The 57,671-nt window shown below is 30.1% G+C and carries 55 protein-coding genes, 1 pseudogene, 1 riboswitch and 1 other annotated feature (1 of these 58 running past the window's edge); of the genes and pseudogenes, 6 read left to right on the forward strand and 50 right to left on the reverse strand.

The genetic code is table 11. The features are described 5' to 3' along the window. Positions 1-93: 93 nt before the first annotated feature. The 7 genes from EDD60_RS11280 to EDD60_RS11310 form a co-directional block, all read right to left on the reverse strand. Positions 94-1,380, reverse strand: a complete 1,287-nt coding sequence (locus EDD60_RS11280) for an ABC transporter substrate-binding protein (protein ID WP_066444438.1) — start codon at positions 1,378-1,380, stop codon at positions 94-96. Continuing rightward, complete coding sequence (locus tag EDD60_RS11285) at positions 1,373-2,047, reverse strand: response regulator transcription factor (RefSeq protein WP_066444434.1); 675 nt, start codon at positions 2,045-2,047, stop codon at positions 1,373-1,375. Before EDD60_RS11285 ends, EDD60_RS11280 begins: the two co-directional genes overlap by 8 nt. Next, positions 2,040-3,350 (reverse strand): sensor histidine kinase, encoded by a 1,311-nt coding sequence (locus EDD60_RS11290; RefSeq protein WP_066444430.1) that lies wholly within the window; start codon positions 3,348-3,350, stop codon positions 2,040-2,042. The genes EDD60_RS11285 and EDD60_RS11290 overlap by 8 nt, the downstream gene beginning before the upstream one ends. Further along, on the reverse strand, positions 3,350-4,303 hold the full coding sequence (locus EDD60_RS11295; protein WP_066444429.1) for a sugar ABC transporter substrate-binding protein: 954 nt from the start codon (positions 4,301-4,303) through the stop codon (positions 3,350-3,352). Before EDD60_RS11295 ends, EDD60_RS11290 begins: the two co-directional genes overlap by 1 nt. Before the next feature lie 91 nt (positions 4,304-4,394). After that, positions 4,395-6,707, reverse strand: a complete 2,313-nt coding sequence (locus tag EDD60_RS11300; protein WP_066444428.1) for an HAD-IC family P-type ATPase — start codon at positions 6,705-6,707, stop codon at positions 4,395-4,397. 149 nt (positions 6,708-6,856) lie between these two features. Next, positions 6,857-9,265 carry a DUF1963 domain-containing protein gene (locus EDD60_RS11305; RefSeq protein WP_132226419.1) on the reverse strand — a complete coding sequence of 803 codons (2,409 nt, stop codon included), beginning with the start codon at positions 9,263-9,265 and terminating at the stop codon, positions 6,857-6,859. Positions 9,266-9,527: 262 nt separating this feature from the next. Further along, positions 9,528-10,898 (reverse strand): PTS sugar transporter subunit IIC, encoded by a 1,371-nt coding sequence (locus tag EDD60_RS11310; protein WP_066444409.1) that lies wholly within the window; start codon positions 10,896-10,898, stop codon positions 9,528-9,530. A gap of 270 nt (positions 10,899-11,168) precedes the next feature. Here EDD60_RS11310 and EDD60_RS11315 point away from each other — a divergent pair, with 270 nt between their 5' ends. From EDD60_RS11315 to EDD60_RS11325, 3 genes are all read left to right on the forward strand, one after another. Further along, a complete protein-coding gene (locus EDD60_RS11315; RefSeq protein WP_066444397.1) occupies positions 11,169-11,888 on the forward strand; it encodes a 6-phosphogluconolactonase in 720 nt (239 codons plus the stop codon). 118 nt (positions 11,889-12,006) lie between these two features. Next, a complete protein-coding gene (locus tag EDD60_RS11320) occupies positions 12,007-12,570 on the forward strand; it encodes an RDD family protein (protein ID WP_066444392.1) in 564 nt (187 codons plus the stop codon). Positions 12,571-12,633: 63 nt separating this feature from the next. Next, entirely contained in the window at positions 12,634-13,434 is an 801-nt protein-coding gene (locus tag EDD60_RS11325) for a MurR/RpiR family transcriptional regulator (RefSeq protein WP_066444387.1), read from the forward strand. Positions 13,435-13,459: 25 nt separating this feature from the next. Here EDD60_RS11325 and ilvB read toward each other — a convergent pair whose 3' ends face one another. The 40 genes and pseudogenes from ilvB to EDD60_RS11520 all read right to left on the reverse strand — a co-directional run bounded on the left by ilvB (position 13,460) and on the right by EDD60_RS11520 (position 52,270). Beyond that, positions 13,460-15,136 (reverse strand): biosynthetic-type acetolactate synthase large subunit, encoded by a 1,677-nt coding sequence (gene ilvB / locus EDD60_RS11330; RefSeq protein WP_066444386.1) that lies wholly within the window; start codon positions 15,134-15,136, stop codon positions 13,460-13,462. 18 nt (positions 15,137-15,154) lie between these two features. Further along, on the reverse strand, positions 15,155-16,819 hold the full coding sequence (gene ilvD / locus EDD60_RS11335) for a dihydroxy-acid dehydratase (protein ID WP_066444384.1): 1,665 nt from the start codon (positions 16,817-16,819) through the stop codon (positions 15,155-15,157). 14 nt (positions 16,820-16,833) lie between these two features. Next, the gene (gene leuB, locus EDD60_RS11340; RefSeq protein WP_066444382.1) at positions 16,834-17,916 is read right to left on the reverse strand and encodes a 3-isopropylmalate dehydrogenase; all 1,083 of its coding nucleotides are present in this window, start codon (positions 17,914-17,916) and stop codon (positions 16,834-16,836) included. 3 nt (positions 17,917-17,919) lie between these two features. Further along, positions 17,920-18,414 carry a 3-isopropylmalate dehydratase small subunit gene (gene leuD, locus EDD60_RS11345; protein ID WP_066444374.1) on the reverse strand — a complete coding sequence of 165 codons (495 nt, stop codon included), beginning with the start codon at positions 18,412-18,414 and terminating at the stop codon, positions 17,920-17,922. 1 nt (position 18,415) lies between these two features. After that, positions 18,416-19,687, reverse strand: a complete 1,272-nt coding sequence (gene leuC, locus EDD60_RS11350; RefSeq protein WP_066444371.1) for a 3-isopropylmalate dehydratase large subunit — start codon at positions 19,685-19,687, stop codon at positions 18,416-18,418. 83 nt (positions 19,688-19,770) lie between these two features. Further along, on the reverse strand, positions 19,771-20,787 hold the full coding sequence (ilvC, locus tag EDD60_RS11355) for a ketol-acid reductoisomerase (protein WP_066444368.1): 1,017 nt from the start codon (positions 20,785-20,787) through the stop codon (positions 19,771-19,773). Positions 20,788-20,803: 16 nt separating this feature from the next. Beyond that, entirely contained in the window at positions 20,804-21,313 is a 510-nt protein-coding gene (ilvN, locus tag EDD60_RS11360) for an acetolactate synthase small subunit (RefSeq protein ID WP_066444365.1), read from the reverse strand. Positions 21,314-21,316: 3 nt separating this feature from the next. Next, entirely contained in the window at positions 21,317-23,002 is a 1,686-nt protein-coding gene (gene leuA / locus EDD60_RS11365) for a 2-isopropylmalate synthase (protein WP_066444362.1), read from the reverse strand. Between the two features lie 60 nt (positions 23,003-23,062). Next, positions 23,063-23,319 (reverse strand) — a binding site (T-box leader). Between the two features lie 116 nt (positions 23,320-23,435). Beyond that, positions 23,436-24,242, reverse strand: coding sequence for a hypothetical protein (locus EDD60_RS11370; RefSeq protein WP_066444352.1), 807 nt, complete (start codon positions 24,240-24,242; stop codon positions 23,436-23,438). 84 nt (positions 24,243-24,326) lie between these two features. Continuing rightward, positions 24,327-24,542 carry a hypothetical protein gene (locus EDD60_RS11375; protein WP_066444349.1) on the reverse strand — a complete coding sequence of 72 codons (216 nt, stop codon included), beginning with the start codon at positions 24,540-24,542 and terminating at the stop codon, positions 24,327-24,329. Between the two features lie 86 nt (positions 24,543-24,628). After that, positions 24,629-26,443 (reverse strand): ABC transporter ATP-binding protein, encoded by a 1,815-nt coding sequence (locus EDD60_RS11380; RefSeq protein WP_066444347.1) that lies wholly within the window; start codon positions 26,441-26,443, stop codon positions 24,629-24,631. Continuing rightward, positions 26,440-28,482: an ATP-binding cassette domain-containing protein gene (locus tag EDD60_RS11385; protein ID WP_066444344.1), complete on the reverse strand. Its 2,043-nt coding sequence runs from the start codon at positions 28,480-28,482 to the stop codon at positions 26,440-26,442. Before EDD60_RS11385 ends, EDD60_RS11380 begins: the two co-directional genes overlap by 4 nt. A gap of 363 nt (positions 28,483-28,845) precedes the next feature. Continuing rightward, positions 28,846-30,054, reverse strand: a complete 1,209-nt coding sequence (locus tag EDD60_RS11390; RefSeq protein ID WP_066444342.1) for a sensor histidine kinase — start codon at positions 30,052-30,054, stop codon at positions 28,846-28,848. Further along, positions 30,042-30,728, reverse strand: a complete 687-nt coding sequence (locus tag EDD60_RS11395) for a LytR/AlgR family response regulator transcription factor (protein WP_066444340.1) — start codon at positions 30,726-30,728, stop codon at positions 30,042-30,044. The genes EDD60_RS11390 and EDD60_RS11395 overlap by 13 nt, the downstream gene beginning before the upstream one ends. Positions 30,729-30,800: 72 nt before the next feature. After that, the gene (locus EDD60_RS16805) at positions 30,801-31,838 is read right to left on the reverse strand and encodes a D-alanine--D-alanine ligase family protein (RefSeq protein WP_066444442.1); all 1,038 of its coding nucleotides are present in this window, start codon (positions 31,836-31,838) and stop codon (positions 30,801-30,803) included. 27 nt (positions 31,839-31,865) lie between these two features. Beyond that, positions 31,866-33,188, reverse strand: a pseudogene (locus EDD60_RS16810) (UDP-N-acetylmuramoyl-tripeptide--D-alanyl-D-alanine ligase); the annotation flags it as partial. 89 nt (positions 33,189-33,277) lie between these two features. After that, the gene (locus EDD60_RS11405) at positions 33,278-34,531 is read right to left on the reverse strand and encodes a DUF5050 domain-containing protein (protein ID WP_066444337.1); all 1,254 of its coding nucleotides are present in this window, start codon (positions 34,529-34,531) and stop codon (positions 33,278-33,280) included. Between the two features lie 27 nt (positions 34,532-34,558). Further along, complete coding sequence (locus tag EDD60_RS11410) at positions 34,559-34,837, reverse strand: hypothetical protein (RefSeq protein WP_066444335.1); 279 nt, start codon at positions 34,835-34,837, stop codon at positions 34,559-34,561. A 46-nt stretch (positions 34,838-34,883) separates the two neighbouring features. Next, positions 34,884-35,120, reverse strand: coding sequence for a helix-turn-helix domain-containing protein (locus EDD60_RS11415; RefSeq protein ID WP_066444333.1), 237 nt, complete (start codon positions 35,118-35,120; stop codon positions 34,884-34,886). Between the two features lies 1 nt (position 35,121). Further along, entirely contained in the window at positions 35,122-36,069 is a 948-nt protein-coding gene (whiA, locus tag EDD60_RS11420) for a DNA-binding protein WhiA (RefSeq protein WP_066444331.1), read from the reverse strand. A 12-nt stretch (positions 36,070-36,081) separates the two neighbouring features. Further along, complete coding sequence (gene rapZ, locus EDD60_RS11425) at positions 36,082-36,930, reverse strand: RNase adapter RapZ (RefSeq protein ID WP_066444329.1); 849 nt, start codon at positions 36,928-36,930, stop codon at positions 36,082-36,084. Between the two features lie 129 nt (positions 36,931-37,059). Beyond that, positions 37,060-37,962 carry a thioredoxin-disulfide reductase gene (gene trxB, locus EDD60_RS11430; protein ID WP_066444327.1) on the reverse strand — a complete coding sequence of 301 codons (903 nt, stop codon included), beginning with the start codon at positions 37,960-37,962 and terminating at the stop codon, positions 37,060-37,062. A gap of 1 nt (position 37,963) precedes the next feature. Further along, positions 37,964-38,611, reverse strand: coding sequence for a pyrophosphatase PpaX (ppaX, locus tag EDD60_RS11435; RefSeq protein ID WP_066444321.1), 648 nt, complete (start codon positions 38,609-38,611; stop codon positions 37,964-37,966). A gap of 79 nt (positions 38,612-38,690) precedes the next feature. Beyond that, entirely contained in the window at positions 38,691-39,749 is a 1,059-nt protein-coding gene (gene hisC, locus EDD60_RS11440; RefSeq protein WP_066444317.1) for a histidinol-phosphate transaminase, read from the reverse strand. Beyond that, the gene (locus EDD60_RS11445) at positions 39,733-40,536 is read right to left on the reverse strand and encodes a Cof-type HAD-IIB family hydrolase (protein ID WP_066444314.1); all 804 of its coding nucleotides are present in this window, start codon (positions 40,534-40,536) and stop codon (positions 39,733-39,735) included. The genes hisC and EDD60_RS11445 overlap by 17 nt, the downstream gene beginning before the upstream one ends. A gap of 74 nt (positions 40,537-40,610) precedes the next feature. Then, entirely contained in the window at positions 40,611-41,417 is an 807-nt protein-coding gene (locus tag EDD60_RS11450) for a zinc ribbon domain-containing protein (RefSeq protein ID WP_132226420.1), read from the reverse strand. A gap of 3 nt (positions 41,418-41,420) precedes the next feature. Then, a complete protein-coding gene (locus EDD60_RS11455; RefSeq protein ID WP_066444307.1) occupies positions 41,421-41,927 on the reverse strand; it encodes a thioredoxin family protein in 507 nt (168 codons plus the stop codon). Between the two features lie 70 nt (positions 41,928-41,997). After that, positions 41,998-43,416, reverse strand: a complete 1,419-nt coding sequence (locus EDD60_RS11460; RefSeq protein ID WP_132226421.1) for a glycoside hydrolase family 1 protein — start codon at positions 43,414-43,416, stop codon at positions 41,998-42,000. A 130-nt stretch (positions 43,417-43,546) separates the two neighbouring features. Next, positions 43,547-44,371: a MurR/RpiR family transcriptional regulator gene (locus EDD60_RS11465; RefSeq protein ID WP_066444305.1), complete on the reverse strand. Its 825-nt coding sequence runs from the start codon at positions 44,369-44,371 to the stop codon at positions 43,547-43,549. A gap of 72 nt (positions 44,372-44,443) precedes the next feature. After that, a complete protein-coding gene (gpmI, locus tag EDD60_RS11470; protein WP_066444303.1) occupies positions 44,444-45,961 on the reverse strand; it encodes a 2,3-bisphosphoglycerate-independent phosphoglycerate mutase in 1,518 nt (505 codons plus the stop codon). Between the two features lie 159 nt (positions 45,962-46,120). Further along, positions 46,121-46,306, reverse strand: a complete 186-nt coding sequence (locus tag EDD60_RS11475) for a hypothetical protein (protein ID WP_066444301.1) — start codon at positions 46,304-46,306, stop codon at positions 46,121-46,123. Between the two features lie 29 nt (positions 46,307-46,335). Continuing rightward, entirely contained in the window at positions 46,336-46,737 is a 402-nt protein-coding gene (locus EDD60_RS11480; RefSeq protein WP_066444300.1) for a hypothetical protein, read from the reverse strand. 121 nt (positions 46,738-46,858) lie between these two features. After that, positions 46,859-47,416, reverse strand: coding sequence for a CDP-alcohol phosphatidyltransferase family protein (locus tag EDD60_RS11485; RefSeq protein ID WP_066444298.1), 558 nt, complete (start codon positions 47,414-47,416; stop codon positions 46,859-46,861). A 68-nt stretch (positions 47,417-47,484) separates the two neighbouring features. Continuing rightward, positions 47,485-47,988: an AAA family ATPase gene (locus EDD60_RS11490; protein WP_066444297.1), complete on the reverse strand. Its 504-nt coding sequence runs from the start codon at positions 47,986-47,988 to the stop codon at positions 47,485-47,487. A 50-nt stretch (positions 47,989-48,038) separates the two neighbouring features. Then, a complete protein-coding gene (gene ftsX / locus EDD60_RS11495; protein WP_066444296.1) occupies positions 48,039-48,944 on the reverse strand; it encodes a permease-like cell division protein FtsX in 906 nt (301 codons plus the stop codon). After that, entirely contained in the window at positions 48,931-49,623 is a 693-nt protein-coding gene (gene ftsE / locus EDD60_RS11500; protein WP_066444293.1) for a cell division ATP-binding protein FtsE, read from the reverse strand. The genes ftsX and ftsE overlap by 14 nt, the downstream gene beginning before the upstream one ends. A 127-nt stretch (positions 49,624-49,750) precedes the next feature. Further along, positions 49,751-50,302: a DUF5714 domain-containing protein gene (locus EDD60_RS11505; RefSeq protein ID WP_066444292.1), complete on the reverse strand. Its 552-nt coding sequence runs from the start codon at positions 50,300-50,302 to the stop codon at positions 49,751-49,753. A gap of 73 nt (positions 50,303-50,375) precedes the next feature. Further along, positions 50,376-51,548, reverse strand: coding sequence for a phosphoribosylaminoimidazolecarboxamide formyltransferase (locus EDD60_RS11510; RefSeq protein WP_082787328.1), 1,173 nt, complete (start codon positions 51,546-51,548; stop codon positions 50,376-50,378). Positions 51,549-51,593: 45 nt separating this feature from the next. Further along, positions 51,594-51,671: riboswitch (ZMP/ZTP riboswitch) on the reverse strand. 57 nt (positions 51,672-51,728) lie between these two features. Then, a complete protein-coding gene (locus EDD60_RS11515; protein WP_066444441.1) occupies positions 51,729-51,995 on the reverse strand; it encodes a DUF1294 domain-containing protein in 267 nt (88 codons plus the stop codon). Between the two features lie 5 nt (positions 51,996-52,000). Further along, entirely contained in the window at positions 52,001-52,270 is a 270-nt protein-coding gene (locus EDD60_RS11520) for a DUF1905 domain-containing protein (RefSeq protein ID WP_066444289.1), read from the reverse strand. A gap of 156 nt (positions 52,271-52,426) precedes the next feature. Between EDD60_RS11520 and EDD60_RS11525 the strand changes: the two genes are divergently transcribed. Together EDD60_RS11525 and asnB are read left to right on the forward strand one after the other, a co-directional pair. Beyond that, complete coding sequence (locus EDD60_RS11525) at positions 52,427-52,588, forward strand: hypothetical protein (RefSeq protein WP_229105374.1); 162 nt, start codon at positions 52,427-52,429, stop codon at positions 52,586-52,588. Positions 52,589-52,672: 84 nt separating this feature from the next. Continuing rightward, positions 52,673-54,505, forward strand: coding sequence for an asparagine synthase (glutamine-hydrolyzing) (gene asnB, locus EDD60_RS11530; RefSeq protein WP_066444282.1), 1,833 nt, complete (start codon positions 52,673-52,675; stop codon positions 54,503-54,505). Here the strand turns inward: asnB and EDD60_RS11535 are convergent. Continuing rightward, positions 54,502-55,371 carry a diacylglycerol/lipid kinase family protein gene (locus EDD60_RS11535; RefSeq protein ID WP_066444275.1) on the reverse strand — a complete coding sequence of 290 codons (870 nt, stop codon included), beginning with the start codon at positions 55,369-55,371 and terminating at the stop codon, positions 54,502-54,504. The two genes, asnB and EDD60_RS11535, sit on opposite strands and share 4 nt — an antisense overlap. A gap of 29 nt (positions 55,372-55,400) precedes the next feature. Further along, positions 55,401-56,336, reverse strand: coding sequence for a TRM11 family SAM-dependent methyltransferase (locus EDD60_RS11540; RefSeq protein ID WP_066444274.1), 936 nt, complete (start codon positions 56,334-56,336; stop codon positions 55,401-55,403). Positions 56,337-56,441: 105 nt separating this feature from the next. On the opposite strand from EDD60_RS11540, the gene EDD60_RS11545 reads away from it, so the two are divergent. Then, positions 56,442-57,638 (forward strand): O-antigen ligase family protein, encoded by a 1,197-nt coding sequence (locus EDD60_RS11545; protein WP_066444273.1) that lies wholly within the window; start codon positions 56,442-56,444, stop codon positions 57,636-57,638. A 9-nt stretch (positions 57,639-57,647) separates the two neighbouring features. Here EDD60_RS11545 and EDD60_RS11550 read toward each other — a convergent pair whose 3' ends face one another. Next, on the reverse strand, positions 57,648-57,671 hold the 3' portion of the coding sequence (locus tag EDD60_RS11550; RefSeq protein WP_066444272.1) for a Cof-type HAD-IIB family hydrolase. Its footprint extends 819 nt past the window's final position; the window shows 24 of its 843 coding nt (coding positions 820-843); its start codon lies off the right edge, out of view; it ends in the stop codon at positions 57,648-57,650.

Here is a 57,671-nt window from a genome sequence, read left to right on the forward strand (position 1 = left end):
ATAAAAAATAACTTAATGTGTTTTTTAGTTATCAAAGAAAAAAAGGACTGAGCGTCCTAAATGGTTCAAAAACCACTTAGTCGTTACAGCCCCTTAATCCTTAAGATATTGATTCATTTGTTTTTGTAAATCAATTAATGATGTATCTATATCAGCATTATTATCAATAATTTGTTGAATATGCGTTGTTAATAAATTAAGGGCAGATTCATATTTTTTAAATTGATTATGATTCATAGCATTTTCCATAACATCTTTAAGTAAACTCAAATTAACCTGACTATCACCAGCTTCTTCTTTTAAAATATCTAATGTATGCTTAGATTCACTGACTGTCTTTAATGATGAGATACCTTGTGAGTATTCTATTAATTCAGTTTGAGTTTGCTGATCATAAGTTAATGTCTTTAAAAATTCCCAGGCAAGTTGTTCATGTTGACTTCTTGAAGATAACCCCATTAATAATGTCGAGATTTGACTATGTCCTTGTTGATTGGATAGAGAAGGCATTTTGACACAATCCCATTCAAATTGAGAATATTTTTTGACTCTCCAAGGATATGGTTTATAGGTTCTATATTGTGATAGAGGCATTGGTGAAAAGGCAACTTGTCCTTTATCAAATTGTTCAGCACTAACACGATAACCTTGATTTAAAGCTGTCAACTTTTGTAAAAAGACTAATGAATCTTTAACTGATTGTTGATTGAGATAACACATTGTTCCATCTTCATTAAATAATTGTCCCCCATGACCATAGATAGAATCTAACCAATCATAATTATAATAACCGTATTGATCTATAATTCCATCATGATTACTATCTTTTGTCACTTTTTGACATATTCTATAAAAATCATCTAAACTCCAATCATTATCTGGAATAGAGATTCCTTCTTTTTTTAATAATGTTTTATTAACAAACATCAAAGTTGGATTACTTTCATAAGGCAAGGCATATTGTTTTTTTTGAAAAATGCCAGCTTGTAAAACACTTTGATAATAAAGTGATGTATCAAACTGATGATCTTGTTTCATAAATCCATGTAAATCTTTTAATGCTCCTAATGAACTTAACGTATTAAAATCTTCACTTAAAATCATGAATACATCTGGTTCTTCTCCCTTTAATATTTGTTGCGAAAGCCAAGCAGAATAATCTTCTTTTAAGATACCACTTTGATATTCAATTTCAACATTCTTATGTTTTTTTTCAAATCTTTCAATTGCATGATCAATAACATAATAACTATCACCACTTGGCACATCCCAATTACTTCCTGCAAATATCCCCAGTTTAATAACAACCTTATGAGGCCAACAGATAAGTAAGAAAATCAAACCTATACATAATAATACAATGATGGCTTTTTTATTCATAATCAAAATCCTTTGTTGTTTGTCCTGTTTGTACTGCCCATATAGCTAATTGTGTACGATCTCTTAAATTTAATTTTGAAAGAATAGAACTTAGATAATTTCTTACAGTTCCTTCTGATAAAAACAATTTTTGTGCAATTTCTTTATTAGAAAGACCAAAACCAACTTGTTGAATGACCTTCCATTCTGGTTTACTTATCTCTTTAATTCCACTATCTTCAACACGAATAGAATAATTGTTTTGTGACATTTTAGAAAACATACTAAATACTTTTGTGGCAATATCAGGATTAATCATTCCTCCACCATGATAAACAGTTAAAATGGATTGATACAATTCATCCATACTTACCCCTTTTAATAAATATCCACTTGCTCCAAATTTTAATGCACTAAACACAAAATCATCATCATCAAAAGTTGTTAAAATAATAATCTTTGTTTGTGGATATTGTTCTTTAACTGCTTTTGTACACATAACGCCATCCATATGTGGCATACGAATATCCATAAGAATAATATCTACTGGATTTCTTTTTAAAATATCTAAAACCTCAAACCCATCACTTGCAACACTAACAACTTGTATATCTTCATGTGTTCCTAAGACAATCTTCAATGACTCTCTAATGAGCTCTTGATCATCAGCAATCACAACTTTAATCATAATTTTCTCCCCTTTGCATTGGTATTTTAATAATTGTTAAAAAACCATTATGTCCATCATATAACACTTCACCATTAATAACTGCAACCCTTTCTTGCATCTGTTTTAAACCAAAACCATAATGAATATCCTCACAACCACTACCATTATCTTGAATCTTTAAATATAAATGATAATCTTCCTGATAAATAATAATTTCTATATGAGTTGCACCCCCATGACGAAGTGAATTTGTAATACTTTCTTGAATAACCCGAAACAATATATCTTCTTTTGTATTTTCAAAATCTACTTTTTCTAATCGATAATCTAATACAATATCCAAATCACTGACACTCATAAATTCTTCAATCATTGATTCAATTGCCCCTTTAAAGCCATGAGCTTCTAATGCGCCTGGACGTAACTTATTTAAAGAATTACGAACATCCCCAATCCCTTGTCGCACAACTTTAGAGACAACTTGTAATTGTTGCTTAGTTGCTTGAGGATTTATATCTATCATTGCAATACAAGCATCCACACCAGCTGCAATCCCAGTCAAAGCATGACCCAAAGTATCATGAATTTCTCTTGCTAATCGTTTTCTCTCGTTATTTTCACCAATTTTTTCTGTCACCGCTGCATAATTTTGTAATTCTTTATTCACCTGATGAATCATATCTAATTCTTTTGAAATATTCTCATTTTCTTGAATCTGATCAGCTATATAAAGAATCATATAAACAATAAATAATAAGATATTTAATGTTTCTAATACATTCTTTGCAATCATCAGCATTCCTCTTATATTCGCATTAAAAATCTGAAAGTATGCTTGTGGATTTGTGAGTGGAATAACTGTTGAAAAAACATCATAATTAGAAATCAAATAAACAAGAATAACGGCACCTAATATCCATTTTGTTGTTTTATCATCTTTTAAATGATATATACTATTACAAAACACTAATAAAATAATACCATTATATCCCATATACAATAAATAAATAATACCAAAACAAATCAACAATTCAACGAAACTCAAAATCATATTCATCTTATGTTGAATAATATCATGTTCTTGACGATAATACATAATTGATAAAAGAATAATAAATAATAAAATACTTCCAAAGAATACAACAAGTGGATGATGAGGAATATGATTGATTTTATCTAAAAAATCTCTTGTCATCTGATAATCAATAACATATTTTGTTGCAAGTAAAAAAACACTGCCATAAAAAACAATGATAATAAAATTCAAAAGAATCATAAAAACTCTTAAAGATGACAAAGATTGCCAATAACTCCGATTCATTATTGCCACCCCGTTTCATCAAAATCATCAATATTCTTTTTGGTTATTAAAGTCACAGGAACAATAATATTAGAATCAACTGTTTTATGAGCCAATAAATCATACATCTTTAAAGCTGCAGTATAACCAAAAGATATTGGAGATTGTGCAACTGTTCCAGCAACCATTGGTGTTTGACGAATCAATGATTTAACATCTGGAGTTCCATCAACACCATATACTTTAACATTTTTCATCCCATTATTTTCTAAAGCTGCTAAAGCACCTAGAGCACTCGGATCATTAAGTGCCATAACAACATCAATATCGCGATGTTTTTTTATTATTTTTTGCATTAATGGCATAGCAAGTTCTAATTGCCCCTCACATTCTCCTTCGTCAACAATTTGATATTGAGGATGAGATTGGATTGTATCTAAGAAACCATCAATTCGGTCTTTAGCTGATTTTGCACTACTATGTTTTAATAAAACAATTTTAGCTGATGACATTGTATTCATCATATCATTGGCACATTGAACACCAGCATTATAGTTATCTGAAACAATTGTACAGTTGACCAGTTCTTTATTTTTAATAGGTGCATCAACAACAATAATTGGTATATGTGCTTTTTTAGCTGCTAATAAAGCTGGTTGTATTTGTTTATAATCTATTGGGTTAACGAATATTCCATCAACATTTTGATTGATAAAGAAATGAATCTGTTCATTTTGTTTTATCACATCTAAAGCTGGATCCAAGGTAATAAGTCGATCCCCGTTTTGATCAATCACTTTTTCTAATTCATTATTAATAATTTCATAAAAAGGATTATTCATTGTCATATAAGTGACACCAAAAACCTTATGATGAGATGAAGGACGACTATAGCTTGTATAAATCAAACCTACAATCATCATTGCAATTGTCACTATAATCCCAAAAAGAGCCTTCTGATTTTGTTTATGCATATCTATCACCTACACTCTTTTTTATTTTAACATGATTTCTATCATAAATAAAAGTGACAAAAGTCATATAAAAAGAATGAGCTGTTTTGTCTCATTCTCGATCTAAATAAATATTCACAAAATGTGAGATGATTGCTGCTAAAATCATACCAATGACAATTATAATCAATATATATTGGAATAATTGCATTGTAAGTGGAGCAAGCTGTAACCAATCCCAGAAGATATATGTGGCCATACAAAAGCCAATAATATCTATAATCAATACAAATGTACGATACCAATTAATTGGACTATAAATACGATAAATCATATGAATAGAAATTAATGAAGTTGAAAAATAAAGAATTGTAAAGACTTCATGTAATTCTAAAGATAATATAGGGGCAAGAAGTTTTAATGCAATGACACTTAAAACAATAACCAAAGCATTAGGTAATGAATAACGCATCGCATGTCTACCAATCGATTCTTTTTGTTTATCGATATTCTTTTCAAATAAAATCATAAAAGAAGGAAAACCTTCAATAAAATTATCTAATAAAGTCATTTGAAAAGGAATAAAAGGATAAGGCATATTTAATAATACAGTTGAAATAGCAATCAATATTGTATAGATTGTCTTAAGATAATACATAGATGCTGAACGTGTCACATTATTAATATCTAAACGTCCTTCTTTGACAACATCTACCATTGTTGATAGTTCACCATTAATCACAACAAACTGAGAGATTTGTTTAGCAGCATCTGAGCCAGATCCCATCGCGATTGAAACATCGGCATCTTTTAAAGCTAAAACATCATTAACTCCATCACCTGTCATTGCGACTTTTTGTTTATGTTTTTGTAAAGTTAAAATCATTTGATGTTTTTGTTTTGGGGTAGCCCGACCAATCACATTGTAATTCATGATTGCATTTTCTAATTCTTCATCGGTTGTCAAAGTAGATGCATCAATATAGTGATGAGCATCTTTGACTCCCGCTTGTTTCGCTAATGAACTTACAGTTATTGGATTATCCCCAGAAATCACTTTAATATCTACATCATTTTCTTGAAAGAAAGCCAGTGTTTCTTTCGCATCATCTCTTAGAGGATCTAAAATAATAATTAAAGCTAGTGGTGTTGCTTCATGAAGATGTTCTTGAAAAGTTTGAAAATCAGCATGATGAGCAACCATTAAAACACGAGCTCCACTATTTTGAGCTTCTTGAATATATTGTAGTAATTGATATTGAGGTACAATAAACTCTGGTGCTCCTACAATAATCGTTCCAATACCTTCTAGTTCCTGTGCACTCCATTTTCTAGCTGAAGAAAATGGGACACGATTTTTCACTTCATAACATATCTCATCTTGAAAGTATTGCTTTAATGTTTGATAAGTTGCATTATTATCAACACTTTGTCCAACAAATGAACTCATGACTTTTTGCATATCAAGTGATAAAGGATTGGCTAAATCAACAACCTCTTGAACCTTCATTTTCCCTTTTGTTAAAGTTCCTGTCTTATCAAGACATAAAACATCAACACGGGATAAAGTTTCAATACTAAACATTTCTTGAACAAGCACTTTTCTTTTTCCTAGACGCACAACACTGGCAGCTAAAGAAACACTTGTCAATAATACTAATCCTTTAGGTAACATTCCAAGTAAGGCTGTTGAAGTATTGACAATTGCTGTCGCAAGTGATTCTTCTCTCACCCCTAAAGCTTGATACAACATCAAAACACTCAATGGAACAACTAAATAACTGGTAAATTTTGTTACTTTATTAAAAACATTAACCAACTCAGATGTCACTGGTTTTCTTTGTCTTGCCTCATTAGCAAGATGAGTCGCATAATTATCTATTCCTACATGTTCAACTCTTGCATAACATGCACCAGAAACAATAAAACTTCCTGACAATAAATGGTCACCTATATTTTTCAATACAGGGTCAGCTTCTCCTGTAAGTAAAGATTCATCAACTTCAACAGCTGTATCTAACACAATAGAATCAGAAGAAACTTGATTTCCAGTTTCAAAATAAACCACATCATTTAAGACAATTTCTTCATTATCAATCTCTTGTATTGTGTCATCACGTAATACTTTTGTTTTAGGTGAAATAATTAAATTTAACTTAGCAACCATATTACGAGAACGTATCTCTTGATAAATTCTAATAACTGTATTGGCACTTACAATCACAACAAAGAATAAACTTGACCATGCTTGAACAAATACCAATGCACATGCTATAACAAAGTTATAAGCATTAAACAAATTAAAAACATGTTCAAATATAATTTGTTTATTTGTCTTAACTAATGGTTTTGGAGATATATTCATATGCCCTAAATCAATTTGATCTAAGACCTCTTGATTTGTTAATCCCTTTATTTTTTGCATATTCACACCCACTTTATTTATCATATTTTTCCATATATCATGATATTTTAATCAGAATTTTATCATATCTTAACACCATTATATGGATATCATATGAATATATGGTAAAGAATTTCTTAAGAATATCTAAAGAAGATCAAAATCAAATCTTAATAACAATCCCAAGTATATATAACCTGATCAAATCTTTTATTTTTCAAATCATCCTTATCAATAAGAAAATGACATGTTCCATAATCTCCCCACATCATATGTGTTTCATCACTCAATAATTGAAGCAAAATAAGCATTGACTCACTTCCTCTAGAATCCTCTTGAGCAAAAGATCCCTGTCCTAACATTTGATTATTTTCATTAAATTCAACGTACTCATAAAGAGCATCCATAAATCCATCATTATTTTCAAAATCCTTTGGTAATAAATCATCACACAATTTCTTTAAACGATCGATAAATTGAAAATCACTTACTGATAGTCCTTCAACTTGTTGAATAGATAAATTCAAACGATATTCTCCATGCAGTGGTGATTCTTCATTAATATATTCAACATCTTGACGAAGTGGTGCTATATAATCAACTTTTTCGTGATAAACAACACGATATTTAGGATTATCTACATTAAAATCAAAGTCACATCCATAAACATCATCACATTTGATAAAGAATTGCAACATTCCATGATCTGGTAAATCCCCAACTGTTTTTCCTTTAAGTTCATCAAAATTAATTTGTGCCAACAATATTAACGGTTCATTTCCATCACAAGGAATATTTTCACCCTCTAATAAATAAGGTAATCCACCTAATTTACTACAATAACGATTAACTGGTAAATCACTATATTCCAAAACAATCACATCTTCTTTAAATTCTTTTAATCTATCAATAATAGGTTGCATATCATATTCTTCAACAATTTCATATTCTTCATTTTGTTTCACTATTTTTACTTCTTTTCTATGTTGAATATAACGTATAAAAATGTAAATTGATTTAGCCAGTTCAATGCTCACAATTAAAAATATCAACATACATAAAGATTTTTGCCATCCTTTTATTAAACTTCTTATAAAAGAATACAATATAAATAACAAAAATGCTCTTTTTTCATAATTATGAACATTATGTTCTTGTTGTAGAATTGCTTTTAATTTTTTTAAATACATTGGAAAAACAAACAATTCTCCAACAAAGATAATACCAAAAGCTATCCATATTGTTTGAATAGATTCTTCCATTATTCCACTTACCCATATTTGAATTGGTTTCACAAATAACCAAACTAAAAAAATAATCCAAATACAAATCAAATGATAAAGTGTTCTCGTACTCCTATAAGTAAATTCATTGTAATAAGTTTGAATTTGCTCAGATGAACACCAACGCACAGGTTTAAAATAATTAACTGGAAAAAATGCCGACCATAGACCATATAGTATCATTCCAATTCCAACAATTATACTCATCACAATATTAAATAACCAACTATTTTTCTCTTTAACTTCATCATCATTTTCTTTGGCATCTGCTTTTTTCTTACGGACAAAACGATGCTTTTCTATTAATTGATAACTTTCATCAATTTCCCAGTCTTTATTTTTTAAGACTTCTACCTGAAAAGGAACATCTTCATAAGCTAAACGCATTAAAAGTTTATTCATAAATTGAAGATCATAATACATCTTCTCATCAAATGTATAAAATGGCTGATGTTTTATAATAGCACGCATACAATCATCACGATCAAATCCAAATTCCACTAAAATATTTAAAGCTTTATCAATTCTTCCATCATTTATGATATATACACGCGCTTTTTGTGAAAGATCAACTTCACCTAAACGACCATCATGATATAAATTCTGATAATCAATCATATCGATATCCATTTTCTTCATCAATCGACTTGCTAGTAAAGTTCTAGCTGCCTGATAAGCAAAAAACGAAACAATAATAGTGATTAAGGCAATCTTTACTAAATCCTCAAAAACTGATCCTCTTAAAAATAATATAAATAAAAAAGCTATAACAAGTAAAAGTATAGTTACCCATTGTACATATCTTAACGTCTTTTTTTGATAAACTTCTTTTTCACTATTTATTCTTTTTTGTACCATAAAATATGCAACGATAAAAACAATAATTGCATAAAAACATAAATAGAAACTAATAATGGAAATCGGAAAAGTAAAAGAAGCTGCAGTGACTAAAGCACTATACATGATCATGATAAAACCAGGTATTATTGATAAAAAAGCCACGGGTAAATAGTGAATCCTTTCATGAACTGAATGATGTTTTGTAGAAATATAATGCCCATACAATACATATAAACATCCTATTCCTCCTATGATACAAAAAACCGACAATCCTAAAAAAGCAAAATAAGTATCATATATATAAATATATGGCAAAATAGAAGGCAAGGTTGTTATGGCATAAAATAAACCTACTACACCAAAAAATACTGATAAAAACAAACTTACCTGATATGCATTTGTATCATCAAAAGTATCAAGCATATCCTGAATAAATCTTTCCCTATTATCTTTCATATCATTTCCCCAAACTTTCTTTATTCTTTTATTTCATTATACAGTTTTGATTATTTTTCTTCAATCAAGTTTTAAAAAACAAAATATCTACCTTTTTTGTTAAACATTTTTGACCTAATATGAAGAAATACTAACTTTTTATTTACTTTCTTATATTTCAATGAAATAAATAAACCTCAAATGCCAAAGACATTTGAGGTAAAACAAAATTGAATGATAGAAATGAAGTTATGGTGTGTAAGTTTATCTTCTTTTTTATAGATTAAATGTTTTGAACTCCATTTTCTTCATCTAATTTTTGTTTTTCCATAAGTTTAAAGAATGGATAATAAAGACACATATCTAATATAATTAATCCAATAACAAGTATTCCTGCTTTGATATCCATACATCCTAAAGCTGCACCTAATGGAGCGGGTGTTGTCCATGGTGTTTCTATAACACCTTTTCCAACAATATGGAATGCCATACATGCATAAGCAATAATAGAATTCACGACTGGTACAAATATAAATGGAATCATCATTAATGGATTTAAAACCATTGGTAAACCAAAGATAATTGGTTCATTGATATTAAAGATAGCTGGTCCAATTGATAATTTACCAAGTGTTTTTAACTCTACAGATTTAGAGCGCAACAATAAGATACATAAACCTAAAGTGGCTCCTCCTCCACCAAGAGTAATGACATAAGACCAAAATGGTTGTGTAAAGAAATGAACAACTGGATCACCTGCAGAAAATGCTGTAATATTAGCAACTAAGTACATTTGCATAAATGGCAAACGGATAGGTTGTGTAATACTTGCACCATGTAATCCAAAGAACCAAAATGTTTGTGCAATAATTGTAATTAAACAAATTCCAAGTAATGAATCTAATCCTGAAATAGCTGGTGCAAGTAATGTCATAATCATACTTGGCAACAATTCACCACTTATATTTTGAACAAATAGTGAAAGTGCATAGAAAACAACCACACATACAAACAATGGAATAATCGCATCAAATGATGAAGCAATTGCTGGTGGTACCCCTTCAGGCATTTTAAAGCGAATATTTTTCTTCAACATAAAATGCATAATTTCAACGCATCCAATGGAAACAATAATAGCTGTGAAAATCCCTTTGGCATCCAAGAATGTCGTTGGGATATAGTTCCCTGCCTTTGTTAGAAGATCTGTCATATTTGCCCCTTCACTCATTAAGCTAGCTGGCACAGCAGACACAACTGGTGATGAAACAATTAAAAATACTGCGGTTGAGACAATTGCTACATTTAATGTTGGCATCTCATATTTCTTAGCCAAATGATAAGCAATCGCAAAAGCCACAAACAATCCCATTAATGCCATTGTCATGTTATAGGGTAATTGTAACATTGCTTTATTTGCTTGCGCCCAATTATACCATCCCATTAACATATCGCTAATGACTCCCCAATTTGGTAATGTTTCTGGTTTAAATGGAGGTGTTGAAATAATTAAACAAACACCACCTAGAATTGATAGTGGAATCGCAACAACCATCCCATCACGAATAGCTGCAAGATGTCTTTGATTCCCCAATTTATTTGCTAAAGGTAGTAAAGTACGATCAGCAAGTTGATTAAATTTTTCCATGAATTTCATAGATATTCCTCCCTTCTCAAATGTACCTGAATTATATCTTTTTCAACACTCTTTTGGCAATTCTTTTCCATATTGTCGAAATTATTTCCACATTGTGGAAATGTGTTGATTTTTCAATGTAATTAAGATATATTATTAATTTAGCGCTACATAATTAGGAATATCATAAATTTAAAATAAAAATTATTTTCTTGACACTATCAAAAAATCACTTATAATGTGACTTGTGTAAGTTTTATCTTCTTGATATAAATCAAGGAGGAAAGAATTATGAAATTAATTATTGAAGAATCAGAACAAAAAATGAGTGAAAGTGCAATGCACATTTTACTCGGTGCTATGATGCAAGACAAACGTGTGAATATTTCTTTAACAGCTGGGAAATCACCTGTCAATCTTTATAAGATGATGATCCCTTATATCAAAGACCAAGATAAATTTAAGGATATTGAGTATTGGTTATTTGATGAAGCACCATATCTTGATAAACCATATGGTCCTAACTGGGAAGAAATGCAAGAACTTTTCTTTAAAGATGCTCATATTCCTGATGAACGCATTCACACAACAACAATGGAAAATTGGGAAACTTATGATCAAGAAATCCGTAACGCTGGTGGTATTGATGTGATGTTGATTGGTTTAGGATTTGATGGTCATTTCTGCAGTAATTGTCCAAGATGTACACCAATGGATAGTTATACTTATCCAATGGATCGTAAAACAAAAAATGCAGCTAATCCTGGATATCCTGAAAAACCACATTTACCAATCACTCTTACAATGGGACCAAAAAGTTTAATGCGTGTTAAACATTTGGTAATGATTGTGACAGGAAAAGAAAAAGCTGAAATCTTAAAACAAGTTTTAGATTCACCGATTACAGATGAATTACCTGCAACAATCTTAAAATTACATCCTAATTTTACTGTGATTTGTGATCAAGATGCTGCATCATTATTAAATTTAGAAGATTACAAAAGATTATAATTGATTTCTAAAGAAGATGAATTTTCATCTTCTTTTTGTTTCCAAGATTTGGAAATGAATTGATGAATGATAAATGACTTTGTTATAATTTTAAAAAGTTTATTTTGAGGTGAGAAAAATGTCAAAGAAAAAAGTTACAAATAAAAATGATATTATTGAATTAAGAGTAAAGAGATTTTTAGCAATGGTTATTGATTGGTACTTAACAAACATGTTAGCTGTTATTCCTATCACTTTCTATTTTCGTAATGGTGATTATTTACAGCCTTATATGTTTGATTTTATCCATTATGATTTTCAAACAGCACTTTTACTTATTTTATATGGTATAGCAATTGGTTTGATATATTACATAATCATTCCTGTATTCCTTTGGAAAGGACAAACATTGGGTAAAAAAATATGTAAGATTCAAATTGTTGATATCAATGAAAACAATATTACTTTAAAGACAATGTTATTAAGGGAACTTGTTGGAGCAACACTATTAGAAGGTGGTATTGTCATAACCGCAACTTACTTAAGAAAACTATTACCTGTGTTAGGTTTTACAAGTTTTGTTGAGCCACTAAAGTATCTTGCTTATGGATTAACTTTACTGTCTATTTTATATGCTTATTTTCAACCAAATTCCCAATCTTTTCATGATAAAATAGCCCAAACAATTATCATAAAAAAATAAATTGTATTTCCCCTCCTTTCGTGATATATATAATATAATCATATGTCGAAAAGAGGAAAAAATATGTTTAATCTTATGATTATCTTGCTATCTACTATTAATAGTGAGCCTATTGATTCAAACAATTATAAAATCGCAAAATTTTTGATTGAAAATATTCATGATTTAGAAGATATTACATTAACAGATTTAGCCAAACAATGTTATGTTTCTAATTCCAGTATTTCACGTTTTTGTCGTGATATTGGTTTAAATGATTTCAACGCACTTAAAAGTCAAGTCGCTAGATTTGCAATTGAACATGAACATGCTAAAAAGAAATATGATTTTAAATCTTTTGAAGCTAGCTCTTTATGTAAATCTTATATTTTAAGCGTGATGGATAATTTAAAATCACTTTATAATAGTGTGATTGAAGAAGATATTCAAAATCTTGTTAAAGATATTTATCAATATAAAAAAGTGGCTGCTTTTGGTTATATGCAATCTGAAAATATTGCTTTAAACTTGCAGTTTGATTTACAAACGAGTGGCAAAATTTTATTTACTTGTATTAAGTTTATTAATCAAGTGGAATATATTCAAAATGCTGATGAAGAAACATTAATCATTATTTTTTCTGAATCTGGTACTTATTTTGATCGTGTATTTCAGCGTAGTAAACCTTTTAAAAACTTAAAAGTTAAACCTAAGATTTATATGATTACATCTAATTTTAATATATCCCTTCCGTATGTAGATGAATATATTCGCTATCATAGTCGTAAGGACTATGCAAGTCATCCTTATCCTCTTGCTATTATTGCTGATTTAATTTGTATTCAATATGCACAACTTTTACAAGAAAAAGAAAAAACCTTATAGAGAATTTTCTCTATAAGGTTTTTGATTATTCATTAACATCATTTTGATCAAAGACTTCATCAATAGCAGCTCCTGGAGCAACCATTGGGAAGACTTTATCATCTTCTTGAATCATACATTCAATCACAACTGGTCCATTATAATCCATTGCTTCTTGAATAGCTGGTGCAACTTCTTCTTTCTTAGTAACTTTAATAGCTTTACATCCTAAACCTTCAGCTACCTTACAGAAATCAACTTTATCATTTAAAACAGTTGCAGAATAACGTTTACCATAGAATAAAGTTTGCCATTGTCTAACCATTCCTAAGACATGGTTATTTAAGATAACTTCAATAATTGGTACATTATAACGAGAAGCTGTTGCTAATTCATTCATGTTCATTCTAAAACATCCATCTCCAGCAATATTGAAAACATATTGTTCTGATTTTCCATATTTACAACCAATAGAAGCACCTAAACCATATCCCATTGTTCCAAGTCCACCACTTGTAATCAATTGACGTGGTCTCCTAAAATGATAATATTGTGCTGCCCACATTTGGTTTTGTCCTACTTCTGTACAAATAATTGCATTACTATCAGTTAATGCTTCAATTTGTTCAATAACATATGGTCCTGTTAAAACATCAGGATTATAGCTTAATGGATATTGATCTTTTAAAGCACGAATTTCTTTAAGCCATTGTGGATGGTTTTGTTGTTTCAATAATAAATTTAATGCACTTAATACACTTTTGGCATCACCAACAATACCTAAATCAACCATAACATTCTTATTAATTTCTGCTTCATCAACATCAATATGAATAATTTTCGCATGTTTTGCAAACTTCTTAGCATTTCCCGTCACACGATCACTAAATCTTGCTCCAACAACAACTAACAAGTCACATTGAGAAACACCTAAGTTACTTGCTTTTGTTCCATGCATTCCTAACATTCCAGTATAACGTGGATTTGTTCCATCAAAAGCTCCTTTTCCCATTAAAGAATCAGTAACTGGAGCATCAATTTTTTCCACAAATTCTTTTAATTCAGCTGATGCATTAGCTGCAACAGCACCCCCACCAACAAATACAAATGGTTTTTCACTTTCTTCAATCATTTCAATTGCTTTTTTAATTGTTGAAGTTGGGTAAGTATAATTACGTCTTTCAATATGTTCAGGTTCTAAATGTTTATATTCACAATGTGCTAAAGTCACATCTTTAGTGATATCAACCAAAACAGCCCCTGGTCTACCTTCTTTAGCAATCTGGAATGCTTTACGAATTGTTGGTGCTAAATCTTCAACTCTCTTAACAATAAAATTATGTTTTGTAATTGGCATTGTTACTCCAGTAATATCAACTTCTTGAAAACTGTCTTTTCCTAGTAGTGGTACAACTTGGTTGGCAGTAATTGCAACAAGTGGAATAGAATCCATTTGAGCAGTTGCAATACCGGTAACAAGATTAGTAGCTCCTGGTCCACTGGTTGCCATACAAACACCAACTTTTCCAGTCGCACGTGCATATCCATCAGCCGCATGAGCAGCCCCTTGTTCATGAGAAGTTAAGACATGGTTAATCTTATCTTGATATTTATATAAACTATCATAGATTTCTAGTATTGTTCCGCCTGGATAACCGAACACAGTGTCAACACCTTGTTCAAGTAAACATTCAACAACAATATCTGATCCTTTCATTTCCATAGTGTTTCCTCCTTCTCTTTATTTGACTTTTAATACGGCTCCTGTGTTTGCTGAAGTAACCATTGCTGCATATTTTTTCAAATATCCTTTAACTTCAGGTACTTTAGGTTGCCAGTTTTTCTTTCTTTTTGCTAATTCTTCATCACTGACTAATAATTCAATACGATGATTAGTAATATCAATATCAATCATATCGCCTTCTTCAACGAAAGCAATAGGTCCACCAACTGCTGCTTCTGGTGAAACATGTCCAATAGAAGCACCACGTGTTGCTCCAGAGAAACGACCATCAGTAATTAAAGCAACATCTTTATCTAATCCCATACCTGCAATTTCTGATGTTGGTGATAACATTTCTCGCATTCCTGGTCCACCTTTAGGTCCTTCATAACGAATGACCACAACGTCTCCAGCAACAATCTTACCAGCACGAATAGCAGTTATTGCTTCTTCTTCGCTATCAAAGACTCTAGCTGGTCCTTTATGTTGTAACATTTCAGATGCAACTGCACTTTGTTTTACAACACAGCTATCAGGTGCTAAATTTCCTTTTAATACAGCAATACCACCTGTTTGACTATATGGGTTATCAATTGGTCGAATGATGTTTGGATCTAAGTTCACACATCCTTCAATATTTTCTTTTAATGTTTTTGTTGTACAAGTTAAGACATCAGTGTGTAAAACACCTAATTTATCTAACTCATTCATCACTGCATAAACCCCACCAGCTTCATTTAAATCTTCAATAAATGTATCTCCAGCAGGAGCTAAGTGACATAAGTTTGGTGTTTTTTGACTAATTTCATTGGCAATTTCTAAATTTAATTCAACACCTGCTTCATATGCAATAGCAGGTAAATGTAACATAGAGTTTGTTGAACATCCAAGTGCCATATCTACTGTCATAGCATTTAAGAATGCTTCTGTTGTCATGATATCTCTTGGTTTGATATCTTGTTCAACTAATTTCATAATTTGCATACCAGCATGTTTAGCGAGTCTAATTCTTTCACTATAGACAGCTGGAATGGTTCCATTTCCTTTTAATCCCATTCCTAAAACTTCAGTTAAGCAGTTCATTGAATTGGCTGTATACATACCTGAACATGATCCACATGTTGGACAAGCTTTTTCTTCAATTTCTTTTAATTTTTCTTCAGTGATCTTCCCAGCGTTCAATTGACCAACAGCTTCAAACAATGAAGATAAACATGTTTGTTTTCCATCTACACGACGACCAGCTAACATTGGTCCACCACTCACAAAGATGGTTGGAATATTTAATCTCGCAGCTGCCATTAATAAACCAGGAACGTTCTTATCACAATTAGGAATCATAACTAAACCATCAAATTGATGAGCATTTGCTAAACATTCTGTACTATCACAAATTAATTCTCTTGTCACTAAAGAATATTTCATTCCTGTATGATTCATTGCAATTCCATCACAAACAGCAATAGCAGGAACTTCAATAGGTGTTCCTCCAGCTAAATAAATTCCTTTTTTAACTGCTTCAGCAATCTTATCTAAATTCATATGTCCAGGAACAATTTCATTATAAGAATTAACAACCCCAATTAATGGTCTTGATAATTCTTCTTCTGTCATTCCTAAAGCATTAAACAACGATCTATGTGGTGCTCTTTCAGCCCCTTTTTTGACATTATCACTTCTCATATGTGACCTCCCCATTATAAATTTTCCACAATCAAGTCGCCCATCTTCGAACAAGTAACTTGTTGTTTTCCTTCTGACATAATATCAACAGTACGATATCCAGCTTTTAAAACCTTCTCAATGGCATCTTCAATAGCCTTTGCTTCATCATCCATATCAAATGAATAACGTAACATCATAGCCGCTGAAAGAATTGTTGCAATTGGATTTGCAATATCTTTTCCTGCAATATCTGGTGCACTTCCATGACTTGGTTCATACATTCCAAGTTTATCTTCTCTTAGTGATGCACTTGATAACATACCAATTGATCCTGTTACCATACTTGCTTCATCTGATAAAATATCACCAAACATATTTTCAGTTAAGATTACATCAAATTGACGTGGATCTTTTACCAACTGCATCGCACAATTGTCTACTAACATATGTTCTACTTCAACTTCTGGATAATCTTTTGCCACCTCATTAACAATCTTACGCCATAAACGAGATGTATCTAAAACATTAGCTTTATCCACACTTGTAACTTTCTTTCTTCTTTTCATGGCTATATCAAAACCACGTTTGGCAATTCTTCTAATTTCTTTTTCACTATAAACCAAATTATCATGAGCCACCATTTGTCCATCAATCTCTTTGGTTTCTCTTTCCCCAAAATATAATCCACCAGTTAACTCACGCATAATCATCATATCAAAACCACCTTCAGTGATTTCTTCTTTTAAAGGACAAGCGCTCTTTAATTCATCATATAAATAAGCTGGTCTTAAATTAGCAAATAAACCTAATTCTTTACGCATCTTTAATAAACCTGCTTCTGGTCTTAAAGATGGTTCTAACTGATACCAAGGTGATGTATTGGTATCACCACCAATGGAACCTAGTAATACAGCATCACTTGCTTTAGCAATTTTGATAGCTTCATCAGTTAATGGAACTCCATATTCATCAATTGAAGCCCCACCCATTAAAATATTTTGATAATGAAATGTATGTTTATATTGACATGCAATCGCATCTAAAACCTTAATCGCTTGATTAACAATTTCTGGTCCGATTCCATCGCCTTTAATAACTACAATATTCTTTTCCATAATTTAACCTCTCTTTTTCTCATTTACATAATTCACTAAACCATTGACTTGAATCATTTTTTGTAAGAATTCAGGGAAAGGTTGTGCCTGATATTCTTTATGCTTTGTTTGATTATAAATTTTTCCTGTATCAAAATCAACTTCTACAATATTTCCTTCATCAATATCATCAGCGGCTTCTTCACATTCCAAAATTGCAAATCCAATATTAATTGAATTACGATAGAAAATTCTCGCAAATGATTTGGCAATAACACAACTCACACCTGCTGTCTTTAAAGCTAAAGGAGCATGTTCACGAGACGAACCACAACCAAAGTTCTTTCCTGCCACCATAATATCTCCAACTTCCACTCGTTCTACGAAAGTGGGATCAATATCCACCATCGCATGACTTGCAAGTTCTTTGGCATCAAATGAATTTAAATAACGGGCTGGAATAATAACATCTGTATCAACGTTATCTCCATATTTTAAAACTTTACCATTGGCTTTCATCTTATTCTCCCACCTTTCTTGGATCAGCAATATATCCAGCAATTGCACTTGCAGCAGCAACTTCAGGTGAAGCTAAGTAAATCAAAGCTTCTGTATCACCCATTCTTCCAACAAAGTTACGATTTGTTGTAGAAACACATTTTTCACCTTTAGCCATGACTCCCATATGACCACCCATACAAGGTCCACAACTTGGTGTATTAAAAGCACATCCTGCTTCAACAAAGATTTCTGCCAAACCTTCACGAATACATTCAACAAAGATCTTTTGAGTTGCTGGAACAACCATGACACGCACTCTATCAGCCACTTTTTTACCTTTTAAAATAGCTGCTGCTTTACGTAAATCACTCATACGTCCATTCGTACATGAACCAATCACAACTTGATCAATATAAATCTTTTCCTCATTATTGATTTCATCCATTGTATGTGCATTTCCTGGTAAATGTGGGAATGCAACTGTTGGCATAATCTTTGATAAATCAATTTCAATGACTTCATCATATATAGCATCTTCATCTGCCACATATTCTTTATAAACTTTCTTTGAATGCTTTTGCATATATTCTCTTGTTTTATCATCAACTGGAAAAATCCCATTTTTAGCTCCAGCTTCTATCGCCATATTACAAATAGTAAAACGATCATCCATAGATAACTCAGCGACACCTTCACCAACAAATTCCATAGATTTATATAAAGCCCCATCAACCCCAATTTGGCCGATAATGTGTAAAATCACATCTTTACCACTTACATAAGGTTGTAATTTTCCTTTTAAAACAAATTTGATAGCACTTGGAACTTTAAACCATAATTCACCAGTTGCCATACCTGTGGCAATATCAGTTGTTCCTACCCCTGTAGAAAAAGCTCCCAATGCACCATAAGTACAAGTATGAGAATCAGCTCCAATAATACATTCACCAGCTACAACAATACCCTTTTCTGGTAAAATCGCATGTTCAACACCACATTTTCCTTGTTCCATATGATGAGTTAAACATTGATTTAATGAAAATTCACGAATAGCTTTAGAATTTTCTGCTGATTTAATATCTTTATTTGGTGTAAAATGATCAGGCACCAATACAACTTTATCCTTATCAAACACCTTATCAGCCATTTGTTTAAAAATTGGTAATGCCATTGGTCCAGTAATATCATTGGCCATAACCACATCCAATTTTGCTTCAATTAACTGACCAGCAACAACTTCTTGCATTCCTGCATGATCAGCCAAGATTTTTTGTGTCATTGTCATTGACATATGAATTCCCCCTTTACCCCTTTGTATGTCATCACTAAAGAGTCAATAGACTCTTTACTGAACACACACAAAGTGTGTGTGTATTAGTTATTAATTAATTTATCTTCATCAGACCAGCTGTATAATTTTCTGATTTCTTTACCAACTTTTTCAGATTCATGTTCAACAGCTTTTTTACGCATTGCTCTAAAGTGAGCTTGTCCACCAGCTTCAGACATATCTAATAAGAAGTCCTTAGCAAATGTTCCATCTTGAATATCAGATAAGATTTTCTTCATAGCTTTCTTTGTATCTTCAGTAATAATCTTTGGTCCAGTAATATAATCACCATATTCAGCTGTATTAGAGATAGAATATCTCATACCTTCAAATCCTGATTGATAGATTAAATCAACAATTAATTTCATTTCATGGATACATTCAAAATATGCATTTCTTTCATCATATCCAGCTTCAACTAATGTTTCAAAACCAGCTTGCATTAAAGCACAAACCCCACCACATAAAACAGCTTGTTCACCAAATAAGTCTGTTTCAGTTTCAGTTCTAAATGTTGTTTCCAACACACCAGCTCTTGCTCCACCAATTCCTAATGAATAAGCTAAAGCAATATCTTGAGCTCTACCAGTAGCATCTTGTTCAACTGCCACTAAGCAAGGAACACCTTTTCCAACTTGATATTCACTACGTACTGTATGTCCTGGCCCTTTTGGAGCAACCATAGTGACATCTACATTCTTAGGTGGAACGATTTGTCCAAAGTGAATATTGAAACCATGGGCAAACATTAACATGTTTCCTTCTTCCAAGTTTGGTTCAATTGATTCTTTGTATAATTTTGCTTGTAATTCATCATTGATTAAGATCATGATGATATCTGCTTTTTTAGCAGCTTCTGCTGAAGTATAAACTTCAAATCCTTGAGCTTCTGCCTTTGCCCAAGATTTAGAACCTTCATACAATCCAATAATAACATTAACCCCAGATTCTTTTAAGTTTAATGCATGAGCATGTCCTTGAGAACCATACCCAATGATTGCAACTGTCTTTCCATCTAATAAAGATAAATCACAATCAGATTCATAATAAATTTTTGCCATTTTCTTGACCCCCTATTTAGTTATCTTCTTTTTTTATATCAAAATCACTAAGACCTCTTGCAATACCAGATAAACCAGTACGTACGATCTCAACGATATTGAAACCATCTAACATGGCTAATAAGCCATCAACCTTTCCATGATCACCAGTCACTTCAATAACCATTGAATGCGGTGATACATCCACAATCTTTGCTCTAAAAATATCAACAATTGAAACAATATCAGCTCTTGTTGTTTGATCAGCTTCAACCTTAACCATCACAAGTTCACGATAAACTGATGATGAACGAGGTAAAGCAAAGATTTCAATCACATCTTCTAACTTTCTTAATTGCTTTTCAATTTGTTCAAGAATTTGTTGATCACCATGAGCAACCACTGTCATTCTTGAAACTCCCTCAGTGTTCGTTGTTCCTACTGTTAAACTATCAATGTTGTAGCCACGTCTTGCAAACAAGCCACTGACACGAGTTAAAACTCCAGAACTGTTATGAACAAGAATAGATAAAACAAGTTCTTCCATATATTAACCTTCTTTCTTGATATTTCTATAAATTCGATTCATTGCTGAAATCATGGCTTTAATTGTTGCTGTTGTAATATTAGCATGAACTCCTACACCATATTCACAAACCGCACTTCCTTTAGGACGAAGTTGTACATAAGCTGCAGCCTTAGCTGATGAACCAGATGTTAAAGCATGTTCACTATAATCTAATAAATGTGTATATAAGAAATCATCTGATGAGTTCAAAGCATTCTTTACAGCATCGATAGGTCCATTTCCATAACCAATTAAAGTCTTGACTTCTCCATGATCTTCAATTGTCACTTCTGCCCTTCTTTCATATTCACTATCATCATCACTTAAATCAATAAGTCTTTGTTTAATAAATTTATATGGTTCCTCAATATCAATATATTCCTTTTTAAATGTATCATATATTCTTTCAGGTGATACTTCACCTTCAGTTTCACTAATATCTTGAATTGCTTTAGCAAAATCAGCTTGCAATGCTTTTGGTAAATGATAACCAAAGACAGTATCCATCACAAAGGCAACTCCACCTTTACCTGATTGAGAATTAATACGAACAATTGGTTCATATTGACGATTCAAATCAGCTGGATCAATTGGTAAATAAGGAACTTCCCAAACATCTTGTCCTCTTTGCTGATAAGCATGCATTCCTTTATTAATAGCATCTTGATGACTACCAGAGAATGCTGTAAAGACAAGTTGACCAGCATATGGATGACGTGGTGGAACTTCCATCTTTGTACATTTTTCATAAATAGCTTTAATCTGATTCATTTGACTCAATTCAAGTTTTGGATCAATACCATGAGTAAACATATTAAGCGCCAATGTAATAATATCCACATTACCTGTTCTTTCACCATTACCAAATAAAGTTCCTTCCACTCTATCAGCTCCAGCTAACAATGCCAATTCAGTTGTTGCTACTCCACAACCTCTATCATTGTGTGGATGAACACTCACAATGACTCGTTCTCTATCTTTAAAATTTCTACACATCCATTCAATTTGATCAGCATAGACATTTGGTGTATCCATTTCAACTGTTGAAGGTAAATTAATAATCACTTTATTATCAGAAGATGCCCCCCATGTATCAAGTACAGCTTCACATACATCAAGTGCATAATCAACTTCTGTACCAGTAAAACTTTCAGGTGAATATTCAAGAATAACTTTTCCCTCAAATTCTTGAGATAATTCTTTAACAAGCTTTGTTCCTTCAACTGCAATCTTTTTAATTTCTTCTTTACTCTTATTAAAAACAACATCTCTTTGTAGGATTGAAGTTGAATTATAAATATGCACAATAGCTTTATCTAATCCTTTTAATGATTCAAATGTTTTTCTAATAAGATGTTCTCTAGCTTGAGTTAAAACTTGAACAGTGACATCATCAGGTATCAAATGTTCATCAATCAACAATCTTAAAAAATCATATTCAATTTGTGAAGAAGAAGGAAAACCAACTTCAATTTCTTTAAACCCCAAATCAACTAATAATTGAAACATTTCCACTTTTTCTTCAATCTTCATTGGTGTAATCAAAGCTTGATTTCCATCACGTAAATCCACTGAACACCAAATCGGTGCCTTTTCAATTTCTTTGTCAGGCCAAGTACGATCTTTCAATTTAATCGTTTCAAATTTCTTATACTTTTTATAATTCATGCTTCTACCTCCTATCCCTATATAATAAAAAACCTCGCTCCTCATTATGAAAAAATCATAATAGAGGACGAGAGTTAATCACTTCGTGGTTCCACCTCATATTCATTATTACCTCACAGTAATAACCTTATCAAGTACGCTTATCAATAAGTTCATACTCTAGCGTGATAACGGTCGCAAGTTCCGTAGCAGCTTACTCCACATGTTTCAGTGCTCCACTCAAGGACGAGTTCAATAATGAAGTCATGACTCTTTACACCATCCAGAGCCTCTCTATGCTTTCTACACTACCTACTATTTCCTATCTTTGTATTTCTTATAGGGTTGTTGCATATATGATATACCTTTTCCAATTTTTAGTCAACATTATTTTCATAATTTTGTTTGTGAATTTTTAGTTTTAGAAAATTTCATATACTAATTTTCGTATTTATCAAAATTTTAAACAATTCTTAATAAACTCATTATAATTATATACAATTGTATCATTAGAAATAGTACGATAACCTTGATTTTTTTGTGTCACTTGCCCCATAATCTCTACACCATTATCAATATATTTACCTTGATAAACAAATAAATAAGAATCCTCATTTCCTTTCATCGTCTCATGATCAATATATACTCCTTCTTCAGAGCGTTCATGTGAAACAATTTTAATAATTGCATTAACATTCTTAATTTCTTTAATAAAACGTTGAGCAATCTCCTGACTTTCACAAATAATAATAAAATATAAAGGTATTGGTTTTTCTTCAAATAGTTTTGTTATATCTTGATGTTTATAAACTTGAAACTGCTTTGGATACATTTTATTATATTTTTCATGAATCATTTGATCATCATTAGGAATTTCTTTATCTACAGTCGTATTAGGTGAGTAAGAATCATAAGCATTTCGTAAAGAAACATCAATATTTTGGCAATCTATTTTCTGTTTTAGTTCATTTTCATGTTCATACATATAAATACTATGAAGTTGAGAAAAAAATCCATATTCATTATTAATAAAATAATCATCTTTCTTGTCTGAACAAGATATTCTCCAATAACTATATTTATCTCCCTTAGCATTTTGCTCAGATTGTGTATGTTCCTTTTTTATATGATATTTTCCAAAAAAGCTTTCCATTACATCTTGATACTCATAAGGATAAAATTGCTGTCTCAATATATCCACAGTTAAACTTGTCACGATAAATAAAACAAACACTATTATTACAGTTAATAATTTCTTCATACTATCATCCTCGCTCTCTTTTATCCTACCATTTCTCTTAATAAAAGTTATTAAGATTTAATTAATAAAATAAAAAAACGAGAATTAATCTCGCTTTTTCAATATCATCATTACCCCTAAACAACAACTCAAAAAACTCAAAGCCATCAATATCCACACAATATAGATATTTCCTTTATCAGCAAACTGTTGTAAAGTATACTGCTCATCTAATCCTATTCCATATCCATACATTGTGTACATACATAAGATTAAACTAACCATACTCATAACCGTTTGCAACATTACTATTTTTTTCATATTCATTCTTCCTTTTTGTACGCTATTCTTGCGCTTAATAGATTTTTTAAAAATGCTTTGTCTGTTCTATATGCGATATCATTTTATTAATTTCTAAATATCTTCTCTGGATTTAATTTTCTAATCATTATAACAGATAAAACTATTGAACAAATAAAACTTACTCCCAAAACAATACCAATCTGAGAAAACAAATTAAATATTGGAATAGATAAACCTCTAAACTGTAAAATAACAATAACCAATAATGCTATTAAAAACGATGTTAACATTTTTATCAATTGATCTATACCTAAAATAATTCCCATTTCAAATCTCATGACTCCATTTGCCATTAAAATCGTTAATTCCTTTTCACGCCTTTTCATCATCCAATAATCAAGATAAATAAACATCATAACCATTAATAAAACAGTGATGACTTTTTCCATTTGAAGCATACTTATTGTTTCATATTTCATATTAATCAATAGATTTACATCTTGGAATGTTGATAAAATATTGATATCTGGATATTTATTAGCAATATATATCATCAAACTATTTAAAGTATTAATATTATCACAGAATAAAATATAAGTACTTTCCTTAGGTTTTCCATTTGCTTTCTTTACAAGTTGAAGAATATCTTCATAATTCATCAACATATAATCCAATGATTTGTTATAAGCATTAATTTTTCCTATAGACATAACTCCACTTATTGGAATATCTTGTTTAACCTGAACTTTACCATTCACAATGAAGTGAGAATAAACAGTATCTTTATTAATTTGATCTATATTTTTATAGACAACATGGTAAGAAGGATATAAATGCCTTTCCTCTTGCAATGTTTTATATAACTTACCTTCAAGACGATTTTGCGCATATAGTGGATAAACTGGTATTTCTTCTTCATCAACAATGACACTTAAATCATAATAAGGGTATATTTCTTTAATACCTTCTTGATTTGTTATATCTTTAATAATTGAATCCTGATTATTTATTCCTGAAGTTTTATCATTATCAGTAAACTCAATCATCAGCTGATAATCAGCTAATTTATCAATTCTTGCATCAATATCATTTAAAGATTGCCATATTGTATGCTCAATTGCAGCAACACCTAAACATCCTATAGACAATATCATAATCATTAAACAATTCATCAGTTTTTCACTTTTAAAATTATGTTTTATATAAAACCATAAAAATGAATAATCTTTTTTAGAGGATAATTGTTTTCCAGGATAAACTTCATCTTTAGCTTGTTTGACAACGCATATGCCCTCACCATTTAATTCATAAATAGTATCAGCATATTCATTAGCTATATAGCTATGACTTGCCAAAATGATTGTACATTGTTGTTTTAATATTTCTTGTAATAATTCAAAAATTTCTCTTTCATTAATTTCATCTAATGCACTCGTTGGTTCATCAAGAATAATAATTTCAGGATTTTTCAGTAAGACACATGCTATTGCGAGTCTTTGTTTTTCTCCTCCAGACAATGTTTCAATTTTTTGATCTAAAGAATTATGAAGATGAACTTTTTCTAATAATTCTGATAATTCATTCTTATTCTCTTTTTTATTAATCAAATGACAATAATATTGAAAACATTCATAAATCGTCATATTTTCCAAAAGACAAAAGTCTTGAAATACATAACCAATACAATATCTTCTAAGATATGCTTTTTTATGTGAAGATAGAGTCATAAGATTTTGTTCGTGATAAAAATACTTATATTGTGTTTCTTTAGATATTAAAGCAAGTTTATAAAGTAATGTTGATTTTCCACTCCCACTTAGTCCTCTTATTAATGTTATTTTATTTTCAGGTATATTTAAATTATTGATTCTAATAGAGTTTCTAGTAAATTTCATAGAAATATTTTCTAACTCAATCATTCTTTTTCACCCCTAACTATCAATAATGGAATCCCTGCTTCAATAATAAAAGATAATATTATACAAAATAGAAAAAATGAGAGATGAATAAAAATAAACTCTTGATAAATAAACCTCATAAAGATATATATAATGATTCCCATAGTAAGAAGTGAAGCCACTGAACATAAAATTCCCTCATATATAAAATAATATCCTAATATTTTTTTAGCTTTTTGACTTGTTATGCCACGATTTGTAAAAAATCTGACAAAATCTTGATATTCTTTTTTCTGATTATATTTGATACCAAAAAACAACATTAATGCAACACACATAATCAATGCTGATATCATTGTAACGCCTTTGTTCATATCTTTAGCAACTAACACTTGGACTTCTTTATCATAATATTCTGAATAAACACGATATCCCAAAGCTTCAATTTCTTCTTTAACTTCTGAAAAAGTAGCATTATCATCTACTGAAAATTGATAATAAATTGGATAGAATGGTATCACAGGTTCTTTTATAATCTCACCATGACTTTCTTTTATAGCTGGTAATAATCCCTGACTTATCTTTTCACGATATTCTTTTTCAACACTTAGTGGATAGAAGATATCAGGATTAACGCTAAATTCTTTACAAAGTTTAAAATCAAGTGGTCCAGAATACATCCCTTTAATTTTCATTCTTATAGTCGTTTGTTTAAAATAAAGTTCTCGATATTCCTGTGATTCTACATAATAAGGTATTCCTATAGGAAACTCAATTTCAGTATCTGTATTTATACTAGACATAACTTCTTGAAATTTCATTTGATCTAAATCTACAATACTCTCCATTATTTCACCAGTTATCAAATAATAAAGAAAATATTGATCAATATAAATTCCTTCATCAACATCAAATGTAGAAGTTAATCTTTTTTGAGAATAATCATATTCTTCATTATATGTCCCTAAATTATACTGTATTTCACCTTTTTCTCTTACTGCAATTAATTTTTGATTTTGAAAAACACGAAATTGATTGATTATATTATCTGAGATAATATTACATCCATCATGACACATAATATAAGGCCATATTTTATTAATATGTTTAATATTTTCAAGATTCTTTAATTCCTCCTTAGCAATTGGTGAGGAATTGTTATATAAAGTATCATCAAAAAAATCTGTATTTTTAGAAATAACCCCTGCTTTATTTACAGTCTTTAGCTCATTTTGATATTTATAAATAACAGAATTTCCATAGAATACTGAAAAACAACTTAAACCTATTGCAATAGCCATAAAAACGATCATACATACTTTTAATATCTTTTTATGATTAAACATCTTATAAATATATTGTAAATAATGTTGAGTTGTTTTCTTTGTTAGCTTCGAAGAAGATATCTTTTTCACTTGATGATCTTGATATACACAATTTAAAATCTTATCTTCAATGAAATAAACAACATCTCCCTCACACTTCATTAATTTATCATGAGTAAAAACAATGACAATATGTCCTTGATGAGCATATTCTTTAAGTAACTCTATAATCAACTGACTATGATGTTTATCTAAAGAAGCTGTTGGTTCATCAAATACAAGAATTTCTGGTTGATGAATCATTGCCAGTAAAATACTAATTCTAATCTTTTCGCCACCAGATAGCTGTTGTGGGTATTCGTTTAAAACATGTTGAATTTCTAAACGCTGAATGTATTCATCAATATCATATCCATCCCATAATGACTGACATAACGCTATATGATCTTTTATTGTTAAATCATCAATAAAAGCAGGAATTTGATTCACAATCCCCATCTTTTTATTAATAAATTCCTGTTTCTGTTTATATGATAATTGACCAATATTTTCATTATCATAATAATAATCATATTTCCCTATATTATGCAAAATTACTAACTGGTGTAATGTTGATTTACCACTACCACTTTTACCCATAACAAGTGTCAATTCATTATGATGAGCACAAAAATAGGCATCTTCATAAATGATATGTTTCCCATACTCCACATGAATATTTTTGAGTTCAAGCATTAGCCAACACTCCTCCCTTTAATTAAAGTGTATCAAATAAAAATAGAGATGAATATAAAAACAATTCATCTTATTTATTTTTTAAATTATTAATTCTAATCTATGATATCTTATATCTATATATTTCATTTATATATTTATCAGAGTACATCACTCAATAATAATGAGATAAATTAAAAGATAGCAAACTTATCATTTATATTAGTGCTCTGATAACTCAGAAAGCAAATAACGAAAATATAAATAATATTTTTCCTTTATAATTAGCTAATTACATTCTAATATATTATTATTTTTAATGATAGTAGTTGGGGACGTTTTGCAGATATCGAGGACATTTTGCAAATTGTATACAAAAAAACACTATTTCAATAATAGCGTTATCTTTATTTCATAGTATTTTTCATTATTTTCAATAGAATATGTTCCTTGATATTGATCAATAATTCTTTTGATACTCTTTAATCCAAACCCATGATTCTCTTTATCTTTTTTAGTAATCAATTCTTTTGAAAAGTTTTTAGAATCATTATCATTTTTTACTCTTATATGCAAAAACAAATCCTCTTGAACAATATCAATAATTATTCTACCTTGAGTTAAACAATTTTCTATAGCATTATCTAATATATTTGATAATAATTCATTCAAATCATAATCAACCATATTTATAAATTCATTAACAATAATATGACATTCTACTTGTATATTTTTAGCATATGCTTGAATAATTTTATTATTAATAATTGTATTTAATAATTTATTATTTGATTGAATAAGCGTTGGCATATGATCTATCATTGCTTTTTTAGAAACGATAAAATCTTTTATCTTTTCAAAGTTATTAATTTCAATATAATAATTTAACAAATCAAAATCATGTTTTAAATCATGTTTTGTTATTTTTAATTGATCATATAAATAGGATAATGTTTCTTCATTTTTCTTTTCTTGTTTTAAACGTTTGTATTCTTCTTGTGCCAAATTCATCTTTGATATTTCCATAAACAAGAGAATTAATACAAAAATACAAAGTACCATCATTACAATCGTAATAAGTATTTCAGGTAAATCACTTTTGATAACTATGAAAAGTTGTAAAAACTGTTGTAAAACATAATGAATAAAATACAAAATTAGTATTAACTCATAAGTAACTTTTTTATTTAGATATCTTTTCTCAAGATTTTTATTCTTTATTATTATATAAGTTCCTAATCCATATAACATACGATTGATAAGAGAAAGATTAACTTGACTCCATTGCAACGAAATGAAAATTGTAAAACAAGTAGTTATAGTAGAAAACGCACCTTCAAAAGTTGTTATTAAAAGCAGTTCAGACCATGTATTATATGTAAAGAAATGCGAAATGATAGTTGAAGTAATAATGACAGCAGTTGATAAAAACAAATCATACATATTCATATAATTAGATAAAGTAATAATAGATAAATTGACAGCTGCTAATAAAAATCTATACAACCACTTTTTACACTTTATATCTACTAAAGAAGATATAAACCATGATAAAAGAATAGATTCAATAACATTAATAATTATCCATTCCATATCTTCTTTCTCCTATATTCCATATATGCCTTCATAAACTTATCCTTACTATTTCTAACAAAATTAATATTGTTTTGTTGAGTTAAGCATATATATTGTTCTCTAACATCAATAACATGTCTAAAGTTAATAATTGTATAAGAATTAAATCTAAAAAAACTAGATTGATCTAATTGTGTTAATATTTCTTTTAAAGATGATTTAATAACATATTTGTTATAGGTTGTATGAATTGTAGCTGTATTTTTAGATGAATTTATATAAATAATCTCACATTGTAAGATATCTATATCTCCTTTGATTGTTAATATTTGTTTATCATTTAATTGACTTTGATTGTATTTTTTATAAAATTCTTTTAAATCAGGGTATAAATTTGATTTTCTAACAAAATAAAATGTTTTTTGTTTATAACTTTCAAAGACAAAATGTTCAACACTAGAAATATATACTAAAGTTGTATGGGGAAAAACAGTCAAAATCTTTTCACCTTCATTAAAACTTTTTTTATCATATAATAAAACATCTAGAAAGAGAATATCAAATTCTTCTTTATATAATTCATCTGATATCTCTTGATATCTTTTTATTTGTACTTGAGAAAAGAGTTGTTCTAATTCTTTATTTAAAACTTCAGCAAATTCCTTATCATCATCTATAATCCCTATCTTCATATCTATCACCATTTTTATTTTAACATAATTCTTCTTTTACGATAAGGCTAAAAAAGGAAAGGTCTCCCTTTCCTATCTATCAAAAGCTAAATCTATTAATTTATCAATTAAATCACTATAGGCTATACCATAATCAGCCATTAATTGTGGATACATAGAAATACGCGTAAATCCTGGCATTGTATTAATTTCATTCAAATAAACCTTGTTTGTTTTCTTATCTAAGAAGAAATCAACACGAGATAATCCATGTCCATCAATAGCTTTAAATACCTTTAAAGCATAACCTCTTATTTCTTCTTGAATCTTTTCATCAACTAATGCTGGAATACATGTTTTACTTTCTTCATCTTCATATTTTGATTCAAAAGTATAAAACTCTCCATGTGGCATAATTTGTCCAACACGTGAAACAATAGGATCATCATTTCCTAATACTGCAGTTTCTAGTTCAATACAATCAACACATTCTTCAATGACAATATGACTATCATATTTTGCTGTTTCATTTAATTTATCATAGAAATCTTCTTCTTTATCCACTCTATAACATCCTACACTTGAACCAGAACGACTAGCTTTCATAAAGCATGGGAATCCCATTTTATCTTTAACAGCTTGAATAATATCAGTAGATTCATTAAATTCATGATCTACAACAACCAATGTACCATCATATCTTTTTTTCACGTATAAAGATTGGACTTGAGGAATACCTACAGTTTCTAATATCTTCTTTGTATAGATTTTATCCATTGCAACACTTGAACCCATTGTACGACATCCTACATATGGAACTTGAGCAAGTTCTAATAAACCTTGAATTGTTCCATCTTCCCCATATTGACCATGTAAAACTGGGAATACAACATCTTGTTTCTTTAATAATCCATAGATATCTTCAATTGGTAAAGCATTATCTAACCATGTATCTTTTGCTAAATCTTCTTGATTTTGATCTAATAAATACCATGTTCCATCTTTATCAATTCCAGCTAAAGTTAATTCATATTTTTCCAAATGAATATTATTTAACACTGACGTACAAGACATTCTTGAAATAATATGTTCAGTTGATTGTCCCCCACAAATAACTAATAATTTTTTCATAGCTTTTCTCTCCTTCAAATGTTCAACAACTTCTTTAAGATGCATACCATTAGATCCTTTAACAAGTAAAACATCATCTTTTTCTAAAAGTTCATCTAAATATTCAATCAATGCTTGATTATCTTCAAAATGATAAGCTTGTTTTAAGCCTAACTCCTGTGCTTTATCTACCATATACTGACAAGCTTTACCAACGCATAAAAGCTCATCAATTCCTTTTTCAACAACATATTGTCCTACTTCTTCATGTAATGCTTGTTCATATTCTCCAAGTTCTAACATATCTGCTAAAACTGCAATTTTTCTTGTTTGATATTGTCCTAAAACATCTAAACTTGATTTCATAGAATCTAAATTTGCATTATAAGTTCCATCAATAACCTTTATTCCATCTGCTAAATCAAGTACATCCATACGATTCTTTGTTAATTCAAAATGTTCTACACCTTCAATACATCTTTCCATATCAATATCCAATGTCAATCCAATCGCAATCGCAATTAAAGCATTATAAACAAAATGAATCCCTGAAACAGGAACATGAACTTGATAAGTCTTTCCTTGATAATCAATATCAAAATAAGATTCTTCCAATCTTAAATCAACATTTCTAGCTTTTAAATCACAACCATCATTTTGACCAACTCTTAATAAATGATGATCACTTAAAGAAACAGTATGAAGCATATCATTATCATCATTAATAACCAATGTTCCTTGTTTTGCTAAAGCATTTACAATTTCCATCTTTGCTTTTAAAATATTTTCTCTTGAACCTAATTCTCCAATATGTGCAGTTCCTACATTCGTAATTGCTGCAATATCTGGACAAGCAATATGTGTTAAATGATCAATTTCACCTAAATGATTCATTCCCATTTCTAAAATCATAACTTCTTCATCTTGATATCTTAACATTGTTAATGGTAAACCAATATGATTATTATAGTTTCCTAATGTTTTTAATGTTTTATATTTTGTTGAAACAACTGAATAAATCATATCTTTGGTACTTGTTTTACCAACACTACCAGTAATCCCTACAACCTTAACATTGCGATGAAGTCTTAAATATCTTGCCATATCACTCATTGCCTGAAGGGTATCTTCAACCAAGATAACATTCTTATCAGGATAATCTACAACCTGTGATGTTATGATTGAACTTGCACCTTGTTGAAATGCCTGTTCAATATAAGCATGTCCATCACTCTTTTCACCAATTAAAGGAATATATAAATCCCCTTCTTTAATCTTTCTTGTATCTTGAGTAAATCCTAAAATATCATCATCTAAATTCCCACTCAATAATTTTCCATTTGTCGCATCAATAATTTCTTTTATAAGCATACTTTTCCCTCATTTTTAATATATGCACTATTATAGCACAGTTTTCTCACAATAAAATAGAAAAAAGAAAAAAGCCTTCCAGCTTTTCTCTAAATAAAATCACCTTGTCCATCAGTAAACAATCTTTGCTGATTTTCTCCATTAAAATCCATAATAACTTGATAAGCATTATCACTATAACTTCCACCAGTCATTAAAATCAACTTATCACCAATAATTTGTCCACCTGTAATATATCCACTATAAATCTTTGTTTTCTTCTTTGTTTTCAAATCATATTTCATAACATTCATATCATTTGTATAATAAAACAAATTGTGATCACTCATATTTATAAACATTTGAACATTCTTATCATAAGTCTGTGTTTCTTTATTTTTAATATCATAAGACATTAAACTTCCATCAGTCTTACCACAATATAAATAACCATCTTGATAAATCAAATTATAATACTTACCACTTAATAACTTTTCTTCACCCTTACCATCTAATCCAATACTATAAATCCCATCACTACTTGTAAAATAAATCTTATCATCTAAAATATTTAAACTAAAAGATTGACGTTCATTCAACTTTGTTTCTTTCTTTGTTTTTATATCATATACATATAAAGCTTCATGATCCTCATCTAACTGATAATAAATCTTATCATCTTTGACAATCACATAATAAACGGCTTTATTTATTAATATCTTTTTATCTTTTCCATCTAATGATGACTGACACAAATAATTATCTTTATTTGCATAATAAATCATATCTTTTGTCACATTCACATATTGAACAGATTCATTAAGAATCGTTTGACGATTCTTTAAATCTTTATCCATACTTACAAGATGACCTTGATCATCACAAATATAAAACTTATCTTCACTTTGATAAACTAAACCAGATAAATTAATATTACCAGTAAATGTTGCATAAGATGTTGTTCCACCAATACTTTGTTGTTTCACTTTAATTTGATGAGAAGAATTATCTCTAGCTAGATTCAAAGCTGGTCCATGATAGAGATAAAGATAAGAAATACCTGTTAACGCTATTAAAATAGCAACTCCAATACCAATAACTTTCTTATTCACCTTATGACTAACTGGAATATCTTCAAAGTCAACAGTTTCCTCTTTTAAATTATCTTCATCACCTAATGGTTGATAAAAACCACCTACTCCTTGAGGAACATCTTCATATAAACGTTCTCCACAATGTGAACAGAATTTAGCATTTGGAAGTATTGGCTGATGGCAATGTGGACATCTTTCTATTTTTAAACCACATTGAGGGCAAAAACTCATATCATCATTTAATTCACTTTTACATCTTGGACAAATCATAAAACTCCTCCTTTATACAAAAACACTCTAATGAGTGTTATCTTGTTCTTCTTCATCTACAACTTTATAATCTACATCAATGATATCAGGATTTGTTGGTTCTTCTGGTTGTTGATACATTGATTCATAATATGTACGATCATCAGTTGAGGTTGTTTGCCTTCTATGTCTACGTCCAAATAGAATTCTTAAAATCCACACAATAACAAGTACGGGAATTAAATAAATAAGAAAAGGCAAAAAGAATCTCAATGCTAACATTAATAATATTAAAACACAAAATAAATATATAAAACCATATCCCATATATATTCTCCTTTTTTACATTTCTAGTCTATACGACAAATATAAACTATAAATGAACTGATTCATCACCATCATGCCATTTAAACAAATAATAGACAGGAACTCTTAATCCCGCTGCAAATTTTTCTACAACCTTAATAGATACATTACGTCTCCCTCTTTCTACATCCGAAACATAGTTTTTAGAAAGCTGACAACGGAAACCTAATTCTTCTTGCGAAATATTTTGTCTTAAACGTAATTCTTTAATTCTTCTTCCAAATAGTATATTAATATTTTCCATATTAATCATTCTCCATTTGTTTTAATTTTTGAGCTTCTTCTTTAATCTTTTTAAAACGATGATGTAATCCTGATTTACTAATGGTTTGCCCCGTCTGCTCATAATAAGCATCCGCTAATTCATTCAAGGTTAACTCTGGATTCTCTAAACGAAGTAACGCGACAATTCTCGTCTTATCATCTAAGATTTCTATTCCAGCCTTATCAATAACATAAGCAATATCTTCAATTTGTGCCGTAGAAGCACTCATTGCCTTCACCTCATTAGCAATATCACAGTTATTCCAACGATTAACGGTATTTGCCATTGAACGATCAATTCTTGTCATTTCAAAATCCATGACTGATTGACTTGCCCCAATAGCTCTTAAAAAATCACCAATTCTTTCTGCTGATTTCATATAAATAACATATTTATTACGACGTTTAATAACCTTTGCATTAAGTTCATAACGATTCATTAATTCTTCTATAAACAAAGCAAAATCTTCTTCATTAACACTCATTTCTAAATGATAATTAGAAGTATCGGGATTATTCACACTTCCACAAGCAAGAAAAACCCCTGCTAAATAAGCTCTTTTTTGTGAATCTGTCTCTAATAATTGAGCATCTGGTACACTTTGAATACCAATACCCTCCATCAAATGTAAATCATCTAAGATTTCTCTAGCTTTAGATACAATTAATATATAGACATTGTTTTTTTTAAGTTTCATTTTTTTAGACACACGAAACTCAATATGTGGTTGATATAAATCCTTTAATAATTTATGCAATTTTGATGCAATTTTTGCATTTTCAGTACGTAATGTTAGTGATAATCCTGATTGGTTTAAAGATAATGTTCCAATAATTTTAATCATTGCACAAAGAATAGCTTTTTCACAATCTAAATCAAAATCATTAAAAACAATTTCTTCTTTTACAACTCTTGAAAAAGATATCACTTTCTTCCCTCCTTAATGATCAGCATCTCGATGCCATTTATAAACTTGATAATACTTAGAATAATAATCAGCAAAATAATTTGTTAAAGTCACTGAACGATGTTGTCCACCAGTACAGCCAATTCCAATAATCATTTGCATTTTTCCTTCTTCTTCATATTTCTTTAATAAATAATCATAATAAGTAATTGTCTTTTCAATAAACTCTTTAGTTTCGGCTTGTTCCATAACATAATCATAAACGGCCTTATCATTTCCTGTTAAATTTCTTAACTCCTCAATATAGAAAGGATTAGGTAAGAAACGCACATCTAATAATAAATCAGCATCTCTTGGTACCCCATGTTTATAACCAAAAGAAACAAAAGAAACTCTAAAAGTATCTTGATTTCCTTTATGAAAATATATTTCTAACTTATCTTGAAGCTTAGTTGGCTTTAACAATGTAGTATCAATAATAATATTTGCTAGCTTACTTACTGGATCAGCCATTTCTCTTTCAAAGTGAATAGCTTCCATTAAAGAAGATGCCATATTACCAATCATCAATGGATGAGAACGACGTGTTTGTTTATATCTAGAAAGTAAAACTTCATCATCACAATCTAAGAAAATCACAGTTAAATCTATCCAATCCATATTAGATAGCACACGCACTGCTAAAATAGCGTCTCCTAATGAAACAGCCATAGCAACTTTGGCATATTTTGTAGATGTACGCATCAAATCACCAAACTCTTTTAACAATGCAACTGGATAATTATCAATGCAACGATATTCCATATTTTCAAAGATTGCCATTGCCTGTGTTTTACCAGCTCCAGACATTCCAGTGACGACTACAACTTCAATTTTATCCATAAACTCATCCCCTTTTGTCATTTATACTATATCAAAAAACACATCATAAGTGTACTCTTTTTTCAATCTCAATAAAATTATCTTTCCTCATTGACACCATTAAACAAAAAAGGAAGAAAAAATCTTCCCTTATTTTAACAATGAAGCAATATATTGTCCAGCAATGGCACCATCATTTGCTGCCGTAATAACTTGACGTAAATTCTTAGCTGTTACATCTCCACCAGCAAAGATTCCTTTAACCTTTGTTTCTTGATTTTCATTAACTTCAATATATCCTTTATCATCCACAATTCCTAAATCACTAACAAATCCACTAATAGGATCCAAACCAATAAATGGGAAGATACCATTCGTTGGAATTGTTGACAATTCACCAGTCTTAGAATCTTCAATCACTAAACCACTTACTTTTCCATCCTTCTTTTCAATCGCATGTGGTTTCTTTAAATAATGCATTTCAATATTATCCTTTTCCTTCATTTTATCAATTAAATATTGATCAGCTCTTAAAACATCACGACGAACAATAATATGCACATGACTTGCTATATCACTTAAATAAAGTGATTCCTCAATCGCACTATTACCACCACCAACAACACATACAACCTTATTTTTAAAGAATGGCCCATCACAAACAGCACAATAAGAAACTCCATGTCCAGTCATTTCTTCTTCACCAGAAATACCCATTTTTCGCTCTTTTGTTCCCGTTGCAATAAAGACATATTTTGTCTCATATTTTTCTTTAGCCGTATAAACAATCTTATGATCACCTAAATCTTCAATTTTTGTAACTTCACCAAATTCATATTTAGCGCCAAATGATAAACATTGTTCATACATTGAATAAGCTAATTCAGGTCCTTTTTTCACAACTCCTGGATAATTTTCAATCTCAGCAGTTAAATTCAACTTACCACCTGGTGCTCCTCCATCTAATACAATCACACTTGCTCCTGCACGAGTTGCATATAAAGCTGCAGTTAATCCCGCAGGTCCAGCTCCAATGACAATTAAATCTACCATCTTAATCCATCCTTTCTATAAAATGTATAATATCCTTCATTTCATCAATCATCAAATCAGGATTCAACTTCTCCATCTCACTTGTTCCTTTTGGTGTCCACTTTACACCAGCAGTATGAACACCAGCATTTTTACCAGCTAAGATATCACTTGTATTATCACCAACATAAAGTGCTTTTTTACAATTTGTTTGATTCATAGCCTTTAAAATACCCTCTGGATCAGGTTTAACCCGATTCACATTATCCATTCCTAAAACAACATCAAAATATTGGGTTAAATCAAATAAATCCAAACCTAAATAAGCCGCTTTAGAATACTTCGTTGTAACAACTGCTAAAGGATATCCCTTATTTTTCAAAGTCTCAAGCGTTTCCTTTACGGTTGGATAAATCGTTACAAAATCCTCATGATGTGCATGATTATAATCACGATAATATTCTATCAATTCATCACTCATTGATTCAGGAAAATATCTAGCAAAAGTATCTTTTAATGTTGGTCCTAAAAAAGATAAATGTTCCTCTTCACTCAAGATATATCCAGGTTTATATTTTTCAAAAACATGATCAAATGTTTTGTGAATCAATAAATCAGTATTTAATAATGTTCCATCTAAATCAAATATAACTGCCAAATCTTTTTTCATAAAGTCCTCCTACAACGCATTATATCATACAAAATTAACATCTCAAACGAATATGCTTAGCAAAAGAAAGATAAAAAACTTATCTTTCTTTTAAAATATCTTCAATTGTTAGTATTAATGTTTCCATTTGTTGTTGTGTTCCAATTGTAATTCTTAAATATTGATTAATTCTTGGTTTAGCAAAATAACGAACCAATATTCCTCTTTCTCTTAATTGAGTAAATAATGTTTGAGCATCATAATCTGGATGCTTAACAAAAATAAAATTAGCATAAGAATCAGGCATCTCAAAACCTAAAGCTTTTAATTTATCTTTTGTATATTCTCTTGTTTTAATAATCTTTTGAGCATTTTTCTGAATATAATCACTATCATCCATACTCGCTTTACCAATCACTTGTGCCAATCTATCAATTGGATAAGAATTAAAAGAATTTTTCACATCATATAATTTTGATATCAATGTCGGATTCCCTAATGCAACCCCCAAACGGATTCCCGCAAGAGAACGGAATTTTGAAAAAGTTTGAATAATCAATAAATTTTCATATTTCTCTAATAACGAAACTGCACTTTCTCCTCCAAAATCAATATAAGCTTCATCAATCACAACAATACTATCTGGATTATGTTTTAAAATATCTTCAATAAAATCCAACGTCACTAATAAACCAGTTGGAGCATTTGGATTAGGAAAAATAATTCCAGAGTTTTCTTGATAATAATCTTCTTTAACAATTTCAAAGTTTTCATTAAGAGGAACCATTTGATAATTCATTTGATACAATTCACAATATACTGGATAAAATGAATAACTAATATCAGGAAACAAAACTGGTGCTTCGCCATTAAAACAAGTTAAAAATGTTAATGCTAAAACTTCATCAGAACCATTTCCTAAAAAGACTTGTGAATCCTTTAAACCATGATATAAAGCCATACTATGTTTTAAATCATCTGCATCAGGATTTGGATATAATGGTAACTGTGAAGAATCAAATTGATTGATTGCTTCTTTCACAAGGCATCCTGGATCATATGGATTCTCATTTGTATTTAATTTAATGAGATTCTTTATTTTAGGTTGTTCCCCTGCCTGATATGGTTCAACCTTTCTTAATTTATCTTGCCAACTCATCTTTATTTCCCCCTAACATATCTTCAATAACCTCATAAACATAATGAACATGACGCTTCGTTTGACTTTTAATATCATCATGTGCATGAATAAATGTATAACCATAATCAGCAGATTGAATCATTGATAAATCATTATACGAATCCCCAATCGCATAAACTTCATCAATATCTTCTTCAATCAAGGTTAATAGTTTTTTTATTCCACTTCCTTTAGAACACCCCTTAGGAACAACATCAACAAAATGCATATTAAAATAAGCTTCAACACTATCACTATAATTTTCTAAAATATAATCATAACATGCCTTTGTATTTTCAATACCTTCATCCTCTTGATTAAAGGCAATAATTTGAAAATGTGATGCTTGTTGATAAGCTTGATGAAAATCAACATCAATCTTAGGTTTTCCCTTAGCCCCATGATTAATCGTTTGACCATCTATATAACCATAATTAACATGACCATCACAATAATATGCCCACATTCCAGCATAACTTGTTAAATGTTTTAAAATATCAACACCAATTTCATGGTCAATATGCTTTTCATAGAGTGTTGTTAGATTCTTATCTAAGATTTGACCCCCATTATTTAAAATTAAATAATCATAAGAAAAATCAACACAATCAATTAATTCTTTAACTTCCATAAAATTACGTCCTGTACATAACGCAATCAAATGACCTTGTTTTTTTAATTCTTTGAGTGCTTCGATATTTTTAGGTGATATACTTGTATTTTCATTAACTAATGTTCCATCTAAATCACTTATTAATATTTTCAAGATGATTCCCCCTTTGTTTTAAATATTATAGCGAATATATTAATAAAAGCAAAGAAAAAGAGGTTAAAGAACCTCTAGTTGATATAATCTTTTAAAGAATGAGTATATGTTAATACAGAATAATATGTTTTTTGATAACGATGAACAACAAATGATGATTCACCTTTATAATTTCCAATTCCATAATGCCCTAAAGTTTTCTTCTTACTTTCAAATTCATCTTGACGTTTTGCAAAATCATCCATCAATTGATTAGTAACTGTTTGAGGACCACTATATGTTTCAAATAAAGCCTTTTGTTCATCAGTTAAAAATAATTCATCAAAACTTTGTGCATTATCCTTTTTAAAAACAATCTTTTCTTCATTATATTGATGAGCACGATCATAATAACGTTCAATTGATAAAGTAACATGTTCATTAATCTTTGTTGTATAAGTGAAATCATAATAGATATTATAATTATCTAAAACCTGAATCTTATAATCCTTATCAAAAGTATAATCATGAATTGCAAATAAAATCTTTTCATAATCAGCAATAGATTGAACAATTCCATCAACATTACTAAACTGATTCTTAAAATCAGCTAATGTATCATAATTCGCTAAAATCTTTGTTGGTTCTTCATCAACAATAGCTGGAAGCTTTGTTTTCTCATCACCAATTTCATTCATACTACTTCCAATATCACTTAAAATACGACCATAAAGTAAAGGAATAGTAATAAAAGAGAAGAATATAATCACATATAATAAATAAGTCATTGATTTATTCTTAGGTTTAATTGGTCGATATCTAACTTGTAAGTCTAAACCACAATGTGGACAATACTTTTCATCATCTTTAACTTCATATCCACATCTAGGACATTTCTTCATTGCTTAATCCTCCTTGAAATAATCATCCATAAAGCTTTGAAATTCATCTAAAAATTCTTGTTTTCTTTGTAATTGTTTTTCTCTATCCTTAATTTTAAAATAATCTTCATCTAAATACTGATATGTTTTTATAAAACGTCCATTAGAAACAACATGAATTGTTGGTGTCCAATCAAAATCTAATTCCTGATAAAGATTCTTATAAAAATCTTTTTCTTCTTGAGTTGCATCTTTTTGATTTGCTCGATCTCTAAATGCTTTAACATTTAAATAATATAGACCTGTTCCTTTATGACTCGTCACATATTTTTCTAATACTGGATAGAATTCTTGGCAATCACCACAATCAGGCCTACCAATATACAACATAAATGTAACATCTGAATTTAAATTCTGTGTTAACTCTTGATACTCAATTTCTTGGATTCCATCAATCTTTAATCTTTGACTCGTTGTTTGACAACCAACGAGTAATAAGATAGTTAATAAAAAACAAGTTATTTTTTTCATTGAATCACTCCATTTTGTTTAAATATATCATAATCAAAGGCAAAAGAAAAGGAATAAGAAATTCTTATTCCTAATCTGATAAATCTTCCCCATTTGTTGCAATGACTTTTTTATACCAATAGAATGAATCTTTTCTATATCTGTCTAATGTCTTTAAGTCAAATTCTTCTCTATCTACATAGATGAATCCATATCTCTTAACCATTCCTTCATGTGTTGAAATTAAGTCCACTGCACTCCATGGACAGTATCCCATCATTTCACATCCATCTGTAATAGCTAATTGTACTTGTTCGATATGTTTTCTTAGATATTCAATTCTATATGGATCATGTACTTTTCCATCTTCTGTTAATTTATCATAAGCTCCTAATCCGTTTTCTGTAACGATCATTGGCAAACGATATCTTGAATACATTTCACGAATAGTTGCTCTGAATCCCATAGGATCAATTTCCCATCCGAATTCTGTTGTTGGCAAGTTTGGATTCTTGAATCCCTTGAACATTCCTGCTTCTCCACGTGCTGTCTGTTGATCGACTGCCTGTGATAATTCTTCACTTCCATCATCCCACTCACATGTTGCTGTGTTGTAGTAGTTGAATCCGATGAAGTCTGGATGTCCACTCTTTAATGCTTCTTCGTCTCCTTCAGCAAATTCTGGTGTTGCATTGTGTTCTTCTAACCATGCCCATACTAAGTTATTATAAACACCATAGACTGCCATATCTAAGTATAACCAGTTTCTAATAGCGTTATAATTTTGAGCTGCTAGATTATCTTCTGGCTTGCAGCTTGCTGGATAGACTAATGAAATGTTTGGGGCTGGTCCAATCTTAGCTCCTGGTAACATTTCATGGCATAACGCCATAGCTTTTGCTTGTGCGACTAACATATGGTGATTTTGTTGATAGATTTCCTTTAATTCATTTGTACATCCTTCAGGGATTGTTAATGTTCCAATAACTGGTCCTACTAGAGTCAACATGTTTTGTTCATTGATTGTTAACCAATATTTAACTCTGTCTCCAAAGTTTTCATACATAACCTTAGCGAAGTTTAAAAACCAGTCTACAGATTCTCTATTAGACCAAGAACCACGTTTATCTAATGCCGCAGGCATATCAAAGTGGAACATAGTGACTAATGGTTCAATTCCATATTTCAAACATTCATTGATGACATTGTTATAGTATTCGATTCCTTTTGGATTGACTGCTCCAGTACCTTCAGGAATGATACGAGACCAAGAGATAGAGAAACGATAAGTCTTGAATCCCATTTCTGCCATTAAGGCAATATCTTCCTTATATCTATGATATTGATCAGCACAGACAGTTAAATCTGAAGTTCCTTCTGGTACTTCCTTAACATCCTGACAAGATGGACCTTTTCCATCTTCTAAATTAGCTCCTTCAACTTGATAAGCTGATGTACTTGCTCCCCAAAGAAAATCTTGAGGAAATGCTTTTAATTTTTTGTGTAACATGATTTCATCCTCCTTTAACTGACGCTATCATAAGAAATTCTTTAACTTTTTTCAAGACCTATCCAATCAAAAGCAACATTGTAACCATATTTTAAATAAATTCTCAAGAAAAGTGCAACAATGTAACCTATTATTTAATATAGACTTCTCCATAAGCTTCATTAAACTCAATAATTGAACGATAATTATCACTTAACATCAAAGAAAATATACAATTAAAAATATATTGTGTAGAGATTTGAAAAATCATATCCCTAAAATCAGCAAACGAATTAATATGAATAGCTGGAATCACCTCATCACAGCACTTTGCTAGAGTACTTTCTACTCTCCCTGTAATCGCAATTGTATAAACGCCCTTTTTACGAAATTCACGGGCAACCTTAACAACTCTTTTATCTTCACCCATACGACTAATCAACACAATAGCATGATCTTTAAGCGGTGTCATCGTTAAATATAATTGTAAATTTGTTGCTGTATAATTGGTTGCTATTTTTTGAGCAAGAAAAAACAAATGACAACCATAATCTCCTAAACATGTATTTGCATCATTACTGATAAAATCAATATAAGTTATCTTTTGAAAATGTTGGGCAACTCTTTCTAATTGTTGAACTGAAAGTTGATTTTTAGTTTTCTCAATAACATTCTTTTCTAATTCACTGATTTTATCAATAATTGAAATACTCATTTCTTTTTCTCTTATTTTTACATCTTCTAATTGAGCATCCTTTAAATCACGAACCAGATGAACTTTAAAATCATTATAATTCTCATAACCTAATTTCTTAATAAATCTAATAATTGTTGAAGCATTGGTATAAGTTTTTTTAGCCAGTGTTCGAGCACTCATTTGAGGTATTTCTTCACTATGTTGTAATATATATTGACTAATACTTTGTTGAGTTTCATTCATTTTCTCTTGATTTTTTAAACGTTCTATTAAATTCATGTTTCATCACCTCTTTTATTATACAAGATTTATGTATTCAAAAGAAGAAAAAAAGAGATTCCTTAGAATCTCCTATTTTAATAGACTTTCTCCAGTCATTTCTTTAGGTTGTGGTAATCCTAATAATTGTAAGATTGTTGGAGCTAAATCTCCAAGTTTACCATCTTCTCTTAATTCTAAATGTGTATTTGTAAGAATTAATGGTACTGGATTTGTTGTATGAGCTGTGAATGGATTATCATCTTCATCTAATAATCTTTCACTATTTCCATGATCAGCAGTAATTAACATAGTTCCACCTAATTCAAGAACTTTTTCATAAACTTCACCAACACATTCATCAACAACACTCACTGCTTTAATAGCTGCTGGAATAATTCCAGTATGTCCAACCATATCACAGTTTGCAAAGTTTACAATCACAACATCATGAATATCTTTATCTAATTCTGCAAGTAATGCATCTTTCACTTCATAAGCACTCATTTCAGGTTGTAAATCATAAGTGGCAACTTTTGGTGAATTGATTAAAACACGAGTTGCTCCTTCGATTTCTTTATCAACTCCACCATCCATGAAGAATGTAACATGAGCATATTTTTCAGTTTCAGCAATTCTTAATTGTTTCAAACCTTGAGCTGATAAGTAATCACCTAAAGTATTTGTTAAATCTAATGAATGGAATGCAATTTCACCATTAACAGTGTCAGCATAACGCATCATACATACAAAGAAAATATTTGTTGGTTTATCTGCTGGTTTAAAATCTTCATAAACATCAGCAGTGAAAACATTAGACATTTGAATAGCTCTATCAGGTCTAAAGTTAGCAAAGATAATAGAATCATTATCGCTTACAGCACCATCAGTTGCTGGATTATATCCAGGAATAACAAATTCATCGTAAACTTCTTTTGCATATGAATCTTTAACATATTGAACTGGATCACTATATGTTTCTCCAGATTTACCAACTAATGCATTATAAGCTAATTCAACACGATCCATTCTCTTATCTCTATCCATAGCATAATATCTACCAGAGATAGAAGCGATTTGTCCAACACCAATTTCATTCATCTTATCTTGTAATTCTTGAACGAAATCAGCACCACTATCAGGAGCAACATCTCTACCATCTAAGAATGCATGCACATAAACTTTTTCTAAACCTTGATCTTTAGCTAATTTTAATAATGCATAGATATGTTCATTTGATGAGTGAACACCACCATTTGATAATAATCCCCAAATATGTAATTTTGAATTATTTTCTTTGGCATGATTGATTGCTTTTAAGAAAGTTTCATTTGTAAAGAAAGTTCCATCTTCAACAGCTTTATTAATTAAAGTTAATGATTGATAAACAATTCTACCAGCACCAATATTTAAGTGTCCAACTTCACTATTTCCCATTTGTCCTTCTGGTAATCCGACTGCATTTCCACTTGCTTTAAGAGTTGTTGTTGGATACATTGCCATTAAATCATCTAAGTTTGGTGTATTTGCTAATTTCACAGCATTTCCATCAACTCTTTCAGTTAAACCATAACCATCTAAAATACATAAAACCACTGGTCTCTTTTTCATTTCATATACCTCCATATGCGCTCATTATACAAAATTATAACCAAAAAATAAAGTTATAAGATGAATTTTTTCACATAAGTCAAAAACACCTTAGATTTTTATATTTTTATTCAATAAAACAAAGAAAGTTCCTATCCTCAATATAGACAAGAACCCATATTACTTTCTTCTTTTCACTGGTGTAGATATCATATAAATTCCAATAAAACTCAATATCAATGGCCAATATGTTTTCACCATCACCTCAATTTGTTTTATTAAATCCTTTTGTTGTTCACCTTGATTAATTGTCAACAAAACACCTAACATCATCATAATAATACCTAGATTTTTTCTTAAATTCATTATCATCACCATGATGACTATATCATAAATTATCTACGAACTTTGTCACTCTTAAGAATCGCATGACAAAAATTCAATAAACCTTGTAAATCAATTGGTTCTCTACCCTTTTGTGAATAAACAACAACTTCTAAACGCGTATACTCAAATCGATTGGAATGAATAATACTATTCATATCCCGTCTTAATTCCTCAGGTGTGACAATAAATAAATTTTCTGACATTTTCCTAAGTAATATACAAAGTGTTGCTAAGGAGAGTTCTAAATCCAAAACAGTTTTAGAACGATCATGTGATAAAATATAAGCATCAAAGACACCTTTCTTTTGTTCAATTTGATTCAGTCTATTCAATATCATTTCAACAGAAACAACACTATCCTCTAATGCTTCCATATAACATAATTCTTTTAATTCCCGATTACTTCCCATGTTCATCACCTGATTTTATTATACAAGAAAACAATCAAGAAATATATGTTTATTCGCTAATAATATAATTATATGTCGTTTATTGCCGAGGAAATAGAAAAAATCAGCCATAAGCTGATTTCTAATCTTCTTTATATAAATGATATAATCCTTGTCCATAATAAATCATTGCTATTGCCATTAAAGCAACAGTTGAATAAATCATCACAGTTGATGCAATTGTATTAGGTATATAGAAAGCAATCAATAATATAGAAACAACAAAGAATACAGCCGTTGCGATTTTCCCAGGCATTTCTGCTTGCGCCAAATGTCGCCCCTTTTTACGATAAATAAACCATCCTACAAACAACAACATACCATCCTTTAAAACAATAATTGCAACTAACCACGCATAAGCAGGATAGGTATACATAAGTGTACATGCCACAACAAATTGAGTTAATTTATCAGCTACAGGATCAATCAGTTTACCAAGTTCAGTAATCATATCATATTTTCTAGCAATATAACCATCAAAGAAATCACTTAAACTAGATAATATAAGTATTCCAGCTGATAAAAAATGTCCCCCACTTGTTTCCGCAGTAAAATAAGCATACAAAAACACTGGTACTAATGCAATTCTAAAATAACACAAAATATTTGGAATACTAAAGATTTCTTTTTTTGTAAACATACTAGTCCCTGCCTTTACATATCACCTATTATAAGGAAAATATATGTTGAAGTCAAACGATTCTCATACTAGGCATGAATTATGTCACAGATTTTTTCTACTGTTTGTTCAATTGTTAAATGTGTTATATCAACTTTAATAGTATTTAAATCATGATACATAGAAAGTCTTTCTACACTTCTTTTTAGCACATCTGCTTTTCTTATTCCTAAATCAATATCTTTTTGAATATGTTTTTCTAAGGCTTCTTTTGAACATATTAAAGAAATAGGATAAACCTCACAATTTGATACATCTAATCTTGATAAAAGCTCATCAATAATACTTTGTTGATGCATCACCCAACAAAAGATAATATTTTCTATCTTTGAACAATGAATAAATTGATTTAATTGATAAACAATATTATTCATCACCATTGTTTTTGTTTCTTCATCAACAATAAAAGGATGCATATCCCAACACCAATCACCATCTAAAAAAACACAATTATCTAATTGATATTTTAACAAAGAGGAAGTTGCTGTTTTTCCAACTCCCATTGTCCCTCCAATCAATATTAATCTTTTCATAACTACCTCCATATATCTGCTATTCAAAAAAGATGAGCCTATAGACTCATCTAGAATTTCAAGAATTTTCTTACTGAAACAAAACTTCCAATTAAACCAACACCACTACCTAATCCAACTAATAAACCAGCACATTGCCAGATAAATGGATAAGGTTCTCTTAAAGAAAACATCACAGGTAAAAATGTTGAAGCACTCTCATAGAAGAAATTATAACCAAAATAAACAACTAAGATAGGAATAATTGCTCCAATAATTCCAATAAAGATTCCTTCTAACATATATGGCAAACGAATATACCAGTTGCTTGCTCCAACCATACGCATAATGCTTATTTCTGTTTGTCTTGAAGTAATTGTAATCTTAATTGTATTCGCAATCATAAATAAAGCTACTACAGTTAACCCGACAACAAAGATAGCTCCTCCATTACGCACAGCCTCTAAACTGTTGACTAATGAATTTGTTGAACTTCCACCATATTGAGGTTCATTGATATGTTCAATATCACCAATCTGACTCGCAACATTATCAATATGTTTGGCATCTTTTACTTCTACAACAAAAGCTGCACCAAGAGGATTGTTCTTACGATATGTTTCAAATAATTTTTTACCATCATCATCTTGTTGAGCAATCATTTTATCTAATTCATCTGCTTTAGAAGAAAATGTAACTTTTTTAACTCCTGCAATTTTTTCAATTTGTGGTTGAATTTTTTGTGCTTGTTTATCTGTTAATTCACGATCAACCTTGGCATAAATCGTTAAATTATCTTCAATACTATAAGTCATATCTTGAATATTAATCGCAATAACACCAATCACAGCAATCAAAATCAATGTAATTGTCACAGCAAAAATAGATGAAACAGACATAACACCATTTCTCCAAATATTTTGAAAAGCTGTTTTACAGTGTTTTGGAAAGTTTTTTACACAACTAATGAACTCCATCTACATAACCTCCTACACTTGTATCTGTTTTAATGCATCCATCTTCAATTAAGATTGTTCTTTTCTTGTATTTTTGAACAATTTCTTTATCATGCGTAACAACTAAGATTGTTGTATGATTCACTTCATTAATCCGTTCTAGAAGTTCAATGATTTCTACAGATGTATCAGGATCAAGGTTTCCTGTTGGTTCATCAGCAATTAAAACTTTAGGATTATTAACGATAGCTCTTGCGATTGCAACACGTTGTTGTTGTCCACCAGATAATTCATGTGGAAAAGCATTAGCTTTATCTTCAAGACCAACAAGTTCTAATGTTCTTCTGACCTTTTTTCTAATTTCTACTTTAGGTGTATCAGTTACCTCTAAAGCAAAAGCAATGTTTTCAAAAACAGTCTTTTTTGGTAAAAGTCTAAAGTTTTGAAAGACAATTCCGATATTTCTTCTAAAATAAGGAACCTTACGATCTTTAATCTTAGAAACATCCTCTCCAGCAACAATAACTTTACCAGAAGTTGCTTTTTCTTCTCTATATAATAACTTAATAAAAGTAGATTTTCCTGCTCCAGTAGGTCCAATTACATAAACAAATTCACCAGGACCAATATTGACATTCATATTGTTAACGGCTCTTACGCCAGTTTTATAAACTTTTGTAACATTTTCGAGTTTTATCATCTTATCACCATCCTGTCCTCATTATAACACATATTCTGTCTAAAAAAATGGAAAATAACGGTTTTTTGATGTTAGAAAAAAGGAAACAAGCTCATTTGCTAGATATCATGGGCTTATTTCCTTTTTATTATTTTTTATGAAAGGGACAACGTTCTTTGATACATTGTTTATTTCTATGAGAAAATTCACATTCAACTTGATGACTTGCTAATTCGATACCATATTTATCCTTCACAAAAGCTATCGCTGTTTGTAAAGAAAGAAAAGCATTTCTCTTACAACATCTTGGTCCACCAATTTCACCAATATGACTTAAAGCTTGTGAAGTTAGACGCATATTATCCTTATAATATTCATTATTTGATAAAGGTCCAGTATCATGAATAATTGCTAAAGCTGCCCCTATTGATGAAGCCGAACCGCATATTCCCCATTGTCCACATGTTGCCCCTGGCATCTTTAAGCCACGATTTGCAAGTTCATCTAAAGCCGTCGCTAAATCAAAACTTGGTTCAACATTATGAATTGCAGTCAATAAAGCTGAACCATCTAAAATATGATGTTCTGGTCCATGCATATGAATCATTTCATTCTTCATCATTTTCACAGCAATTTCTATTGGATCCTTACTCGTTTCTTTAAGACACAGCGCTTTTATCATCATTAATTTTTCATCCATACTCATTCTCCTATGCCAAAATATATTCCTATCCCAATTATAATATCTATAACAAAATTTTCAAAGATATTTTTTAATGATGAAATAAACGAAGATGTGTACAAGCCATAACAATCTGATATTTATCACAAGTTTCAATCACATGGTCATCTCTAATGCTTCCACCTGCCTGAGCTACATATTTCACTCCACTTTTATATGCGCGTTCAATATTATCCCCAAATGGGAAGAACGCATCTGAACCTAAAGAAACATCAGTTAAAGTGGCTAACCATTCTTTCTTTTCTTCTCTAGTAAGAGGGGTTGGCTGTTCAGTAAAAAACTGTTGCCACATTCCATCACTTAAGACATCTTCATAATCATCTGACATATAGACATCAATTGTATTATCACGATCAGCACGACGAATCTTATCTTTAAATGGTAAGTTTAAAACTTTTGGATGTTGGCGTAAATACCAAGTATCAGCTTTACTACCAGCAAGTCTTGTACAATGAATACGTGATTGTTGACCAGCTCCAATCCCTATTGCTTGTCCATCTTTCACATAGCATACTGAATTGGATTGGGTATATTTTAAAGTAATCATTGAGATTAATAAATCTCGTTTTGCCCCTTTAGGTAATTCTTTATTTTGTGTTGGAATATCTTCAAATAAATCTTCTGTGATTTTTGCATTGTTTCTTCCTTGTTCAAAAGTTATACCAAAAACATCTTTTGTTTCAATCTCATTAGGTACATAATCAGGATCAATTTGAATTATCAAATAATTTCCTTTTTTCTTTTTCTTTAAAATCTCTAAGGCTTCTTTTGTATAAGAAGGAGCAATAACTCCATCACTCACCTCTCTTGACAAATATCTTGCACATGATTCATCACATTCATCACTTAAAGCTGCAAAGTCACCATAACTAGACATACGATCACTTCCACGTGCTCTCACATATGCCACAGCAATCGGAGATAATTTTAAACCTTCAGTAAAATAAATCTTTTCTAATGTCTCATCTAATGGAACATATACAGCCGCTCCAGCTGGAGAAACATGCTTAAAACTTGCAGCACTAGGTAATCCTGTAGCTTCTTTTAATTCTTTAACCAATTGCCAGCTATTGAATGCATCCAATAAGTTAATATACCCAGCTTTTCCATTTAAGATTTGAATAGGTAATTCACCATCTTTCATATAAACCCTTGCTGGTTTTTGATTAGGATTACATCCATACTTTAATTCTAACTCCTTCATTATTTTTCCTCCTCAACGATTTATTGAAAAAGAGCCGCAATCTGGACTCTTTGCCCAGACGGTCGGCTCTTAACATTATATTTCCTGTGGTCAATTCCACTTCCGTCAGTCATATAACTACCTTTAGATTAACACTTTTTATTTATAAAAGCAAGCTTGACCTCCACAATCATTCTCATCTTATAAACACCTAAGATATAGAATCCATAATCCCACTTGTCCTAACAAAATAATTGGTAATCCATAAACAAAATACCAATGTTTTGTCTTATGATGAAAAGTATACATTCCTATGATTGTCCCTAAACTTCCACCTATAAGACTAATCAAGAAAAATGACTTTTCATTTATACGCCATGCATGATGTTTAGCTTTATATTTATCCACTGCCATCATTATAAAACCAATCACATTCATAATCACCAAATATATCAACAATAATTTCATACCTATCATTCTCTTTCTTGAATTTTCACATGAACAATATCTCCAGGCTGTTTTTGAATTTGCGCACGTATATCTTTACGTAACCCAATAATATGCCCTGGTGTTTTCATTCGTACTAAACTCCCTTGATAAATAACATGATCAAAAGTTACTGTGACTTTCACTCGTCCTTTGCCAAATTCTTTTTTAACATCATAGGGAAATTCTATATAAGCTCCATCTATATTGGGAACTTTTTGAATAACTGCATCAAATTCATAAATTTTTGTATTCATTTGCTTCTCCTTATATTACATTGATTATATCATATTATCCCTTTTGTAAAAGATTTTATATATTTTCTTTTTGATGTTTGTTTTAAGTTTTATTTTCTGTATAATAATATGTAGAGGTGAAGAAAAGTGAGAAAATGTCCAAGGTGTCATAAGGAAATGAAAGAAGATTGTTATGTCAAAGATACGGCTCAAGCAATTAGTGATTTTGTTGTTGTGGAAAAGAAAGAGGATCTTAAAAAAAAGGAATTTCCCTTAAAGGCTGCTGTTTGTAAATCATGTGGTTATGTAGAGTTGTATGTTGATGTTAATGAGGAGTAAAATCCTCTTTTCATTTATTTTTAATATTTTTTACACCTAGTCTAAAAAAAATGGTATAATGCTTTCGCAAAGGATGTGATATAAATGTGTGGAATAGTAGGATTTGCTCCAGTTAATGAAAATGCTCCTGAAGTCTTAAAGAAAATGATGGAGCGTATTGCGCATAGAGGACCTGATGGTGAAGGTCAATATATTGATGAAAATGTTGCTTTAGGGCATCGTCGTTTATCTATTATTGATTTAGCCGGTGGGAATCAACCTATGAAAACAAATCATCTTGTAGTTGTTTTTAATGGGGAGATATATAACTATTTAGAATTAAGAAAAGAATTAGAAGAAAAAGGTCATCATTTTAAAACTAATAGTGATACAGAAGTATTGTTACATGGTTTTGAAGAATATCGTTATGAAATTGTGAATTATTTAAGAGGTATGTTTGCTTTTGCTTTATATGATACTTCAACTCATGAATTATTCTGTGCTAGAGATCATTTTGGAATTAAACCTTTTTATTATTACTACGATAAAGAACATTTGTTATTTGGTAGTGAAATTAAGAGTTTCTTAGATCATCCTGATTTTAAGAAAGAATTAAATACAGATGTTTTGGATATTTATTTAAAAATGAATTTTGTATCTGGTGAAAATACATTCTTTAAGAATGTAAAACAGTTGTTACCTGGACATTATTTTATTTATAAAGATCAAAAGATTGAAATGAAACGTTATTATTCTATTCAATTTGCTGATCAATACAAGAGTAATCAAGAAATGGTTGAAGCTATTGATCAAATTATGAAAGATTCAGTCAAACACCATTTACTTGCGGATGTTGAAGTTGGATCATTTTTAAGTAGTGGTATTGATTCATCTTATCTTGTTTCACTTGCAAGACCACAACATACTTATACTGTTGGATATAATGATGAAAGATATAATGAAATTGGTTATGCTAAAGATTTAACACAACAATTAGGTATTGAAAATAAGAGTAAGATTATTAGTAAAGAAGAATATTTAAATGTTTTACCAAAAATTATGTATCACTTAGATGAACCAACAGCTGATCCAGCTGCTGTTGCCTTGTATTTTGTGAGTGAACTTGCTAGTCATGATGTTAAAGTTGTTTTATCTGGTGAAGGGGCTGATGAGTTCTTTGGTGGATATAATACATATCGTGGAGATATTGATAGTGGATTCTATGGTAAGATTCCTTTTGGGATTCGCCATTTGATTTCTAAAATCTGTAAACATTTACCAACTGTCAAAGGTATTCCTTTCTTGATTAGAAATGGTGAACGTGTTGAAGATTATTATGTAGGTGTTAATCCTGTATTCTCTGAAAATGATTGTAAGCATTTATTAAGAGATACAAGTCATTTCCATTCTCATCAGGAAATTGTTGGTGATATCTTTAAAAATCAAGGGCATGCTACAAATATTCAAAAAAGACAAGCTTTTGATTTACAAACATGGTTTATTAAAGATATCTTACAAAAAGGTGATAAGATGACAATGGCGCATTCAATTGAAAGTCGTGTTCCTTTTACTGATAAAGAAGTCTTTCATGTAGCAAGTATGTTAAAAGATAATCAGAAAGTAACTCCTGAAAATACCAAAGTTTTATTAAGAGAAGCAGCTAGAAAAGTCATTCCTAATGAAGCTTATAAGAAAAAGAAACTTGGATTCCCAGTCCCTTTAAGAGAATGGATGAGAGAAGAAGATCTTTATCAAAAAGTCTATGCTGGTTTACAAACTCCAATTATTAAAAAATTATTTGATGATCAAAAATTAATTTCTATGTTAGAAGATCACAAAAATCAAAAACATGATTATTATAAGAAGATTTGGACTGTTTATTGTTTCTCTTTATGGCATCAAGTTTTCTTTGCTGAAGAATATGAAAACCAAGCTTAATTGCTTGGTTTTTTAAATGTTACAATATTTAAACACTCTGGTTTGATTTGAAAATCATAATGATCATATTGTTTTTCTTCACCATCAATATTACAAGCATATTGACAAATGACTTTTGCATTTTTTACCCGGAAATAATGAACATCTTTACGCCCATTTAATTTATGTCTTACTAAACGTTCAACCATATAGGGAATCTTCCATTTCGGTACTTGATCAACAACACAAATATCCATATAACCATCTTGAATATCAGCATGTGGAATAATTTGAAATCCCCCACCATAATATTGTGCATTATTCAAAGTACATAAAATCATATTGCCTTGATACAATAATTTTCCATCACTATAAATAGTGACACTATGATCTTTATATTTCATTGTATTTTGTAAAATCGATATGATATAGCTTTTTGAATCTGGTACAAGTGGAATATTAGGGGTATCATGCACGTGATTAGCAATTACACTGTCTAACCCAAAACAAGCAGCATTGATATAATATGTATCATTTAAAGCAATAGCGTCGACTTTTTGTGTTCCATATTGCAAAGATTCTTCAAGAATTTTCTTTGGTTTTTTCATGGATGTTAGAGTCCGACAAAAATCATTTCCTGTTCCCATTGGTAAAACGACAATCTCATGTTCAGTATCAATCAAACATTGAATCAAGCCATGAATTGTACCATCCCCACCAGCTATATAAAATCTTGCCTTTTCTTTTACATTTCTTACATATTTTTGACTATCAGCCAAACAGTTACGATAAACAACCTCATAATCATATCCACTCATAACCTCATGAATACAACTCTCAAAATCATGATGTTTTTTTGTATATTTCATCATAAAAATATGCTTCATTCCCCTCACCTCGCTTTTATTATAACGAATTATATCGCTTTTTGAAAGCATAGCGTCATGTATCTTTGAAAATTTCCTTTTTTAATCATTGCCCGATCTAAAATGGTATATCCCATAGTCTCTAATTCTTGATTCATAGGAATATGTGAAACAAGTAAAAGCTTTGGAGCTAATGATAATGTTCCTTTTAAAAGTTCAAGTTGTTGTTCATAGGAAAAAGGACTATAGACACCATAAGGAATATCTATTATCGTCACATCATATTTTTTATCAATCGTTAACATATCTTGTTTTTGTATTACTAATGGATCATAACCATAATGTTCTAAATTAAGTCTTGCCTGATAAGAAACATAACGATTAATATCATATCCTTCAATATCAATTCCCATACTTAAAGCTTCTAAAACAACAGTTCCTACTCCACAACAAGGATCAATGACTTTTAAAGATAAATCATTTCCAACTGCTATATTAACGATTGTTCTTGCATCTCTTAAATTTAAAGAATGAGAATAAGAATGTGGCTTTTCATAATGATCACTCCAATTCACTTCATCATGATAAATTCCAAAATACCATGTATCTTCTATTTTGGTTATTGCAAAAACAACTTTAGGATTTTGCATATTAACAGAGCCGTCAATCGGTAAAGCAACTCTTTTACAGTTTTCAATCGTTTCTTGATAATGTACATGTGTTATTTCATTTTTTAGATATATGACCTTAAAATCATAGTAACATAATTTTGCTTGTTCGATATAAGCAACAATTTCATCAAAGTTTTGTGATGATTGAAAGATATCCAATCTTCCTTTGATAAAAACACTTCTCGTATAATCAAAGAATTGATTCGTAAAATAATATTTTGATTTCATTTGAGTATGAAATATTTGTCTAAATTCCATTTCACAAAGCTCTTGTTCATGGGGTGAATAGTTATAAATATATAGATATTTGTACATTTTGTCCTCTTTCCGTCAATTTATTTCTTACATTTTTGTTATGTTGACTTTTTATAGTATACATAAATTTAGAAATGTTGTAAAATAAAGGTGCATTTTTGGGAGGTGTTTATTATTTTTGGAATAGATTATCTCAAAGAACATTTTAATCATCATCAAAGATATATTGTGGTAGCGATATTATCATTGTTTCTTCCTTTTTATATGTGTGGTGCAGTTTTAATCTTTTTAACACTACGTCTTTTATGGAAAGGAGAAATTCAGGAAGCTTATCGACAGATTCCTAAGAGTCGTTATATTATTTATTTTTGTGGGTTGAGCTTAATTGTTTCTTTGTTGTATCAAAATTTTTATGGTGCTGCTTGTAGTATTGGAATTTTAGCAATTTTATCTTTTCTTTTATATTATCGTATTCATATTACAAGTGAGTTATTTGAATTTATTGTTGATTGTATTATTGTTTTAAGTGCTTTTGCAGCTTTTTATGGGTTGATTGAATATATTGGTATTTTAAATAAAGTTAATATTGATCAATTAGAAATTGTTATTTTTAATAAACCACAAGATCGTATTAATTCTGTTTTCTTTAATGCAAACTATTATGCAATGATGATTGAATTCTTTGTATGTTTAGCATTTTATAAGATCTTAAAATTACCAAGTATAAGAAAGAATTTTAAAAAATTCCTATATTATGTTTGTATTATTGCGATTAATTTATTTATGTTATTGTTAACAGCATGTCGTACAGCATGGCCAGCTATTGCTGGAGGGATATTGATTATGTTGATTATTGATAAACGCTATAGAACTTGTGCATGTATATTTGCATGTATGATGTTAGTTTGTATTTATTTTATCTTTAATCCATCGAAATTCCCTAGAGTTGATAATATTGTTGCTTATTTTATGACTCGTCAAAATATTTGGGAAGTTGCGATTGCTAATATTAAGACACATCCTTTATTTGGAGAAGGTCCTATGACATATATACATATCTATCCTTTATATCACGGTCATCCTACAGAGCATGCTCATAGTATTTACTTAGATCCAGTGCTTTGTTTTGGGGTTGTTGGATTATTAACAATTGCACCATTTATTGCTGAAAATATAAAAAGATTATATCGCTTATGGAAAAAGAATATTGATAAATCACTTGTTGCCTTAATGGTTGCTTTTACGATTATGATTTTTATTCATGGAATGTTGGATTATACAATCTTCTTTGTCCAAACGGGATTCTTATATCTCTTAGTTGCTAGTTCATTTGATATTTATAAAGAGAGCCTTGATGCATAAGGCTCTCTTTTAGTTTAATAATCCTAATCTTTT

Source organism: Longibaculum muris (assembly GCF_004343035.1).
GTDB lineage: Bacteria > Bacillota_I > Bacilli_A > Erysipelotrichales > Coprobacillaceae > Longibaculum > Longibaculum muris.

Excerpts from the sequence above, each read along its gene's own strand:
- EDD60_RS11380 (WP_066444347.1), bottom strand. The coding sequence starts at position 26,443 with ATGATTGAGTTAGAAAATATTTCTATGAAATTTACTAGAAACTCTATT.
- EDD60_RS11475 (WP_066444301.1), bottom strand. The coding sequence starts at position 46,306 with ATGAATTTAAGAAAAAATCTAGGTATTATTATGATGATGTTAGGTGTT.
- ilvD (WP_066444384.1), bottom strand. The coding sequence starts at position 16,819 with ATGAGAAGTGATAATGTCAAAAAAGGGGCTGAAAGAGCACCACATAGA.
- EDD60_RS11415 (WP_066444333.1), bottom strand. The coding sequence starts at position 35,120 with ATGGAAAATATTAATATACTATTTGGAAGAAGAATTAAAGAATTACGT.
- EDD60_RS11485 (WP_066444298.1), bottom strand. The coding sequence starts at position 47,416 with ATGTTTACAAAAAAAGAAATCTTTAGTATTCCAAATATTTTGTGTTAT.
- ilvN (WP_066444365.1), bottom strand. The coding sequence starts at position 21,313 with ATGGAAGAACTTGTTTTATCTATTCTTGTTCATAACAGTTCTGGAGTT.
- leuD (WP_066444374.1), bottom strand. The coding sequence starts at position 18,414 with ATGAAAGCCAATGGTAAAGTTTTAAAATATGGAGATAACGTTGATACA.
- EDD60_RS11490 (WP_066444297.1), bottom strand. The coding sequence starts at position 47,988 with ATGAAAAGATTAATATTGATTGGAGGGACAATGGGAGTTGGAAAAACA.
- EDD60_RS11375 (WP_066444349.1), bottom strand. The coding sequence starts at position 24,542 with ATGAAAAAAATAGTAATGTTGCAAACGGTTATGAGTATGGTTAGTTTA.
- EDD60_RS11450 (WP_132226420.1), bottom strand. The coding sequence starts at position 41,417 with ATGAAGAAATGTCCTAGATGTGGATATGAAGTTAAAGATGATGAAAAG.
- EDD60_RS11385 (WP_066444344.1), bottom strand. The coding sequence starts at position 28,482 with ATGCTTGAACTCAAAAATATTCATGTGGAGTATGGGAAACATATCATT.
- EDD60_RS11460 (WP_132226421.1), bottom strand. The coding sequence starts at position 43,416 with ATGTTACACAAAAAATTAAAAGCATTTCCTCAAGATTTTCTTTGGGGA.
- rapZ (WP_066444329.1), bottom strand. The coding sequence starts at position 36,930 with ATGGATAAAATTGAAGTTGTAGTCGTCACTGGAATGTCTGGAGCTGGT.
- EDD60_RS11325 (WP_066444387.1), top strand. The coding sequence starts at position 12,634 with ATGTTTAATCTTATGATTATCTTGCTATCTACTATTAATAGTGAGCCT.
- EDD60_RS11525 (WP_229105374.1), top strand. The coding sequence starts at position 52,427 with ATGAAAGAAGATTGTTATGTCAAAGATACGGCTCAAGCAATTAGTGAT.
- EDD60_RS11300 (WP_066444428.1), bottom strand. The coding sequence starts at position 6,707 with ATGCAAAAAATAAAGGGATTAACAAATCAAGAGGTCTTAGATCAAATT.
- ilvC (WP_066444368.1), bottom strand. The coding sequence starts at position 20,787 with ATGGCAAAAATTTATTATGAATCTGATTGTGATTTATCTTTATTAGAT.
- EDD60_RS11305 (WP_132226419.1), bottom strand. The coding sequence starts at position 9,265 with ATGAAAGATAATAGGGAAAGATTTATTCAGGATATGCTTGATACTTTT.
- leuB (WP_066444382.1), bottom strand. The coding sequence starts at position 17,916 with ATGGAAAAGAATATTGTAGTTATTAAAGGCGATGGAATCGGACCAGAA.
- ppaX (WP_066444321.1), bottom strand. The coding sequence starts at position 38,611 with ATGAAAAAAGATTTGGCAGTTATATTTGATTTAGATGGAACATTATTA.
- EDD60_RS11540 (WP_066444274.1), bottom strand. The coding sequence starts at position 56,336 with ATGTACAAATATCTATATATTTATAACTATTCACCCCATGAACAAGAG.
- EDD60_RS11520 (WP_066444289.1), bottom strand. The coding sequence starts at position 52,270 with ATGAATACAAAAATTTATGAATTTGATGCAGTTATTCAAAAAGTTCCC.
- EDD60_RS11295 (WP_066444429.1), bottom strand. The coding sequence starts at position 4,303 with ATGCATAAACAAAATCAGAAGGCTCTTTTTGGGATTATAGTGACAATT.
- EDD60_RS11515 (WP_066444441.1), bottom strand. The coding sequence starts at position 51,995 with ATGAAATTATTGTTGATATATTTGGTGATTATGAATGTGATTGGTTTT.
- EDD60_RS11370 (WP_066444352.1), bottom strand. The coding sequence starts at position 24,242 with ATGAAGAAATTATTAACTGTAATAATAGTGTTTGTTTTATTTATCGTG.
- trxB (WP_066444327.1), bottom strand. The coding sequence starts at position 37,962 with ATGGTAGATTTAATTGTCATTGGAGCTGGACCTGCGGGATTAACTGCA.
- EDD60_RS11455 (WP_066444307.1), bottom strand. The coding sequence starts at position 41,927 with ATGAAAAAAATAACTTGTTTTTTATTAACTATCTTATTACTCGTTGGT.
- hisC (WP_066444317.1), bottom strand. The coding sequence starts at position 39,749 with ATGAGTTGGCAAGATAAATTAAGAAAGGTTGAACCATATCAGGCAGGG.
- ftsE (WP_066444293.1), bottom strand. The coding sequence starts at position 49,623 with ATGATAAAACTCGAAAATGTTACAAAAGTTTATAAAACTGGCGTAAGA.
- EDD60_RS11310 (WP_066444409.1), bottom strand. The coding sequence starts at position 10,898 with ATGAAATTCATGGAAAAATTTAATCAACTTGCTGATCGTACTTTACTA.
- EDD60_RS11480 (WP_066444300.1), bottom strand. The coding sequence starts at position 46,737 with ATGGGAAGTAATCGGGAATTAAAAGAATTATGTTATATGGAAGCATTA.
- EDD60_RS11410 (WP_066444335.1), bottom strand. The coding sequence starts at position 34,837 with ATGGGATATGGTTTTATATATTTATTTTGTGTTTTAATATTATTAATG.
- EDD60_RS11290 (WP_066444430.1), bottom strand. The coding sequence starts at position 3,350 with ATGAATCGGAGTTATTGGCAATCTTTGTCATCTTTAAGAGTTTTTATG.
- EDD60_RS11510 (WP_082787328.1), bottom strand. The coding sequence starts at position 51,548 with ATGAAGGAGTTAGAATTAAAGTATGGATGTAATCCTAATCAAAAACCA.
- ilvB (WP_066444386.1), bottom strand. The coding sequence starts at position 15,136 with ATGGAAATGAAAGGATCAGATATTGTTGTTGAATGTTTACTTGAACAA.
- ftsX (WP_066444296.1), bottom strand. The coding sequence starts at position 48,944 with ATGGAGTTCATTAGTTGTGTAAAAAACTTTCCAAAACACTGTAAAACA.
- EDD60_RS11405 (WP_066444337.1), bottom strand. The coding sequence starts at position 34,531 with ATGATTTGTCCAAGATGTAAAAGTGAATTAAATGATGATATGAGTTTT.
- EDD60_RS11535 (WP_066444275.1), bottom strand. The coding sequence starts at position 55,371 with ATGAAGCATATTTTTATGATGAAATATACAAAAAAACATCATGATTTT.
- asnB (WP_066444282.1), top strand. The coding sequence starts at position 52,673 with ATGTGTGGAATAGTAGGATTTGCTCCAGTTAATGAAAATGCTCCTGAA.
- gpmI (WP_066444303.1), bottom strand. The coding sequence starts at position 45,961 with ATGAAAAAGAGACCAGTGGTTTTATGTATTTTAGATGGTTATGGTTTA.
- EDD60_RS11465 (WP_066444305.1), bottom strand. The coding sequence starts at position 44,371 with ATGAATTTAATAGAACGTTTAAAAAATCAAGAGAAAATGAATGAAACT.
- EDD60_RS11320 (WP_066444392.1), top strand. The coding sequence starts at position 12,007 with ATGTCAAAGAAAAAAGTTACAAATAAAAATGATATTATTGAATTAAGA.
- EDD60_RS11315 (WP_066444397.1), top strand. The coding sequence starts at position 11,169 with ATGAAATTAATTATTGAAGAATCAGAACAAAAAATGAGTGAAAGTGCA.
- EDD60_RS11280 (WP_066444438.1), bottom strand. The coding sequence starts at position 1,380 with ATGAATAAAAAAGCCATCATTGTATTATTATGTATAGGTTTGATTTTC.
- EDD60_RS16805 (WP_066444442.1), bottom strand. The coding sequence starts at position 31,838 with ATGAAAAAATTATTAGTTATTTGTGGGGGACAATCAACTGAACATATT.
- leuA (WP_066444362.1), bottom strand. The coding sequence starts at position 23,002 with ATGAATTATAAAAAGTATAAGAAATTTGAAACGATTAAATTGAAAGAT.
- EDD60_RS11285 (WP_066444434.1), bottom strand. The coding sequence starts at position 2,047 with ATGATTAAAGTTGTGATTGCTGATGATCAAGAGCTCATTAGAGAGTCA.
- leuC (WP_066444371.1), bottom strand. The coding sequence starts at position 19,687 with ATGTCAATGACAATGACACAAAAAATCTTGGCTGATCATGCAGGAATG.
- EDD60_RS11390 (WP_066444342.1), bottom strand. The coding sequence starts at position 30,054 with ATGGAATGGATAATTATTAATGTTATTGAATCTATTCTTTTATCATGG.
- EDD60_RS11395 (WP_066444340.1), bottom strand. The coding sequence starts at position 30,728 with ATGAAGATAGGGATTATAGATGATGATAAGGAATTTGCTGAAGTTTTA.
- EDD60_RS11505 (WP_066444292.1), bottom strand. The coding sequence starts at position 50,302 with ATGGATGAAAAATTAATGATGATAAAAGCGCTGTGTCTTAAAGAAACG.